Below are 57,445 nucleotides of genomic sequence, written 5' to 3' on the forward strand. Positions count from 1 at the left end.
CGGGACCTGGACCGCGATCGGGACGATGCCCGGCGAGCCCGCGCACTGGGACGACCCGCTGGAGCCGTACGGCGCGCAGGCCGCCTCGGGCGGCTACGCGGCACAGACGTTCGGCGCGGACACCTTCGGCACCGACACCTTCAACACCGACGGGTTGGGCACCGATACGTTCGGCGCGACCGCGTTCGCGGCCGGCTCGTTCGGCGGCGACGCCTACGGCGCGGACTCCTACGGCGCCGACCCGTACGCCACCGGCGGCTACACGGCGGTGGGTCACGCGAACGACCTGTACGCCGCGGACGGCTACCCCAGCGGCATGCACGCGGTCGTCGAGGCGCCCGCCGCGCCGATGTACGACACCACCACGTTCGAGCCGCAGAGCTTCGTCGGCTACGGCTACGACACGACGGGCGCCTACCAGGCCGTGTCGCCCGTGCGCGATCCGCTGGTGGACGCGCTGTACGAGATGCCCGCCGAGGCGGCGGAGGCGGCCGGTCCCGGTGCCGGGCAGTATGCGATGGAGGCCGAGCCGTGGGCCGTGTCGGCCCCCGAACTCGACCTGGAACAACTCTCGTTCGCGACCGAACCGGGCGAGGACTTCGCGGACGCGGAGTCGGCGTACGAGGTGGAGCCCGAGCCGGAGTACGGCTTCGAGCCGGACGCCGGGAGTGCCCCGCCCAAGGGCCGCGCGCAGACCCGGCGGGCGAACCGTCCCGCGCCGCGCAAGGGCCGGCGCACGCTGGTCGCGGCGAGCGGCGCGGTGGTCACCGGCGCGGTGCTCGCCGGCGCGGTCGTGCTCCAGATGCCCGACGAGGGCACGTCGAGCCAGGCCTCCGGCGACGACCAGGCCGGGCCGGGTGCCGCGCCTCGGCCCACCGACCAGGCCGCGTCGCGCTCCTCGGATCGCGACCCGGTCGCGCAGGGCGGTGCCTCGTCGTTGCCGCTGCCCACACCCGCGTCGCCGACCACCACCGACCAGCTCACCGTGCGCTTCCCGCTCGATCCCAAGCTCGGCCTGAGCGGCAGCTTCGACACGGTGCCCGGCAAGGAGGCCGCGCCCGGCCCCGGCCGCAAGTACACGTACGCCGTGGAGATCGAGCAGGGCCTGCAACTGGACGGCGAGCTGTTCGCCACCACGGTGCAGAAGACCCTGAACGACAAGCGCAGTTGGGCCACCGGCGGATTGACCTTCGAGCGCACCGACAACTCGCCGAAGGCGGACTTCGTGGTGCGGCTGGCCAGCCCGCAGTCGGTGCACAAGGCGTGCACCCCGATCGTGGGCGACACCAGCGCGGACAACGTCTCGTGCGACGCGTACGGCACCCGGTACGTGATGATCAACGCGTGGCGCTGGGCGCAGGGCTCGACCGCCTACGGAGACGACATCGTCGGCTACCGGCAGATGCTGATCAACCACGAGGTCGGGCACCGGCTCGGGCACAACCACGAGAAGTCCTGCGGCGCGGGCGGCATCGGCTCGGACCTGGCTCCGGTGATGATGCAGCAGACCAAGACCCGGGTCGCCAGTGAGGGTGCGATGAAGGGCGAGACCTGCGAGGCCAACCCGTGGCCGTACCCGACGGGCAAGCTCACCAAGTAGACCCGGCCGAGCCGCTCCGGGCGCCGTCGAAGGCGCCCGGAACGCATTCGCGCGCGCGAATCTCACGGACCGGACCCGGTGCCCGGGAATCGGGACGAGCGTGGCACTGTTGCGGTAGGAAAAGAGCCGAGATGAACAGTCCGACCATCGGAGTTTCCGTGTCGCAGCTACCACCCCTGGTCGAGCCGGCCACCGAGCTGACCGTCGACGAGGTCCGTCGTTACTCGCGCCACCTGATCATCCCCGACGTCGGGATGGACGGGCAGAAGCGGCTGAAGAACGCCAAGGTGCTCTGTGTGGGCGCCGGTGGCCTGGGCTCGCCGGCGCTGATGTACCTCGCCGCGGCCGGTGTCGGCACCCTCGGCATCGTCGAGTTCGACACCGTCGACGAGTCGAACCTGCAGCGTCAGATCATCCACGGACAGAGCGACATCGGTCGGTCCAAGGCCGAGTCCGCGCGCGACTCGGTCAAGGAGATCAACCCGTACACCAAGGTCGTCCTGCACGAAGAGCGGCTCGAGGCCGACAACGTGATGGAGATCTTCGGGCAGTACGACCTGATCGTCGACGGCACGGACAACTTCGCCACCAGGTACCTGGTCAACGACGCCTGTGTACTGCTGAACAAGCCGTACGTGTGGGGTTCGATCTACCGCTTCGACGGCCAGGCCAGCGTGTTCTGGTCCGAGCACGGCCCGTGCTACCGCTGCCTGTACCCGGAGCCCCCGCCGCCGGGCATGGTGCCCTCGTGCGCCGAGGGCGGCGTGCTGGGCGTGCTGTGCGCCTCGATCGGCTCGATCCAGGTCAACGAGGCGATCAAGCTGCTGATGGGCATCGGCGAGCCGCTGGTCGGCCGGCTGATGATCTACGACGCGCTGGAGATGACGTACCGCACCGTCAAGGTGCGCAAGGACCCCGAGTGCGCGGTGTGCGGGAAGAACCCGACCGTGACCGAGCTGATCGACTACGAGGCGTTCTGCGGCGTGGTCTCCGAGGAGGCCCAGGAGGCCGCGCTCGGTTCGACCATCACGCCCCGCCAGCTCAAGGAATGGCTCGACGCGGGCGAGAACATCGACCTGATCGACGTTCGTGAGCCGGGCGAGTACGAGATCGTCAGGATCCCGGGTTCGCGGCTGATCCCGAAGAACGAGTTCCTGATGGGCCGGGCCCTGGAGGAACTGCCGCAGGACAAGCGGATCGTGCTCAACTGCAAGACGGGCGTGCGCTCGGCCGAGGTGCTGGCGGTGCTCAAGAGCGCGGGCTTCGCCGACGCGGTGCACGTGGGCGGCGGCGTGATCGGATGGGTCAACCAGATCGAGCCGGAGAAGCCGGTCTACTAGGTCCTCGGGGCCGGATGCCCCCGAACGCCGGACGGGCCGATTCCCATCGGCCCGTCCGGCGTTTTTTCGGACCGTGGCGAGGGCTCAGATCGCCTGTTTGCGTTGCAGGTGGGTGAAGGCGAGCCAGCCGGGCAGCACCGGCAGCCAGAAGGTCAGGAAGCGGTAGAGCAGCACGGCGGCCGTCGCGGTCTCGAACGGCAGGCGAGCGGTGCTGGTCAGGCCCGCGATCAGGGCCGCCTCGACCGCGCCGATGCCGCCCGGGGTGGGTGCGGCCGAGCCGATCGCGTTGCCGGCCAGGAAGACCACCGCGATCGCGGCGAAGTTGGCCGAGCCGCCGAAGGCCCGCACGCTGGCGTCCAGACACAGGATGAAGGACAGCGTGAGCAACACCGTGCCGCCGAGGCCGGCCGCGAGCTTGGTCGGGGTCTGGAGCACGTCCAGCAGACGCGGCACGATGCCGGAGAAGAGTTGGCGCAACTGCTTGACGATCCAGCGCCGCAGCGGCGGTACGGCCATCACCAGCAGCGTCACCAGGGCCAGGACCAACAGGCCCGCGATCACCGCGCCCGACGGCGCGAAGGACGGCGTCTCGGCGGTGCCCGCGATGTAGCCGAAGAAGGCCAACAGGCCGACGTGGAAGACCAGGCCGCCCAACTGCGAGACGCCCACGCTCGCGGCGGCGAGGGTGGGCGGGATGCCGGCCTTCTGCAGGTAGCGGGTGTTCAACGCGACGCCGCTGACCGCCGGTGGCGCGACCAACTTCACGAACGAACCGGCGAGTTGCACCACGGTGGTGCGAAACAGCGACAGCCGTTCCGGGACGAAGCCGAGCAACATCAGCGCCGCGCACACGTAGCTGAGCGAGGAGGCCAGCAGGCCGATCGCCGCCCAGCCCCAGTTCGCGCTGTCGAAGATCTCGCCCAGGTCGACGTGGCTGAGCTGGGACAGCAGGAAATAGCCCGCGAACGCGCTGGCCACCACGGTGACCAGGGTGCGCGCGCGGACCCGCTCCAGGCGGACCGGCTCGACCTCGGCCTGCGGACGCAGCTCCAGGATCTGCTCGCGGATCCGGGAGAGCAGGTTCTTGTCCTTGCGCAGCACCGCACGGGTGCTGCGGCTGAGCGCGACCTTCTGCAACAGCGGCAGGCACGCGGCCACGGTGTCCGCGCCGAGCACCTCCGCGGCGGTGTGCACCGCGCGCTCCTCGCCCACCCGCAGCGCGATGGTGGTGAGCAACTGCGCGGTGTCGATCCGCAGCGCCAGATCGCCGGAGGCGATCTCGCCGGCTCGCAGGTCCACCAGCCACGGCTCCCCGGCGCCGTCCACCAGGATGCTCTCGGCGACCAACCGCCGGTGGGTGAGCCGGTGTGCCTGGAGCAGCCCCAGCAGTCCCCACAGTCGGGCCAACAGCTCGTCGGTGAGCTCGTCGTCCTCGAGGGTGTCCAGGGTGCGGCCGGGCACGTGCGCGTAGGCGAGCAGCGCGGCGTCCGGGCCGACCTCCGTGGTGGCCACCAGACGCGGCGCGCGCACCCCCGCGTCGGCGCAGGCGTACGCCATCAGCGACTCCTGCTCCAGCGCGCGGCGGGTGGACAACACGGTGCGGCGCTGGGTGACCCCGCGCAGCACCAGGCGGCGGTAGAAGCGGTAGATCGCGCCGGATGCCTGCTGGTCGCGGTCCAGCACGGTGACGTCCAGCAGCCGTTCGTCGGCCAGCCGGACCGCGTAGCGGCGGGTCTCCTCGGGGCCGTCGTCGGTGCGCACGCAGGACAACGCGACCAGGCCGAACCGGCGCAGCGCGGCGACCACCGACTCGGCCGGCGGCCGGGTGTTGGGCAGGCCGACCGCGTACAGCGTGGCGTAGGCGATGGTGCGGCCGAACAGCACGCTGGTGAGCAGCGCGACGGGTGTGGTGTACCCGCCGACCAGGACGGTCGCCGCGTTCAGCAGGAGCAGCGTCCACACCACCAACTGCCAGCGCGGTCTGCGGACCAGACCGACCGCGGTGACGTAGGCGACGATCGGCGCCAGGTAGCCGTGGACCGGGTCGGTCCAGCCGCTCCGCGGCAGCGGCAGCGGGCGGGTGAGCGCGTCGCGCAGCGCCTCGGGGCCGGGGCCGGTGATCCACCAGTCCAGGCCGAGTGAGGCCAGGTAGGTCATGGCGGCGGCGATCACCCCGTCGGCGACCCGCAACCCGTCCCGGCTGATCAGGCGTTCGATCCCGTAGGCCACCGGCACCACGAGCACCGCGACGGCGAACACCCCGCCGGAGAGGTTGAGCAGTAGGTGCGGCGTGCTGTTCTGGGCGCCGCGGACGATGTCCGATTCCAGGCCCGAGGTGGTCTGCCGGGCGATACTGGCCAGGAAGAAGACCACGCCGAGGGTGAGCACACCGAGCAGGACTCGGATCAAATCGGACGATCGGTGCACACGCAGCGGTTGCGAGGGCTCGACTACGAGGGCGCGCCCGTTCCCGGGGGCCCCCGTCGCGATCGTTCCGTCATGCTCTCGAATCACCCGTCACCACCGCGTCGATGGTGCCACGACCCGCGCCCGGGTTTGCGCCCGGCCGCGCCGAAGTGCGGCCGAAAGGGGCGGGCGGTCGTCCGACCCCGTGTCCGACGACTCTGTCACCATGTGCGGATGAGTGACCCTAACCCCTTCGCCGAGCGGGTGCTCGACCTGGTCGAGCGCATCCCGCCCGGGCGGGTGATGGCCTACGGGGACGTCGCCGAGGCCCTCCAGGAAGGCGGCCCACGGCAGGTCGGCCGCGTGATGGCGCTGTACGGCGGCGGGGTGCCGTGGTGGCGGGTGGTGCGCGCGGACGGCTCGTTGCCGTCGAGCCACGCGGTGCGCGCGCCCGGGCACTACCGGGCCGAGGGCACGCCGTTGCGTTCGGGCGGCGAGCGGGTGGACATCGGGCGGGCACGCTGGGTGCCGGCGCCCGACGAGGTGCCCGCGCAGGTGCCCGCCGACCGGGAGGATCCGCCGATCTCCTGACCGCGCGGGGTGGGCCGGGTCACAGTGGTCGCGCCCCGATCCGCGCCCGGAAGTCCTGTGTGCTCCCGGGGCGAGCGGGCCGGGTGTGATCTGATGGGCATCGGCCGCGCCCTGCCGACCGGGGCGCGGCCGACCCACCGCGACCGAGACCGCTGTCCGACCTGTCGACGGCGCGGCCCGTGCAGACACAGGATTCGACGGCGACCCGAAGGCACTTTCGGCCAGATGACCACCCCGACCCCGGCGTACCGCCTGCGGCGCACCCCCGTGGCCCCGCCCGCGCCCGTGATACCCGACGACTATCAGCGTGCCGTCGTCGAGCACCGCGGCGGGCCGCTGCTCGTGCTCGCGGGTCCCGGCACGGGCAAGACCACGGTGCTCGTGGAGGCGGTCGCCGAGCGGGTGGCGCGTGGGATCCGGCCGGAGGAGATCCTGGTCCTGACCTTCGGTCGCAAGGCGGCGGGCGAGTTGCGCGACCGGTTGACCGCGCGGCTGCGCGCCGCCGGGGCGCGGACCGCGGCGGTGCCGACCGCGACCACGTTCCACTCGTTCTGCTACGCACTGGTGCGCGAACACCAGCCGGCCGAGTTGTTCAGCTATCCGCTGCGCCTGTTGACCGGTCCCGAGCAGGACGTGTTCGTGCGCGAACTGCTCGCGGGCGGGGTCGAGGAGGGCAGCCAGAGCTGGCCCGCCGAGCTGCGTGCGGCGGTGGGCACCCGGGGCTTCGCCGACGAGGTGCGTGCGGTGATCGCGCGCAGCCGCGAACTCGGGCTCGATCCGGACGCGTTGGCCCGGTTCGCCAAGGACACCGGGCGTCGGGACTGGGGGGCCGCGGCCGACTTCCTCGCCGAGTACCTGGACGTGATCGACGCGCAGGGCGTGGTCGACTACGCCGAACTGGTGCACCGCGCGGTGTTGCTCGCCGAGCGGCCGGAGACCGCCGAGATCCTGCGCGGGCGCTACAAGGCGGTGTTCGTCGACGAGTACCAGGACACCGACCCGGCGCAGGTGCGCCTGCTGGCGGCGCTGGCCGGGGACGGGCGGGACCTGATCGCGGTGGGCGACCCGGACCAGTCCATCTACGCGTTCCGCGGCGCGGACGTGAACGGCATCCTCGACTTCCCGCACCGGTTCCCGCGTGCCGACGGCGAGCCCGCGGACATCGTCGTGCTGCGCACCTCGCGCCGGGCGCCGGCCGGGCTGCTGGCCGCGTCCCGGGTGGTCACCCAGCGCATGCCGCTGAGCCGGCTGCCCGGCGACCGGGTGCGCGCGCACCGCGAGTTGATCCCGTCGGTGTCGGGTGAGCGGGATCCGAGCCGGGTCGAGGTGTACACGTACCCCACGCCCGGCGCGGAGTTGGACAACATCGCCGACATCCTGCGCCGCGCGCACCTGGAGGAGGGTGTGCCGTGGGGGGAGATGGCCGTGCTGGTGCGCTCGGGCGCGCGTTCGATCCCGGGTCTGCGGCGGGCGCTGTCGGCCGCCGGGGTGCCGCTGGAGATCGCCGGCGACGAGTTGCCGATCGCGGCCGAGCAGGCGGTGTCGCCGCTGTTGACCGCGCTGCACGTGGCGGCGGATCCGAACGTGTTGGACGCGGAGACCGCGCGCGCGTTGTTGCAGTCCCCGCTGGGGGGGTTGGACGCGGGCGATCTGCGGCTGCTCGGGCGGGCGCTGCGGGCCGAGGAGCGGGCCGCGTCGGGCGCCTCGGTGACCAGTACCCGGCCCTCCGCCGAGCTGATCCGGGACGCGCTGGCCGAGCCCGGGCAACTGGTCGGGATAGAGCAGCGGGTCGGCGGCGGCGCGTTGCGCCTGGGCATGCTCGTCCGCAAGGCGCGCGAGGTGCTCGCGGGCGGCGGCAGCACCGAGGACGCGCTGTGGGAGCTGTGGCAGGGCACGCCCTGGCCCGGACGGCTGGAGCGCGCGGTGTTGCGCGGCGGTACCGCCGGGCGCAACGCGGACCGCGACCTGGACGCGGTGGTGGCCCTGTTCGAGGTGGCCGCCAAGGCCGAGGAGCGGGCCGGCCATCGGGGCGCGCTGAACTTCCTGGCCGAGCTCAAGGCCCAGCAGATCCCCGGCGACCGGCTCGACGACAGCGCGCTGCGCGGCGAGTCGGTGCGCTTGCTGACCGCGCACCGGGCCAAGGGCCTGCAGTGGCGCCTGGTGGTGGTGCACGGGGTGCAGGAGGGGCTGTGGCCGGACCTGCGTCGCCGGGGTTCGCTGCTGGAGGCGGACCGGATCGGTTCGGACGGCCTGGCCGAACCGCTGTCGCCGGGCGCGCTGCTCGCCGAGGAGCGGCGGTTGTTCTACGTCGCGGTCACCCGGGCGAAGGAGCGGCTGGTGGTGACCGCGGTCGACTCCAGCTACGACGACGGCGACCAGCCCTCGCGCTTCCTGGAGGAGCTGGGGGTCACGCCGGTGGAGGTCAAGGAGCGGCCCCGGCGTCCGCTGTCCACCTCGGCGCTGGTGGCCGAGCTGCGGTCGGCGGCGGTGGATCCGCTGGCGCCCGCCGTGCTGCGCCGGGCCGCCGCGCGGAGGTTGGCCGCGCTCGCGGACCTGCGCGACGACGAGGGTCATCCGCTGGTGCCGGCCGCGCACCCGGACCGGTGGTGGGGGCTGGTGGCGCCGACGGATCCGGGGGTGCCGATCCGGGATCCGGACGGCGCGGTGCGCTTGTCCGGCAGTTCGGTGGCCAAGGTGCGCGACTGCGCGCTGAGCTGGTTTCTGGGCAGCGAGGTGCACGCGGACTCGCCGCGTTCGGCGGCGCTGGGCTTCGGCAACGTGGTGCACGCGCTCGCGGACGAGGTGGGTACCGGCGCGACCGCGGCCGAGTTGCCGGTGCTGATGGACCGGCTGGACCGGGTGTGGGACGCGTTGGCGTTCGACGCGCCGTGGCAGTCCGAGCAGCAGAAGGACGAGGCCCGGACGGCGCTGGAGCGGTTTTTGTCCTGGCACACCCACGAACGGCACCGGGTGGTCGCGGCCACCGAGCACGGCTTCGAGGTCGAGCTGACCGCGGGCGAGTACCGGGTGGTCATCCGGGGCTCGATGGACCGGGTCGAGCGCGGCGAGGACGGCCTCGCGTACGTGGTCGACTTCAAGACCGGGCGTCGGCCGCCGACGCGCACCGAGATCGAGGACCACCCGCAACTCGCGGTGTACCAGGTCGCGGTCGCGGCCGGCGCGCTCGACGATCTGCCCGGTTTCGAGGGCGGGCGACCGGCCTCCGGCGGTGCCGAGTTGATCCAGTTGCGCACGCCGGAGAAGGGCGACGCCGAGCAGCCGCTGGTGCTGGCCCAGGACCCGCCGCTGCCCGGACCGGACGGCGGGACGTGGGTGGGCGGGTTGCTGGCGGACGTGGCCGGCCGGATCATCGGCGAGCGGTTCACCCCCAGCACGGGTTCGCACTGCGACATGTGCGATTTCCGCAAGTGTTGCAGCGCGCGTCCGGAGGGACGGATGACGGTCGACTAGCCGGTGTGGCCGGTTCCGACGCATCCGCCTGTCGGCATTTCCCCGTGAAGCCGTACGTATCGGGGCGGTTGATCATGCTTTCTTTGCCATGGCCATACTCGTGCGCAGGCCCCTCCGGTCCCCGAGTCAAGGAGTTTCGTGCGCACTGCACGTATGTTTGCGATCGTCCCCGTCGTCGCTGTCGCCTTCGCCGGGCTGACCGCCTGTGGCGGTTCGGAGGCGAAGTCGAACGCCGGAACCGACGCCAAGACGTTGGCCGACGAGGCGCAGCGGCTGCTCGAGTCCGTCGCCGACTACAAGATGGTCGGTGGTGGTCGGGACGAGGAGACCAGGATCGAATGGGACCTGTGCATCCGCAACGGCGCGGACGTGCAGGGCAGGATGGTCATCGACGGCGACCCGGTCGAGATGATCATCGTCGGCAAGGACCAGTACATGAAGGCCGACTCGGCCTTCTGGAAGAAGTCGATGAGCGACACCGTCCCGGCCGCGGTCCTGGATCGGGCCGTGGCCGTGGTGTCCGGCAAGTGGGTCAAGACCCCGGTGGACGACGAGGACGGCGGCCCCGGCAGCATGGCCGACTTCTTCGACGGCTCCACCGACGGGGTGAGCAAGGGCGAGCCGGTCAAGATCGACGGCGTGAAGGTGATCCCGCTCAGCAAGAAGGACGAGGACGGCGTCACGACCACCGTCTATGTGCGGGAGAAGGGCAAGCCCTACCCCTACCTGGCCAAGTCCGAGGGCGACGGCGACATGTCGGTGAAGTTCACCAAGGGCAAGAGCAAGTGCGAGCCCACCGCGCCGGCCGAGTCGATCACCAAGGAAGAACTGAAGGGCCAATTCAAGGACGCGTGATCGGGCGCCGCGCCCGGACACCGGCCCCGTACCGCGACCGCTCCTGTCGCCGTGCGGGGCTAGTCTTCCTCCGGTGCACGCCGTACTGACCGACCCGGACGACCTGTGTCGTCTTCTGGGGATCCCCTTCACACCGGAGCAGCTCGACGCGGTGCTCGCGCCGCTGAGCCCCGGGGTGATCGTGGCCGGGGCCGGATCCGGCAAGACCACGGTGATGACCGCGCGGGTGGTGTGGCTGGTGGGCACCGGTGCGGTGCGTCCCGACCAGGTGCTCGGCCTCACCTTCACCAACAAGGCCGCCGGTGAGCTGGCGCAGCGCGTGCGCAAGGCGATCGGGCAACTGCGCGGCGGCGAGATCCCGGCCGACGAGGACGCCGGCGAGCCCACCGTGTCCACGTATCACGCGTTCGCCGGCCGGCTGCTCCAGGAGCACGGGCTGCGGATCGGCCTGGAACCCTCCGCCCGGTTGCTCGCCGACGCGACGCGCTATCAGCTCGCCGCCCGGGCCGCGCGCACCGCGCGGGGCCCGTTCCCCACGCTGACCGGCCGGCTGCCCGACGTGGTGGCCTCCGTCCTGCATTTGGGCGGCGAACTCGCCGAGCACCTGGTGCCCGTCCACCGGCTCCAGGAGTGGGACCGGGCCTTCGTCGCCGACGTCGAGGCCGCCGCGAAGCCCTCCGCCGCCGCGCGCAAGGCCGCCGACGCCGCGCGCAACCGGCTCGACCTGACCCGCCTGGTCGACGCGTACGCCCACGCCAAGAGCGGCCGCGACCTGCTCGACTTCGGCGACCAGATCGCCTACGCGGCCAGGATCGCCGGCGAGCGGCCCGAGGTCGGCGAGATCCTGCGCGACACCTACAAGGTCGTGCTCCTGGACGAGTACCAGGACACCTCGGTGGCCCAACGCGTGCTGCTGCAGGGGCTGTTCGGGCACGGCCACCCGGTGACCGCGGTGGGTGACCCGTGCCAGGCGATCTACGGCTGGCGCGGTGCCTCGGTCGCCAACATCCACGACTTCCCGATGCACTTCCCGCAGCGCGACGGCACCCCCGCGGCCCGCTACGCGCTGTCCGAGAATCGGCGTAGCGGCGGCCGGATCCTGGCCTTCGCCAACGACCTCTCCGAGCCGTTGCGCACCCCCGAGAGCGGCGTGGAGGCGCTGCGCCCGGGCCCCGGCGCCGAGCACGAGGGGTGGGCCGTCGCGGCGCTGCTGCCCACCCACCGTGCGGAGATCGACTGGCTCGCGGACCGGATCGGTACCGCGATCGGCACCGTCCTGGACAAGAACGGCGACCCGATCACCCCCGGCGACGTCGCCGTGCTCGCGCGCACCGCGGCCGACTTCGCGGACATCCACGCGGCGCTGGTGCGCCGCGACATCCCGGTCGAGGTGGTGGGCCTGTCCGGGCTGCTGCACCTGCCCGAGGTGGCCGATCTGGTGGCCGTGTGCGAGGTGCTCGACGACCCCACCGCCAACTCCGCGCTGGTGCGTCTGCTGGCCGGGCCGCGCTGGCGGATCGGGCCGCGCGACCTGGCCCTGCTCGGTCGCCGGGCCGCCGAACTGGTCCGCGTCGATCGGGCCGGCGCCGACGACGCGGACGCGCGCCTGGAGGAGGCGGTGGCCGGGATCGACCCCACCGAGGTGGTCTCGCTCTCCGACGCGCTCGCCGACCCCGGCGAGCACCACCCCTTCTCGGCCGAGGCGCGCCGCCGGTTCGCCCGGGTCGCCACCGAGATCCGCGACCTGCGCCGGCACCTGGGCGAGCCGCTGATGGACCTGCTGCACCGGGTGCTGGCCGGTACCGGCCTGGAGGTCGAACTGTCCGCGTCGCCCGGCGCACTGGCCGCGCGCCGCCGGGAGACGCTGCACGCGTTCCTGGATGTTGCGGCGGGCTTCGCCGACCTGGACGGCGACCCCTCGCTCACCGCGTTCCTGGCCTTCCTGCGCACCGCCGCCGAACACGACAAGGGGCTGGACGGCAGCCTGCCCACGGCCGGCGACTCGGTGAAGGTGCTCACCGCGCACAAGTCCAAGGGCCTGGAGTGGGAGGTGGTGGTGGTCCCCGGGTTGATCGAGGGCGTCTTCCCGAGTGTGCGTACGCAGACCAAGTGGATCACCAACGGCAAGGCGCTGCCGCATCCGCTGCGCGGCGACGCGGACGCGCTCGCGGTGTTGCCGGACCTGACGCCCAAGGGCTTCAAGGCGTTCGACGCCGCGATGCGCGAGCACCAGGCGACCGAGGAGCTGCGCCTGGGCTACGTGACCTTCACCCGCCCCAAACAACTGCTGATCGCGTCCGGCCACTGGTGGGGGCCGACCCAGAAGAAGCCGCGCGGTCCGTCGGCGTTCCTCACCCGGCTCCGCGAACACTGCCGGGCCGGCAACGGCACCGTCGAGGTGTGGACGCCCGAACCCGCCGAGCCGGTCAACCCGTATCTGGCGGACACCCTCGAACACGCCTGGCCGCTGCCGCTGGACCCGACCGCGCTGGTGGAGCGCCGCCGGGCGGCCGACGCGGTGCTCGCCGAACTCGCCCGGCGCGAGGCCGCCCGACGGGTCGACCACGCGATGCAGCACCCGTCGGTCGAGCCCGAGTCCGAGTCCGAGTCCGAGTCCGAGCCTCGGATCGAACCCGAGCCCGAGTTCACCGTCGCCCCGGGCCCGGCCGACGACGAGCGGGTGCCGGTCGAGGTCTACGACGCCCACATCCCACCGGACCCGGAGCACGAGGCGCCGCCCCCGGAGGACGACCCCGGACCGCCCGCCCGCGACCTGCCCTCGCGCGACCACGACGACTCCCGCGAGCACACCGACGAGGTACGCGCCGGGCACCCGGCGGTCGAGGGCCCCGAGACCGGCGCCGCCGCCCGGTTCGAGCCCACCCCGGACGAGCTGGCCCTGATCGAGTCGTGGGACCGCGACCTGGTCCGGCTGGCCGAGGAACTGCGCCGCGGCCGATCCGGGGTGCGCGAGGTGCCGCTGCCCGCGACGTTGTCCGCGTCCCAGATGTTGCGCCTGTCCAACGACCCGGACGGCCTCGCGCGCGAACTGGCCCGGCCGATGCCGCGCCCGCCCGCCCCCGCGGCCCGCCGCGGCACCCGCTTCCACGCGTGGGTCGAGTCGTTGTTCGGCGAGCGCCCGCTGCTGGAACCGGACGACCTGCCCGGCGCGGCCGACGAGGAGATCACCGACGAGGCGGACCTGCTCGCGCTCCAGGAGGCGTTCCTGCGCACGCCCTACGCGCAGCGCGCCCCGTACCGGGTGGAGGCGCCCTTCCAGCTCTTCCTCGGCGGCCGGATCGTGCGCGGCCGGATCGACGCGGTCTATCGCGAGGGCACGGGGTTCGAGGTGGTCGACTGGAAGACCAACCGGGTGCAGAACGCGGACCCGCTCCAGCTCGCGGTCTACCGGTTGGCCTGGGCCGAATACGCCGACGTGCCGATCGAGGAGGTCTCGGCCGCGTTCTTGTACGTGCGCACCGGGGAACTCGTCCGGCCCAAGGGATTGCCCGGACGAGACGAACTGGAACAGTTGTTCACGGAAGGTGACGAACCGGGCCCGGGCCAGGGTTCTTGATCCGGAGGAAACCCCGGTCGGGTGACGATGGGCCCGATGCAGCCGGTTTCCGACACTCGTATGGTTTATGAGGATCGGCAGTACGGCGAACTTCGAACGGGACGGGATACGGCACCGGTGCGCGGAACAGCACAGACGAGACGGGCACTGCGGCTTGTCGGCGTCGCGGGTGATCGCCCCCTGCTGCCGGTGATCGGCCTGGTCCTGCGCCTGCTGTCGTTCCTGGTGATCTTCGCGGTGGTGGTGCTGGCCGCCGCTACGCCGGAGAACGTGCACGTGGGGCCGCTGCTCGCGGTCGCGCCCGCGCTGTCCGGACTCACCCAGACGGCCCCGCGCGGACCACTGATCACCGGGGCGGTGGCGGCCGTGGTGGCGGTGGCGCTGACCGCGCTCGGCCAGGGCCGAGGCGGCGGCGAGCCGTTCATCACGCTCGTGTCGATCGCGCTGGTGACCGCGACCGCGTGGGCCGGTGTACATGTGCGCATGCGCCAGGAACGCACCATCGAGGAGGTGCGCAGCGTCGCCGAGGCGGCCCAGGAGGTGCTGCTGCCCCAGGTGCCCCGGTCCATGGGCTCGCTCACCGTCGGTGTGCGCTACCGCGCGGCGGCGGCCGAGGCGCGGATCGGCGGCGACCTGTACGAGGTGGTGCCCACGCCGTTCGGTGTCCGGGTGGCCATCGGCGATGTGCGCGGCAAGGGGCTGGGCGCGGTGCGTACCGCCGCCGCGGTGCTCAGCGCGTTCCGCGAGGCGGCGTACGAGGAGCCGGACCTGCCGGGCGTGGCGCGGCGGCTCTCGGCGAGCCTGGAGCGTCGGCTCGGCGAGGACGACGAGGAGTTCGTCACGCTGATCCTGCTCGGCTTCCCGAGCGATGCCGCGTGTGTGGACATCCTCAACTGCGGCCACCCCGCGCCGCTGCTGCTGCGTGCCGGGCACGCGCAGGCGCTGGACCCGCCGGCCCCGACGCCGCCGCTGGGCATCCTGGACCTGCGCGAGTCGGACCTGCCGGTGCTGCGCGTGCCGTTGCTGCCCGAGGACCGGCTGCTGCTGTACACCGACGGGATCATCGAGGCGCGCAACGCGGCCGGCGAGTTCTACCCGCTGCCCGACCGCGCCCCCGACAGCCTGCCCGGCGTCGAGGACACCCTGGACCGGCTGGAGGCGGACGTGCAGCGGCACGTGGGCCACCCGCTCCAGGACGACGCGGCGATGGTGCTCCTGCGCTACCGGCCCGTGCTCGCCCGGCAGGACGGGCTGCGCGGGGCGCGCCTGAGCGCCTGAACCCCCGGCGCGCTCACCCCACGTTCACCTCCACCACCAGTGCGCAGTGGTCCGAGACGCCCAGCCGGACCGCCTCGGTGCGGCGCACCGCCTCGGGACCGATTCCGTGTCCGAGCACGTGGTCGAACTGGACCCTGGGGTGATACGAGGGATACGTGGGCACCCGGGCCAGCGACCGCCAGCGCACGGCTCCCGCCCCCGCGCCGCGACCGCGCCGACCCACCACCGCCTGCGGGATGCGCCCGGGCAGGTTGAAGTCGCCGAGCAGCAACTGCGGACCGGGCAGGTCGGCGGTGGAGCGGCGGATCCGGGCGAGCTGGGAGATGTTCCAGCCGGGCACGAAGGACAGGTGCGCCGCGAGCACCGTGAACGGTCCGTGCGGGCCCTCCACGACCGCCGCGAGCACCCCGCGGGGTTCGTCCGGCACGCGGGTCAGGCCGGGCCGGCCCTGCACCCGCAGCGGCAGGCTCAGCGGCGCGGCCGGGAAACGCCGGACCCGCCAGCGCGACACCGGCAGCCGGGACAACAGCGCGATGCCGTACCCGGGGCCGCCCTCGCCCCGCTCGTCCGCCGTGTACACCCGACGCTCGCCCGGCACCGGATCGTCCTCGGTCCAGCCCGACACGGGCGCCGGCACACCGTGCACCGAGGCCAGAAAGCGCCACTGCGACATGCCCAGCGCCTCGGCCGCGATCGCCGCCTGGTCCGCGCCGCCCGAGCGCTCCTGATGCCGGTCGACCTCCTGGAGGGCCACGATGTCCGCGTCGAGATCGGCCAGCGCGGCGCGCAGCCGCTCCGGGTCGGATTCGCCGTCGGCCAGGTCCATGCCGTGCAGCAGATTGAAGGTCGCGACACGCAACGTGGTCATCGCCCGACGGTAACCCCACCGGGTGCGGAGCGTGCGGCGATCGGCGCGCCGGCGCCCGGTGCCACCCGCCCGGGCGGCGGGCATATGGTCGAATCCATGAGCATCCCCGACCGCGACATCTCCGCCTATGTGCACGCGCACGCCGCCGACTTCTTCGCCGATCTGCGCACCTGGCTGGCCATCCCGTCGATCTCCGGCGACCCGGCCGCGGCGGCCGACGTCGAGCGCAGCGCGTGGTGGCTGGGCGGCGCGTTGCGCGACGCCGGTTTCCCCACCGTCGAGGTGTGGGAGACGTCCGGGCTGCCGGCCGTGTTCGCCGAGTGGCCCTGCGCCGACCCGGACGCGCCCACCGTGCTGGTCTACGGGCACCACGACGTGCAGCCCGCGGCGCTCGCGGACGGGTGGAGTACGCCGCCGTTCGAGCCGACCGACGTGGGCGATCGGCTGTACGCGCGCGGCGCGGCCGACGACAAGGGTCAGGTGCTCTTCCACCTGCTCGGCGTGCGCGCGCACCTGGCCGCGACCGGGCGGGACACGCCCGCGGTCAACCTCAAGCTGATCGTCGAGGGCGAGGAGGAGTCCGGCTCGGAGCACCTGCCGGCGCTGCTGCGCGGGCGCCGGGACCGCCTGGCGTGCGACGTCGTGGTGGTCTCGGACACCGGCATGTGGGGCGCGGACACGCCCAGCACCTGCACCGGCATGCGCGGCCTGGCCGAGATGCAGATCGACCTCTTCGGTCCCACCTCGGACATCCACTCCGGCTCGTTCGGCGGCGCGGTGCCCAACCCGGCAACCGCACTGGCCCGGCTGATCGCCGCGCTGCACGACGAGGACGGCCACGTCGCGATCCCGGGCTTCTACGAAGGCGTCGGCGAACTCACGGACCGCGAGCGGGAGTTGTTCGCCAAACTGCCGTTCGACGAGGCCGCCTGGCTGGGCAACGCGAAGTCCGCCGCGGCGAGCGGCGAGGCCGGCTACAGCACACTGGAGCGGGTGTGGGCACGCCCCACCGCCGAGGTCAACGGCATCTGGGGCGGCTACACCGGCCCCGGCCGCAAGACCATCGTGCCCGCCTCCGCGCACGCGAAGATCTCCTTCCGGCTGGTGGACCGCCAGGACCCGGAGCGGATCGAGCAGGTCGTGCGCGCGTGGGTGGCCGAGCGGCTGCCCGCCGGGATCCGCTGCGAACTCGACTTCGGCACCGGCGTCCGGCCGTGCCTGACCCCGCTGGACCATCCCGCGCTGCGCTCGGTGGTCCGCGCGCTCGGCCGCGCGTTCGACACCGAGATCCTGTACACCCGCGAGGGCGGCTCCGGACCCGAGGCGGACCTCCAGGAGGTGCTGGGCGCGCCGGTGGTCTTCCTCGGCGTCTCGCTGCCCGACGACGGCTGGCATTCGGTCGATGAGAAGGTGGAGAAGCCGCTGCTCCTCAAGGGCGCGGAGGCCGCCGCGCACCTCTGGGAGGACCTCGCGGCGACCTGGCACGAAGCACGATCCGGGAGGGACGTCAGTTGATCCACCCCAAGCCTGTCGCCGGGCAGGCACTGGCCCGATCCGCCCTCGACCGGGCGGCCGAACACCGCCTGGACCAGGGGTGGTTGGACCGGGCCTGGCGCGCGCCCGAGACGCGCGTGCTGGTCCTGGGACAGGGCCGGGCGCACTGGTCGGGCGACACGGGCGCGCCGCACCTAGTCCTGGTCGATCCGGCACACGCGCCGGAGGGCGAGCGTTACCTGCTCGGCGTCGACGCGGCCGGTGTGTGCTACTTCGCGGTCTCGGTGGGGGAGTTGGCCGAGCCCGCGGCGGGAGTGCGCGAGGGCACCCTGCGCGAACTCGGCACGCTCCTGGACGACCGGGACGCGGGACTGCTCGTGCACGCGACCGGCCTGCACCACTGGCACCGCACCCACACGTTCTGCGCGCGCTGCGGGCAGCCGACCGAGATCGCCGCGGCCGGGCACGTGCGGCGCTGTCCGGCCTGCGGGGCCGAGCACTACCCGCGCACCGACCCGGCGGTGATCATGCTGGTGCTGGACCGGGACGACCGGTGCCTGCTCGGCCGGCAGGCGAGCTGGCCGGACAAGCGGTTCTCCACCTTCGCCGGCTTCGTCGAGCCCGGCGAGTCGCTCGAACAGGCCGTCGCGCGCGAACTGCACGAGGAGGTCGGCGTGCGTACCGCGTCCACGGAGTACCTCGCCAGCCAGCCCTGGCCGTTCCCGTCCAGCCTGATGCTGGGCTTCTTCGCCTACGCGGTGGACGAGAGGGTGCGGGTGGACGGCGAGGAGATCTCCGAGGCGTACTGGTACTCGCGGGCGCAGCTCAAGGAGGCGGTCGGCACGGGCGAGGTGGTCCTGCCCGGGGCGTTGTCGATTGCCCGCCACCTGATCGAGAAGTGGTACGGCGAGGCGCTGGACGAGGACAACCACTGGTAGTCCCGGCCCGCACGTGCGGCGGCCCGCGACGGGAATCCGTCGCGGGCCGCCGCCACGCGGGGGTACGGCTCGCCCGGGTTCAGGCGGCGAGCTCCGCGACGGCGGCCTTGACCTGGGCCAGGCTCGGGTTGGTCGCGGTCCACAGCGGTGCCCCGCCGTCGGGCGGCAGGATGACCAGCGTCGGCACGGTCTGGTTGCCGCCGTTCACGCTCATCACGAAGTCGGCGGCCTTGGGGTCGTGCTCGATGTTCACCTCGGTGTAGGCGATGCCCTCGCGCTCCATCTGGCTCTTGAGCCGGCGGCAGTAGCCGCACCACGTCGTGCTGTACATCGTCACGGGGGCCGACATCGTCATGCACTCCTTTGTGTTCGCCCGGTCCGGGAACGGTTGTCCACATCGGCAACATGTGCGCGGTCGGTTTGATTCCACACCTGTGCGGATCACCGGGGGCTGTGCACAAGCGGCCTCGGGCCGAGGGGATGCCTGAGAGGATGGGCCGATGATCGCTTCCCCCGACGACGTCCTGGACGCGCTCGATCCCGAGCAGCGGCGGGTGGCCAAGGCCGTCGACGGCGCCGTGTGCGTGCTCGCGGGCGCGGGCACCGGCAAGACCCGCGCGATCACCCACCGCATCGCCTACGGCGTGCTGACCGGCACGATGCAGCCCGGCCAGACGCTCGCGGTCACCTTCACCGCGCGGGCCGCGGGGGAGATGCGCGGCCGGCTGCGCGACCTGGGCGTGCCCGGCGTGCAGGCGCGCACGTTCCACGCGGCGGCGCTGCGCCAGCTCTCGTACTTCTGGCCGAAAGTGTTCGGCGGTGCCCCGCCGCAACTGGTGGAGACCAAGTTCCTGCTCGCCCGCGACGCGGTGCAGCACTGCCGGCTGCGGGCTGATCGGGCCGAGCTGCGCGACATCATCGGCGAGATCGAGTGGGCCAAGGCCACCCAGACCGCGGCGGACGACTATCCGCGCGCGGTGCTCGCGGCGGGCCGCAAACCGCCGCGCGCGGCGGCCGAGATCGCCCACGTCTACGCGGCCTACGAGAAGATCAAGTCCGGCAAGGGCCTGATGGACTTCGAGGACGCGCTGCTGCTGACCATCGGCCTGCTCGACGAGCGCCCCGAGGTGCGCGAGGCGGTCCAGGCGCAGTACCGGCACTTCACCGTGGACGAGTACCAGGACGTCAACCCGCTCCAGCAGCGGCTGCTCGACCTGTGGGCGAACGAGGCGCGCAGCCTGTGCGTGGTCGGCGACGCGAGCCAGACCATCTACTCGTTCACCGGCGCCACACCCGCCTACCTGCTCGACTTCCGCCGCCGCTACCCGGACGCGGAGGTGGTCGAGCTGGTCCGCGACTACCGCTCCACGCCGCAGGTGGTGGGCCTGGCCAACCGGCTGCTCGCGCACGCCACGGGCGAGGCCGCCAAGCACCGGCTGAAGCTGATCTCGCAGCGCGGCGAGGGCCCGGCGCCGCGCTTCGTCGAGCACGCCGACGAGCAGGCCGAGGCGGAGAGCACCGCGAAGCAGATCCGCGCGCTGATCGACGAGGGCGTGCGGCCCGCCGAGATCGCCGTGCTGTTCCGTACCAACTCGCAGTCCGAGTCCTACGAACAGGCGCTGGCCGATCAGTCGGTGGCGTACCTGCTCAAGGGCGCCGAACGGTTCTTCGAGCGGGCGGAGGTCCGGCAGGCGATGGGCTTCCTGCGCGCGCACGCCATCTCCGGCGGGCCCGAGGCCGAGCGCGGCCCGCTCGCGGGCGAGGTGCGCGCGGTGCTGGGGAACACCGGGTGGAGCGCGCAGCCGCCCGCCGGATCCGGCCAGGCCCGGGAGAAATGGGAATCGGTGGCCGCGCTGCTGCGGCTCGCCGAGGAGTTCGAGGTCAAGCGGCCGGAGGCGACGCTGCGCGACTTCACCGCGGAGTTGGCCGAGCGGGCGAGCGCGCAACACGCGCCGACGGTCGAGGGCGTCACCCTCGCGTCGCTGCACGCGGCCAAAGGCCTGGAGTGGGACGCGGTGTTCCTGGTCGGCCTCAACGAGGGGATGATGCCGATCGCCTACGCGGACACCCCGGACAAGATCGAGGAGGAGCGCCGGCTGCTCTACGTCGGGGTGACCCGGGCGCGCGAGCGGCTGACCCTGTCCTGGTCCCTGGCCCGCACTCCGGGCGGCCGAGGCCGCAAGGCGTCCCGGTTCCTCGACGGCCTGCGCGGCGCGGACGGCTCGCGCGGCACGGGCTCCGCGCTGCCCGACGCGTTCCGTTCACCGGCCCGCGGCCCGGACGGTACGGTCCGGCCCCGGCGCAAGGTGGGCCCGGTGCGCTGCCGGGTGTGCGCCCGGGCGCTCCAGGACGCCGCCGAGCGCAAGATCGGACGCTGCCTGGACTGCCCCTCGGACGTCGACGAGTTCCTCCTCGAGCAGTTGATCGTGTGGCGGCAGGGGCGGGCACAGGAGCAGAGCCAGCCGGCGTTCGTCGTCTTCACCGACGCGACGTTGACCGCGATCGCCGAGACCCGGCCGCTCAACGAGCGGCAACTGGCCGCGATCCCGGGGGTGAGCCGAACCAAGCTGGAGCGATTCGGTGACGACGTGCTCGCGCTGTGTGCCGGTAACGACCTCGCGATCGAGCCCGCGCCGGAGGACTTCGGGCACATCCCGGAGGACGAGGATGCTCCTGCCGGGGAGTGAGATCCGAGGGGTTTCCCTCGAGTGACGAGGACCATGCAATAAATCGTTTGCGTCTCGCTCCGAACCGCATCTACGCTCACGAGCACGGTCGGAACGTTCGACCGTGCTCGTCCATGAAACCTGGAAACACCCCTGCGGTGTTCCCCGAACCCTCTCGAAAGGAGGTGAACGTCGTGATTACCAGGAACTTGAAAGCCCAGCGTCAGGCGTTCACCGCCGCTTCGGTCGTGGTGTCGGTGGGCTCCGCCAAGCTGTCGCATGCCGATCTCTCCCTGCCCAAGTCCGGCCTGGCCGGGCTCCCCACGGATCTGTCCTATGCCGGGACCGATGCCCTGATCACCGCCTCCGCGCGACTGCGCGGCAACGGCAGTGGTGCGTCCGCAGTCGCGGGTGCCTCAGGTCTCGTCGGTCTGGCGGGCAGCGCCGAGGGTCCGTGGCAAGGCGAGCAGGCAGCGGCGACGCGTCGCAACGAGCGACCGTCGAACGCGGCGGCTTGCGAGCAGGCGCAGACGCAGGAATCGCAGCAGGCCAGTGGAATGACCATGGCGGCCTTTGCCGGTAACAACGGGTATCCGTCCTGGAGGAACAGGACCTGACGTAACGTCAGGTCGGCACCCTCCAGGGCCGCGGAATCCCGAACACCGGGATCCGCGGCCCTTGTCTTTTGTCGGCTGTCAGCAGCACCGAGTAGCGACCACCGGGGACATGAGTCCCACGAATCACAGGAGCACCACGTGCCCCACGGCAAACCCCCCGCACCCGGCAGCACAGCCACAGCGACATCGGAGGTAGACCTGATGACCCTTACCGCTTTCGAGGACGTCGAGCAGCTCGAGTCGACGATCCCCTGCCGTTCCTACGACCCGGAGGTCTTCTTCGCCGAGTCCCCCGAGGACGTCGAGTACGCGAAGGCCCTGTGCCGCGAGTGCCCCGTGCGTGAGATGTGCCTGCAGGGCGCGCTCGAGCGCCGCGAGCCCTGGGGTGTCTGGGGTGGCGAGCTCTTCGTGCAGGGCGTCGTCGTCGCCCGCAAGCGTCCCCGTGGCCGTCCGCGCAAGACGGAGGTCGCCGCGTGACCCCGCCGGCGGGACCCCGACGCACGAGCACCCGACACACCACGTACGCGCAGGAACCCATGAAGCACATTCACGACACGAACGCCGTTTTGCCCAATGACAGGAGCAGGGAGTTGCATCTCATCAACGAAGCCCTCGCGAGGGCTCAGATGGATCAACAGCTCCGTGAAGCGGAGCTCCAACGCAGGGCGTACCACGTCCGGATGGCGCGCAGGATGCGTCGTCGGGCGGAGGTCGCCTCCATGCGCGCGCGCCGGGCGCTGGCCATCGCGGTGATGTAAGCCGCCGATGTCGCCCGACCGGTACGCGGCACGCCGAAGGGCGGGCACCCCTCGAGGGGTGCCCGCCCTTCGGCGTGCGCGGCGGCGCGGACGGGCTCTAACGCCCGGCGGTGTCCTCGGAGTTGTCGATCTCCTCCGCGTCCTCCACCTCTTCGATCTCCTCGATGTCCTCGATGGAGAAGTCGAATTCCTCGGCCTCGTAGTCCTCGTCGACGAACCCGGGCAGCCAGGTGGCCAGTTCGTCGCGGAACGGCGCGGTCGCGCCGAGCTGACACAGCACGCCGATCGTGCTCAACGTGACCCGGTGGATCAGCAGATAGCTCGGCGGCAGGTTGAGCTGGCGGGCCAGCGCGGACGCCGGATTGCGCGGGTCGCCGATCCGCGCGCCCTGCTCGCGCATCCAGGCCCGGGTGAAGGTGAACTCCTCGGCCTCGGCCGGCTCCAGGAACGGCAGCAGGTAGTCCAGGACTTCGGCGGCGTCGAGCTTGATCGACGGCTTGACGAAGCCCTCGGTGCGCAACACCTGCATGACGCTGTCCGCGTCGCCCTCCAGCGCGAGTCGAAACGCCAGGCCGATCGGCTCGGGCAGCCCCTCGGGCAACCGGTTGACCGTGCCGAAGTCCAGGACGCCCAGGCGCCCGTCGTCCAGCAGCCGGAAGTTGCCGGGGTGCGAGTCGGCGTGCAGCATGCCGGTGCGGGCGGGCCCGGAGAACAGGAACCGGCTGAGCATGTGCCCGGCCCGGTCGCGCTCTTCCTGGCTGCCCTTGTCGATCACCTGGGACAGTGGTTTGCCGTCCATCCACTCGGTGATCAGCACCCGCTCGGTCTGGTGCACCACGTGCGGCACGAAGATGTCCGGGTCGCCGTCGAACTCCACCGCGTGCGCGGTCTGCGCCTCGGCCTCGAGCTGGTAGTCCAGTTCCTCGGCCACCCGGGCCTTGAGCTCGGCGATCAGCGGTTTGACGTCGATGCCCGGGATCAGCGCGCCGGCGAAGCGCGCGACGTGCCCAAGCTGGTTCAGGTCGGAGATCAGCGCGTCGCCGGCCCCGGGGTATTGGATCTTGACCGCGACCGTGCGGCCGTCGTGCCAGACCGCCCGGTGCACCTGGCCGATCGACGCGGCCGCCGCGGGGCTCTCGGAGAACTCCTCGAAGAGCGAACGCCAGTCCGCGCCGAGATTCTCCGCGAGCGCCTTGTGCACGGTACGCGCGGGCATCGGCGGCGCCGCGTCCTGGAGTTTGGTCAGCGCCGAGCGGTAGGGCCCGGCCACCTCCTCGGGCAGCGCGGCCTCGAACACCGACAGGGCCTGCCCGAGCTTCATCGCGCCGCCCTTCAGCTCGCCGAGCACCTTGAAGAGCTGCTGGGCGGTGCGCTGTTGCAGTTCGGCGGCGACGATCTCGGCCGGTCTGCCGCCGATACGCCTGCCCAGGCCCAGTGTCGCCCGGCCGGCCACCCCCAGCGGGAGGGAGGCGAGCTTGGCGGTGCGGGTCACGGCCCTACGCGGAAGATCGCTCACGCGACCCATTGTGTCCGACTCGGCGATGCGGCATGTGTGATGGGGCCCACCTCTTGCGCCGCGTGGGTGGCGCGGCAGTCGCAGCGGGCGTGTGGCGACCAGCTCCGGCGCCGGGTCAGGCCGTCCGGCAGCTCGATCTCCACGGTGCCGTCCACGGTGGTGGGCAGCGCGCCGTCGAGGAAGGTGAGCACCTGAAGGGCCGCCCGGGCCGCGACCTCGGTGGCGAGCACCACGTCGCACGGGGCCTCGCCGGGGCCGGGCGCCGCCGCGAGCTGGGCCAGCAGGCGCGGCCAGCCCGGATCGCGGTCGCTGCGGGCCAGATCCAGGCAGCGCCCACACGCCGACCGGCCCACCAGCACGAACGGCCCGATCACCCCGGTGGTCTCGCGGATGTCCGCGTACAGGTGCGGGACCCGCTGCCGGATCAGGCGGGCGCCCGGTTCCGGATCCGGGCGACCCTCCGGGACGAGCACCGCGACGTCGGGCGTGCCGCGCCCGGCGGGCAGCGCGCAGCGCACTCCCGGGGCGGAGCGACGCAGCGCGGCCCGTACGGTGGTCTCCCGGCGCGGGCGCTCGTCGTCCCAGCCGAACGCCACCGGTCCGGCGTCTCCCGGGCGCACCGGACGGCGGTCGGCGGGCACCACGTGACCCACCCCGGCGGCGGCGAGCAGGCCGGCCACCGCGGCGCCGATCCGACCGGCGCCGTGCACCGCCACCACCGCGCGGGCGCGTCGGTCGAGCGCGGCCAGGCCCGCCTCGCCGCTGCCGTGCAGTAGCGCGAGCGAGGTCAGGTCCGGACCCAGCCGGGCGCGCTCGTGGGGCAGCGCGGGCACCGGGGTGGGCCGCCCGGAGGCGTCCTCCAGCACACCCTCGCGGGCCAGCAGGTCCAGCACCGCCTCGGCGTGCGGGCGAGCGAGGCCGACCCGTTCGGCCAGCTCCCAGGTGCGCTCCAGATCCCGGGTGCCGTCCAACTGCTCGACGAAGCGGGTGGTGGTCGGGTCCAGACCGCCCACCAGCACGGCCCGGCGCGGATCCAGGCCCAGTTGCAGGGTCTGTCGATCGCGCCACAACCGACGCAGGGCGGGCTTGAGGAGCGGGCGCATGAGAGGGCCTCCGAAGGAGCGGTACACCGGGAACGGGGACGGCGACCGGGCGCGCGGGGCGACTCGGCCGGTCCCAGCGTGCCCGCCCGCAAAACGCCGGGTATTTCGTCGTCCACAGCCCGCGTATGAATATGCTATTTGGAAATATTAGGCCGAGAAGAATGGAATGGGAATAATCGAACGAATAGTGCTTATGCCCGCGACAAGCGGTGTCGAATATCCCCCGGCCGGCCCGAAGCGGCGGCGCCCTGTCGGTGCCGTCGGTTAACGTCCTGGTTATGGTCGCGGATCCCGGGGCCGGACACGACATGCTGTCCGGAGCCCCCTACCAGGGTGCCGTCGAGGTGCGTCGCAGCGCCCGACGGAGACGAACCGTGTCGGCCTACCGGGACGGGGATCGGACCGTGGTCCTGCTTCCCGGCCGGATGACGCAGACCGAGGAGAAACGCTGGGTCGGCGTGATGCTGGAGCGCCTGGCCGCGCAGGAGCGGCGCCGGCGGCCCAGTGACGAGGATCTCGCCGCGCGGGCACTGGAGCTGTCCGCCCGCTATCTGGACGGCCGGGCCCGGCCCGCGAGCGTGCGCTGGGTGGGCAACCAGAACACCCGCTGGGGTTCGTGCACTCCGATCGACGGCACGATCCGGCTCTCCACCCGGCTGCGCGGCATGCCGACGTATGTCGTCGACTATGTATTGCTGCACGAGTTGGCGCATTTGCTGGTGCCCGGCCACGGACCGCGTTTTTGGACGCTGCTCGCCGCATATCCGCGCACCGAACGCGCGCGGGGATATCTGGAGGGTGTCGCCGCCGCGAGCGGACTCGCGATGAGCGACGACAAGGACGATGTGGACGCCGCACCCGGCACCCCGAAGTCGGCGGTGCCGGAACCGGCTCCGCCGGCCCGCGGCCGAGCCGCCGCGGCAGGGGGTCGAGCGGCCCGCAAGGGCACCGCCGCTGCGGACGGTACGCGCGCCGGGACAACGCGCGATCGCACCGCCCGCAAGCCCCGAGGCTGACCCGGATCCGGCGCGCGAGAGTCGTCGCGGTGCCGGATTCGGGCGTATAGCGTGAGGCGCGTACACAGCCGGGAACCGGTCGCGGGCAATCGCTCGTCGCAAGCACGAGACTGCCGCCGGGCGTTTTGCCGTACCCGGACCGGGGCGGATCCGATGTTGTAGCGTGCCGTGCGCGGCGGGGACCCAGGTGGTGGGCGCCCGCACCGCCGGCGGCGGAAAAGCGGGGAAGGGAGCCACACAGTGGTCGAGTTCAGGAAGGGACAGAAGTCGAAGCTGTCCGACCTGACCGCGGGGACCGATCTGTATGTCGGGGTACATCTGGACAGTCCCGGGCTGACGTTCGACATCGCGTGCTTCGGGTTGGACGCCGGTGAGCGATTGTCCGACGATCGGTACTTCATCTTCTTCAACCAGCCCAAGTCGCCCGAGGAATCGATCCAGCTCCTGGGCGCGCAGGCCGGTGACACCGAGTCCTTCCGCGTGACGCTGGACCGGGTCCCGCCGAACGTCAACAAGCTCGCGTTCACCGCGACCATCGACGGCGACGGCGTGATGTCCCAGGTCGCCTCCGGCTACCTGCGGATCGTGGCGGGCGGCCAGGAGGTCGCGCGCTACGCGTTCACCGGGCGCGAGTTCAGCACCGAGCGCGCCGTGATGATCGCGGACATCTACAAGAAGGACGTCTGGCGGTTCTCCGCCGTCGGACAGGGCTTCGACGGCGGGCTGCGCGCACTCCTGGAGAACTTCGGCGGCGAGGTCGCCGAGGACGAGCCGGACGAGGCTCCGACGCCGGCCCCCGTGCCGCCCGGCGGTGCCCCGGGCTTCGCCCCGCCCGGCGGCGGGATTCCGTCGCAGCAGCCCGCGCCCTCGTTCGGGCCGCCCGGGGGCGGTCCGCCGCCGCCCGCTCCCGCGCCGAACTTCGGCCCGCCGCCCGGCGCGCCGCAACCGGTCGGTTCGATGCAGGGCGGTCCGCCCCTCCCGCCGCAGTACAACGAGCCCGGCACGCCGCCGCACGGCGCCCCCGGCGGGTATCCGCCGCCGCCCGGCCCGCCGCAGTACAACCAGCCCCAGGGCACACCGCCGCACGGCGCGCCGGGAGGCTACCCGCCACCGCCCGGTCCGCCCGGCCCCGGCGGCTACCCGAACCAGACCCCGCACCAGGGCCACATGGCGCCGCCCGCGCCGCCCGGCATGGGTCAGCCCGGTGGCTACCCACCGCCGGCCGGCCCCGCCGGCTACCCGCCGCCCGCGGGCCCCGGCGGCTATCCCGGTGTCGGTCAGCCCGGCCAGATGCAGCCCACGCTCCAGATGCCGGTGCCCGGCGGCCCGCCGGCCCCGCCGCAGGGCATGCAGGGTGTCGGCGTGGCCTCGGCCGAGCCGGCCTTCCAGTACGGCGTCGAGCAGTACCGCGAGGTGCCCGCCGGCGGTCGCTGGACCCAGCAGAACGCCAAGATGGTCCGGGTCGACGTCTCCGGCGGCAAGGTGATCGCCCGCCAGGGCGTGATGGTGGCCTACCAGGGCGACGTGAAGTTCAAGTTCCAGGGCCAGACCCTGCGCAGCCGCTTCGACAACCGGCAGACCGGCCAGTCGCTCGAACTGATGCGCTGCGAGGGCAACGGCGAGGTGTTCTTCGCCGAGGACGCCGCGCACCTGCACCTGGTCGAGCTCCAGGGCACCAAGCTGTTCGTCAACGTGGCCAACGTGCTCGCCTTCGACGAGGGCCTGACCATGGAGCCGGCCCGGGTCGAGGGCGTGGGCATCCCCGGCGGCGCGCTGTTCGCGCAGACCTTCAGCGGCCAGGGCACGATCGTGATCAAGACCCAGGGCATCCCGCTGGTGCTCCCGGTGCAGGGCCCGACCTTCGCGGACAGCAACGCGATCGTGGCGTGGACCGACATGGACGTCTCCACCACGACCCAGATGCGGCTGCGCAGGACCGCCTTCCCCGGCCACAGCGGCGAGACGGTCAACCTGCAGTTCCGCTGCCCGCCGGGCGGCAACAACTTCATCGTCGTCCAGCCCTACGAGGTGTGAGGGGAACATGGATCAGCAACTGATCGCCGCGTACGGGCAGACCGCACCCCAGGCTCGGATGAGCGCGCACGGCAACAAGATCTGTCGGGTCAACATCCAGCCCGGCGCGCCGGGCGTGTTGGCCAAGCAGGGCGCGATGATCGCCTACGAGGGTTACATCCGCTTCGAGGGCCACGGCCAGGGCATGCAGCGCCGGATGACCAGCGGCCTCACCGGCGAGCGCATGCAACTGATGAAGTGCACCGGCCAGGGCGACATCTACTTCGCCGACTACGGCGCGGACGTGGCCATCATGCAGCTCAACCCGAACGAGGGGCTGTCGGTGAACGCGAGCAACATCCTCGCGTTCGACGAGAACCTGGAACACCGGATCAAGATGGTGAGCGGGGTCACCGCGAAGTTCAGCGGCAACGGCCTGTTCAACATGGAGCTGTCCGGCCAGGGCTGGGTCGCGATCACCACGCGCGGCACGCCGGTCGTCCTCAACCCGTCCGAACGCGAGACCTACGTCGACCCGGACGCCCTCGTCGCGTGGAGCACCAGCCTCAAGGTGGGCACCAAGCGCTCGATGCGGCTCGGCGGCATCGTGGGGCGCGGTTCCGGCGAGGCGATGCAGGTGTCCTTCAAGGGCAACGGCTTCGTCGTCGTGCAGCCGGCCGAGGACGCCACCGACCGTTTCCACGTGCGCGGCTGACCGCGAGCGAAGGAGGAATACCGTGCAAAGCTCGCTTTTCGGCCATGCGCCCGTGCAGACGCCCGAGCGGTTCAGTCTGCAGAACCCGCACATGCTCAAGGTCCAGCTCGGCAACGGGCTGCCCGACCACTGCCTGGCCCGGGTCGGCTCGATGGTCGCCTACCAGGGCGCGATCGACTTCGACGGCAACATGCGCTCCGGCGCCGAACGCCAGGCCGCCGCGGCCACCGGTGAACAGCTCAACCTGATGCGCGCCCACGGCACCGGCACCATGTGGCTGGCCAACATGGCCCAGTCGATCCACGTGCTCGACCTCGACTTCGAGGGCCTGACCGTGGACGGCGAGTACGTGCTGGCCCTGGACAGCTCGCTGAGCTGGAACGTGGTGGCGATCGAGAGCGCGCAGTCGGTCGCCGGCGCGGGCTCCTACAACCTGGACATCACCGGCAACGGCAAGATCGCGCTGATGACCTCGGGCAAGCCGCTGATCATGCGGGTCACCCAGGGCACCGAGGTGTTCGCGGACGCCGACGCGGTGATCGCGTGGAGCACCCGGTTGTCGATCAGCATGCAGGCGCAGACCAACTCGGCGCGCATCTACCGACGCCGCCGGGGCACCGGCGAGGGCTGGAACATGGCCTTCATGGGCGAGGGCTACGTGGTGGTCCAGCCCAGCGAGATGTTGCCGCCCGTCGACTTCATCTCCTCCGGCGGCTACCTGGCCAACCGCGGCCTGGGCCAGAACGGCGGAGTCCAGGGCAACACCTGGGGCCAGTAGCAATCGGGAACACATACGCCGAGGGGCGCCCGACCGTCGACGGTCGGGCGCCCCTCGTGGCGCTTGCGCGGCTCAGACCGCCTCGCGGGCCCGGGCCACCAGCGCACGCACCGAGTCGTCCGTGTCGGCGGGCAGCGCGTCGAACGCGAACCAGCGCAGATCCAGCGACTCCTCGCTGATCAGCTCGGTCGCGCCGGGCGGGGCCAGCGCGACGTACTGCACGTCCAAGTGCACCGCGCACGGCGTGTGATGCCGGTCCAGGCCCACCGGCGCACCGCCCGCGAGCAGGGTCAGCCCGGCGATCCCGGACTCCTCGCGCGCCTCGCGCAGCGCCGCGTCGGCCAGCGTGCGGTCCACCGGTTCGCAGTGCCCGCCGGTCTGCAACCACCTGCGGATCTTCGCGTGCAGGGTGAGCAGCACCCGGGCCCGGGCCGCGTCCACGATCACCGCGCTCGCCGTCACGTGCCCGTCCCGACAGGCCTTGAGCATGCCGTCCTCGTGCGCCGCCAAGTGCTCCAGGTACGCCCCGCGCAGTCGGTCCGCACGGTCGTCGGGCGCGTCCCACTTCGACAGCACGTCGACCGCGTCGAGCCGTAGGCTCACGCGCCGGGCCCCTTCTTCCCGTCGTCCTCGCCCGTCGAGTCCTCGCCGCGACCCGGCTCGCCGGCCGGCTTGTCGTCGCCGGCCTGCTCGTCGCCGGGCCGGTCGCCCTCGGGCTTGGTCGACTCCAGCTTGTCCAGGTCCGCGTCCAGCTCGGCGTCCAGGCCGGACAGGTCGAGCTCGGCGTGGTGCACGAAGCCGTCCGGATCGTCCAGGTCGTCGGCGGTCGGCAGCAGGTCGGGGTGCTGCCACACCGCGTCCCGGCCGTCGACGCCGCGCGCGTCCGCGAGCGAGGCCCACAGCCGGGCCGCGTCGCGCAACCGGCGCGGGCGCAGTTCCAGGCCGACCAGGGTGGCGAAGGTCTGCTCGGCCGGACCGCCGGTCGCGCGCCGCCGACGCAGCGTCTCGCGCAGCGCGCCCGCCGAGGGCAGCCGGGGTGCGGCCGCGCTGTGCACGACCGCGTCCACCCAGCCCTCCACGAGCGCCAGCGCCGTCTCCAGACGCGACAGCGCGGTCTTTTGCTCCGGCGTCTCCTCGGGCTCGAACAGACCCTGCGAGAAGGCTTCCTGGAGCGCCTCGGGGTTGCTCGGGTCGATCCGCCCCGCGGCCTCCTCCAGCCTGCTCATGTCCACCTTGATGCCCCGCGCGTACGCCTCGACCGCGCCGAACAGGTGCTGCCGCAGCCACGGCACGTGCGCGAACAGTCGCTGGTGCGCGGCCTCGCGCAGAGCCAGGTACAGCCGCACCTCGTCCTGCGGCACCGACAGGCCCTCACCGAACGCGGTCAGGTTGGCCGGCAACAGCGCGGCCTTGCCCGCGGGCCCGATCGGCAGCCCGATGTCGGTCGAGCCGACCACCTCGCCGGCCAGCGCGCCCAGCGCCTGCCCGACCTGGGCGCCGAACATCGCGCCGCCCATCCCGCGCATCATGCCGAGCAGCGGCCCGGCCATGCTCTGCATCTCCTCGGGCATCATCTCGCCCATGGCCGCGACCACCCGGGTGGCCAGCGGCTCCACCAGCGCGCGCCACTGGGGCAGCGTCGCCTCGATCCACTCGGAGCGGCTCCAGGCGGCCGTGGTGTGCACACCGGAGGGCAGCGAGGTGGCCTCGTCCAGCCACAGCTCGGCCAGCCGCACCGACTCCTCGACCCCCGACCGCTCGACCGCGCCGATCGACGCGTCACCCTGCTGGGCCACGGTCTGCCGGGCGATGTCGCGGGCCAGGTCCCAGTTGACCGGGCCGCCCTCGTAGGACAGCAGCTTGCCCAGTTGCTGGAAGGCCGCGCCCAGGTCGGCCTGGTTCATCTGCCCGAACAGCGCGCCGAACGGGTTGTTCGGGTCACCGCCGGCCGCGCCGAAGCCGAACGGGTCGTTCGGATTCGAGCCGCCGGAACCGCCGCCGGGGCGATCGGGATCGTCGTCGCCCGAGGGCTTGCCGAAGCCGAAGGGGAAGTCAGCCATGGTTGGGCCCCTCTACGTTGTCCAGGTGTGCGGCGCCCTCGGGCCCGACCACTCGATGCTGACTCACGGTTACCTCGTCTCGCTCGGCCGGTCCGCCGTCCCGGTCGGAGGCGACGCCGCGCAAAGGCCGAAACGCGCCTGGCGTGAAGATCACAACAACACCTCCGGCAGGATGGATCGCGGACACTGACAGGAAAGGCAAGCAGTCGCGCGTACCTTTCTTGACGAACCGCTCGTACCAAACTAACCACGGGAGACCGCCAGTGAGTTCCCAGCCCCCACGCGTTCGCTCTGGGCGGAGCGGGCGGGAGAGCACGAGCGATGGCACCGGGACCGATGCCTCGGAGACCGCTCCGGAGCCCATTCCCTCGGCCTCGGACCAGCCCTCGGACAAGAGTGTGCCCCGGGTGCGCCCGGTCATCGCGGTCACCGGTGCCGCGGCCGGCCTCGGTCATCGCGTCGCGTCCCTCCTGGCCGCGAACGACCAGGTCAAACGTCTGATCGCGATCGACGAGCGGCGCGGTGAGATTCCCGGCGCACAGTGGCGGATCATGGACGTCCGCGACCCCGCCCTGGCCGGTCGGCTGGAGGGCGTGGACGTGGTGGTGCACCTCGCGCTCGACATGTCGCTCGACTCCGAACCCCGCGCCCGCGGCGCCCGCAACGTGCGCGGCACCCAGACCGTGCTGACCGCCGCCGCCGCGGCCCGGGTGCCCCGGGTGGTGCTGTGCACCTCGGCGATGGTCTACGGCGCGCTGCCGGACAACGCCGTACCACTGGCCGAGGACGCGCCGCTGCGCGCCACGGCGGACGCGTCGCTGGTCGGCGATCTGCTGGAGATCGAGGAACTGGCCGAGCGCACCCCCCGCGCCCACCCGCACGTCAAGGTCACCGTGGTGCGCCCGGCGACGCTGGTCGGCGGGCCCGAGGCGGACAGCGTGATGACCCGGCACTTCGAGGCGCCGCGCCTGCTGGTGGTCTCCGGCGGGCAGCCGCGCTGGCAGTTCTGCCACCTCGACGACCTGGCCTCCGCGCTGGAGTTCGCCGCGCTGGGCCGGGTCGAGGGTGTGGTCACCGTCGGCTCCGAGGGCTGGCTCGAACAGGAGGAGATCGAGGAACTGTCCGGCATGCGCCGGATGGAGCTGCCCGCGTCCCTGGCCCTGGGCACCGCCGAACGGCTGCACCGGCTGGGCATCACGCCCGCGCCGGCGGGCGACCTCGCGTACACGATGCACGGCTGGGTGGTGCCCTCCGAGCGACTGCGCGCGGCGGGCTGGCGCCCGGTGTGGACCAACGAGGCGGCCTTCGCGGTGCTGCTGGAGGACGTCGACGGGCGGCACGCGCTGGTGGCCCGCCGACTGGGCCGCAAGGACGCCACCACGCTCGGCGCGGCGGGCGCGACCGTGGCTTTGGTGGGCACGGCCGCGATCGTGCGCAAGGTCCGGCGCCGGCGTCGCGGCTTCTGACCTTCGCCGACCCCGCCGTCCACGAGCGGCCCGTCCGCGAGTGCCGGGCGGACGGGCCCGGCACCCGCGGACGACGCGCACACGTGCACGAGGGGACCGGGATGATCGCGCTCGACCGGTCGCGCGCGATACTGCCCGGTATGGACGTCATCCGCATCGCCGAGATCCGCGACACGCCGTTGTCCGTCGACGAGGTTTTTGCCGCGCTCGGCGACCCGTCGGCCGGTGGCACGAGCCTGTTCGTCGGTACGGTCCGTAACGCCGACAGTGGACGCTCGGTCACCGCGCTGGAGTACTCCGCGCACCCCTCGGCCCAGGCCGAGCTGCGTCGGGTGATGGAGAAGATCGCCGCCGACCTGCCGGTGCGCGCGATGGCCGCGGTGCACCGGGTCGGCCGGCTGGAGATCGGCGACCTCGCGGTCGTGGTCGGCGTCTCCTGCCCGCATCGCGCGGAGGCGTTCACCGCGTGCCGGCGGCTGATCGACGAGCTCAAGCACGAGGTGCCGATCTGGAAGCTCCAGCACTTCGTGGACGGCGACTCGGACTGGGTCGGCGCCTGCTGAACCCGGCCCGGGAACCCACTCCGATCCCACCCGTCCCCGAGGTCACACCCACCTCGGAGCAGCGGAAATGCACCATCTCCACCACATACATATGATTTAAGCCGTCACCCTCCCCCCTCCTGTGGACGGAGTACGTCATGGCGTCTGTCGCGTGGTGGTGGGCAATTCCGGGGGTCGCGCTCGTGCTCGCGGTCTGCTGGGCGGCGTGGACCTGTCGGTCCTTCCGGACGCCGAGCATGCACGACTCGATGTCCGACTTCGCGGAATGGAGCGCGGCCCTGGACCGGGTCCGCACGGCGACCCCGGTGCAATCCGAACCCACCCCCGACGACGTCGCCGGACCGGCCCCGGAACCGGGCTGCGAAACCCCGTGACGGCCCGGGCCACACCGGGAAAACCCGGGTGCCGTAGGGTCGGGCGCATGTCGCGCCGCACCGCCACACTGGTCGTCTCGGGGCTGTTGCTGCTGGCCCTGGCCTGCGCCGTCCTGTTCGCGCCGGTGCCCTACGCCGAGCTGAGCCCCGGGCCCACGTACAACACGCTCGGTGACGAAGGCGGCAAGCCGGTCATCGAGATCTCGGGCCACGAGACGTATCCCACCAGCGGCCACCTGAACATGACCACGGTGTCGGTGACCAACAAGTCCTACGACATGCCGCTGCTCGACGCGCTCGCCGGCTGGGTCAAGGGCGACTCGGACGTCGTGCTCAAGAAGTCGCTGTACCCCGACGACAAGTCCGCGGCCGAGGTCGAGCGGGAGAACGCCGAGGAGTTCAGCTCGTCGCAGGAGCACGCCAAGGTCGCGGCGTTCGCGGCGCTGAACATCCCGATCGAGAAGCAGGTGATCGTGTCCACGGTGGCCAAGGACGCGCCCGCGCTCGGCAAGCTGCACGCCGGCGACATCATCCTGGCCGTGGACGGGACGCCGATCGGCAAGCCCGAGGATGTCGCCGCGGCGATCACCAGGCACCAGGCCGGCGAGAGCGTCACGCTCACCGTGGACCCCGCGGACGCCCGGGGCACCCGGCGCGACGTGCAGGTGGTGACCCGCAAGGCCGAGGACGACGGTCGGGCCCTGGTCGGCATCACGCCGGGCATCCTGCCCAAGTTCCCGTTCAAGGTGGAGATCCACCTCGAGGACGTCGGCGGCCCGAGCGCGGGGATGATGTTCGCGCTCGGCATCGTGGACAAGCTCAGCCCCGGCGACCTGACCGGCGGCAAGTTCGTGGCCGGCACCGGCACCATCGACGACGCGGGCAAGGTCGGCGCGATCGGCGGCATCCAGATGAAGACCATCGGGGCCCGCCGGCAGGGCGCGAAGTACTTCCTGACGCCCAAGGCCAACTGCACCGCCGCCGCGCAGACCAAGCCGGGCGGGCTGACCCTGATCCAGGTGGAGACCCTGGACGACGCGCTCAAGGCCCTGGAGACGATCCGCACCGGCCAGGGCACGCTGACGGAATGTCATGCGTGACCGGTGCGGACCCCCTCGGGGACTATCGGTCCTCGTCCTCGTCTCCCTCGCCGAACGTGGCCAGCAGCGCCTCGGCCAGCCCCGGCACCAGATCCGCGCCGGAGAGCACCTCGGAGTCGTCGTCCTTGTCCCGCAGCCGAACCGCCGACTCGCGCGATCCGTCGCGCAGCACGCCGACCGCGAGCCGCACCTCCTGCCGCTGCGGGTGCGACGCCACCCACTCGTGGATCTCCCGATCGCTGCCCACCGCGGGCATGGTCGCCTCGGCGGACGGCGGCAACATCAGCCGCTCGACCACCAGCGCGCAGCCGAGCACCGCGTCCGGCCACGCGATACTGGCCAGGAACTCGTCGATCGCGACGTTCTCGGGGACTTCCTCCTGCTCGATCGGAGTGAGGGTGTCGATGGGCGCGTCACGGTCGGCGGACAAGCCGAGCTGTGCGGCGAGGTCGGGTTCGGTACGGGCCAATTCCGCGGTGTCCACGAGCGCGTAGAGGCGGGCCTGCTGGTCCCAGCCGTACGCCGCCACGTGGCGTTCGATCTCGACGAGGGCCTGGGTGAGTGCAACGGTCATGACCCCATCTTCCCGTCTTCGCCCCACGGCGGATCACGAGCCTGTATCGGCCGTGTCTGTGGGGAACCACGTCCTGTCTCGGTAAGTTGACCCATCGAGCGCCGACCGGGCGCGTCCAGGTAATGATCGAGGTGCGCACCCTTGGTTTTTCAGATGCCCGAACGAGGCGGCTCAGGTGGCCGTCGGATCAGAATGGGAGCTCCGTCCCGCAGGTCCAGAACCCTGCTCCTGACGCTGGCCATCCTCGTGGTGATCGTTGTCGCATGGGTGCTGTTCGCGAATTTCTGGACGGATTGGCTCTGGTACAAGTCGGTCGGCTACGGAAACGTATTCACGACCAAGCTGTGGACGCGCATCGGGTTGTTCCTGGTGTTCGGTCTGCTCATGGCCGGGGCCGTCGGCGCCAACGTGTATGTCGCCTATCGACTGCGCCCGGCCTTTCGCGGGATGTCGCTGGAGCAACAGAGTCTCGACCGATACCGGTCGGCCATCACCCCGTTCCGCACGTGGTTGCTGATCGGCCTGTCGGTCATCATCGGCATCATCGCCGGCACGTCGGCGTCGGGACAGTGGAAGACGTGGCTCCAGTTCGTGAACGGGGTCTCGTTCGGGACCAAGGACCCGCAGTTCCACAAGGACGTCTCGTTCTACGCGTTCGACCTGCCGTTCTATCGGTTCCTGATCAATTTCGCGTTCGTCGCGGTCGTCGTCGGCCTCGTCCTCGCGGTGATCACGCACTACCTCTACGGCGGACTTCGGGTGCAGAGCCCGGGGTCGCGGGCGACACCGGCCGCGCAGGCGCATCTTTCGCTGCTGCTCGGCCTTTTCGTGCTGTTCAAGGCCGTCGCGTACTGGCTCGACCGCTATTCGCTCGCGGTCTCGTCCGGTGATTTCAAGCAGGCCTCGCAATTCACCGGCCTGCGGTACACCGACGCGCACGCGGTATTGCCGGCCAAGACGATCCTGTTCATCGTCGCGCTGATCTGCGCGACGCTGTTCTTCGTCAACGTCTTCCGCCGCACGTGGGCGCTGCCGATCATCGGCTTCGGCCTGATGGTGCTCTCCGCCGTGCTCATCGGCGGGCTGTACCCGGCCATCGTCGAGCGCTTCCAGGTCAAGCCGAACCAGCAGGCCAAGGAAGCCAAGTACATCGAGCGCAACATCCAGGCGACGCGCGACGCGTACGGCATCGACAAGGTGGAGCCGGAGCGGTACGACGGCAACGTCGAGGCCAAGCCCGAGCTCAAGGACCAGGCCGCGAACACGGCCAGCATCCGCCTGCTCGACCCGAACATCGTCTCGCCGACGTTCAATCAGATGCAGCAGCTGCGGCAGTACTACGGCTTCCAGACCACGCTCGACGTCGACCGCTACATGATCGACGGCAAGATGCAGGACACCGTGATCGCGCTGCGCGAGCTCAACCCGAAGGGTGGTCAGAGCCACAACTGGGTCAACGACCACACCAAGTACACCCACGGCTACGGCGTCGTCGCGGCCGAGGGCACCCGGGTGGACCGCGAGGGCAAGCCCGTCTACATCGAGGGCAACATCCGTACGGACGCGCAGGAGGCGGAGACGCCCAGCCCGCTCGGTCCGTACCAGCCGCGGATCTACTTCGGCGAGTCGACCACCGAGTACTCGATCGTGGGCGCGCCGAAGAACACCACGCCGACGGAGGTGGACTACCCGACCGACACCGCGTCCGGCCAGGCCACCTACACGTACAACGGCAAGGGCGGCGTCCCGATCGGCGGCATGTTCAACAAGCTGCTGTACGCGACGAAGTTCCAGGAGGGCAACATCCTGCTCTCCGACACGATCAACAAGGATTCCCGGATCCTGTACAACCGCACGCCCAAGGAGCGGGTCGAGGCGGTCGCGCCGTGGCTGACCATCGACGGTGACCCGTACCCGGCGGTGATAGACGGCAAGGTGCAGTGGATCGTCGACGCGTACACGACCAGCAACGGTTATCCGTACGCGACCCGCACCACGCTGGGCGACGCCACCGCGGACTCGCTGAACGCGGAGGACCGGGCCCGGGGGGCGGTCGGCAACACCGGCAACGTCAACTACATCCGCAACTCGGTGAAGGCGACGGTCGACTCGTACGACGGCTCGGTCAAGCTCTACCAGTGGGACGAGAAGGACCCGGTCCTGAAGACCTGGATGAAGGCCTTCCCGAACACGATCAAGAAGAAGAACACGATCCCGCCCACCCTGATGGAGCACCTGCGCTACCCGCAGGACCTGTTCAAGGTGCAGCGCGATCTGCTCACCCGGTACCACGTGACCGACCCGCGCACGTTCTTCAACGGCTCCGACTTCTGGAAGGTCCCCAAGGACCCGACGGGCCGGGTGCCGGGCTCGGGCGACCAGCCGCCGTACTACCTGTCGATGAAGATGCCGTCCGCGACGCCGGGCGGTGCGCCCGACGCGCAGCAGTCGTTCCAGTTGACCAGCACGTTCGTGCCGAAGGAACGGCAGAACCTGGCGGCCTTCATGGCGGTGAACTCCGAACCGGGGTCACCGGGCTACGGGAAGATCAGACTCCTGAGTCTGCCGCCGAACACGGCGATCCTGGGTCCGGATCAGATGCAGAACCAGTTCAAGTCGAACGCCGCGGTCGCCCAGGTGATCAACATCCTGCAGCGCGGTGACTCGGTGGTGGTCTACGGCAACCTGCTGAGCCTGCCCGTGGGCGGCGGCATGTTGTACGTGGAGCCGGTGTACGTCCAGGCGAACGCCGCCGGGTCGTATCCGGTGCTGCAGAAGGTGCTGGTCTCCTACGGCGGCAGCATCGCCTTCGAGGACACGCTGGATCAGGCCCTGAGCAAGGTGTTCAGCGGTTCGCCGACCACGACGGTGCCACCGACCGACACCGGTACGCCGCCGTCCACCGGCACCCCGCCGGGCACCGGCACCACGCCGCCGCCGACGACCGAGAACCCGACGGTCAAGCAGGCGCTGGAGGAGGCCAACCAGGCACTCAAGGACGCGGACGCGGCCATGAAGGCCGGTGACTTCGCCAAGTACGGCGAGGCGCAGAAGCGGCTCCAGGCCGCCGTGAACAAGGCCATCGCGGCCGAGCAGGCGGCGCAGCCACCGGCGGGCACCCCGCCGGCGTCGACGCCGCCCGCGAGCGGGACGCCACCGGCCTCCACGGCGCCCAAGCCGTGACCACCGGTGCGTGACGCGTGACGCAGGCCCGTCCTCCTCGGGGGGCGGGCCCGTCGCGTTATCGATTTGGTGTGCGGCCTCGGGTCACGTAAGCTCAAGGCACAACGCATCGCGGGGTGGAGCAGTTCGGTAGCTCGCTGGGCTCATAACCCAGAGGTCGCAGGTTCAAATCCTGTCCCCGCTACTTGGTGAAACGTGAGAGGCCCGGTTCCCTGGGGAACCGGGCCTCTCACTCTTTTGTGCTGTGAGTCACGTGTCCTGCCGCGTTGCTCGATGTCCGCCGGCAGGATCGGTCGGGTCGGCCGCGATCCGGTTCGGGGCATGACCCGACTCGGAGAGTCGGGCGGAGGCGCACGGACCTGAGGGTGTCGGACTAGAGCGCGATCTGGCGGCGGCGCTTGGCGCGCAGCGGAGCCATCAACGTCACGCGTGCCAGCCGATGGGTGCCGCGCTGATCGTTGCGCGGAGCCAGGCTCTGGATGATGGCGGCCGATTCGAGGCTGTTCGCCGTCTCCTGCGTCGTGGCATGGCCGATGAGGGCGAGGTGCCGCTCGAGGCGCTCGCCCACGCCGCTTCGGCCTACGTCCATCGGCGGAACCGGGACTCGGCGCGGCATGCTCGGATGGTCCAATCCTGATATGACCACGACGCAGACCGTACCCCATCGGGGGGACGCCATGACGGCTTCCGGCCCCATGTCGAGACCCGATCGTGTTTCGGATTGGCCGGCAACCCGGTTGTGGCGCAATCGAACTCCTGGGCAACCAGGGGTAATTGCCGCCAAAGGGGAAGTGCGTGGGGCGCGCCGCGGGTGCGCGCATGTTCACCCCATGGTCTGAATCCGGCCGCTCTCCCGGCGGACACGCCGATGCGCGCGGGGCGAGGGCGCCGTGTCGGGCGCCCGGGGCGGCCTCGGAGCGGATTTGCCTGCCCCGGGGCGCTGTCGTACAGTTGGGTCTACCGACGCGGGGTGGAGCAGCTCGGTAGCTCGCTGGGCTCATAACCCAGAGGTCGCAGGTTCAAATCCTGTCCCCGCTACCACATCGAAGGGCCCGGTCTCACGACCGGGCCCTTCGTGCGTGCGCCGACAAGGTGTGTTCCGCCACAATTCGGTCCGAGTCGGGTGGGTCGTTGCCGAATCGCGACTGCATGGATGTGGCCCGAGATGCCACGATGGACTCATGGGGGCGTGGAAGGGACATCGCGGACGGCGGGGGGAGCACCCACCGCCGGATCCGGACGTCTTCGAAGCGGTGCCGGAGGGCCCCGACACCGTGGTCCTGGACCGCGGTCGGGCCGCTGCCGCGACCGCTCCCGCACATCCCGACGACTACGCGGTCCTGGTTCCGTTCCGACCGCGCCGGCGTAGTCCCGGCGGCAGCGTCGAGGGGCAGGAGGCGCTGGATCGACACGAGTCGGCCGAACTCGAGCGACGCTATCGCGAGCGGGCCGGCCGCAGCCCCTCCGCCGCGAACACCCTCGCGCTGATGTTGCTCGAGCGGGGCGAACAGGACGAGGCCGCCGAGTTGTTGCGCCGGGCCGCCGAGGCGGGACACCGGGGCGCGGCGACCAACCTCGGCGTGTTGATGCACCGTCAGGGGCGGGATGACGCGGCGTCGTTGTGGTGGCACCGGGCGGCCGAGGCGGGCAGCCGGATCGCGGCGTTCTCGCTCGGCGCGCTGCTGCTGGATCAGGCCGACGCGGCGCGGGCGGGTGCCGGCGCGGGCGGGGGCGCGGGTGTGGGCGAGTACCACGATCTGTCCGGGCAGGGCGTCTATTGGCTGCGCAACGCGGCCGAGTCGGGGCATGTGCGGGCCGCGCTCACGCTGGGCGAGTTCTTCGAGCTGACCGGGCGGGCCGGGGCCGAGCGGTGGTATCGCCGGGCGGCCGAGGCGGGGCATCCCGAGGCGGCCTATCGGCTCGGCCGGATGGGGCAGGAGCGCGACGACGAGCGCGCGGCGTCGACGTGGTTCCTGCGCGCGGCCTCGTGCGGCCATGTGCGGGCCGCGGTGCGGCTGGCGACCTCGCTGGAGCGCGCGGGGGACACCGCCGAGGCGATTGGGTGGTACCGGCTCGCCGCCGAGGAGGGCGATGCCGAGGGCGCCCGGGCGCTCGGGTTCCTGTTGCAGGACTCGGGCGACGTCGAGGGCGCGGTGCGGTGGTGGCAGGTCGCCGCGGAGTCCGGCGACGGTACGGCGGCCAACGCGCTCGGCGCGTGGTTCGCCGCCGGTGGGCGCGCCGGTGAGGCGGCCCGGTGGTACGAGCGGGCCGCGGCGGCGGGTGAGTGCAACGGGGCCTTCAACCTGGGCCTGTTGCACGCCGAGCACGAGGATGTGGCGGGCGCCGAGCGCTGGTTCCGGATGGCCGCGTACGCCGGGCACGGGGACGCGGCCAACGCGCTGGCCGGGCTGCTGCTGGAGCGCGGGGACGACGAGGAGGCGCGGATATGGTTCGCGCGGGCCGCCGAGGCGGGCAGCGTGGACGGCTCGTACAACCTGGGCATCCTGCACTCGCGCAACGGTCTCGACGACGCCGCCGAGACGTGCTGGCAGCGGGCGGCGGAGGCCGGACACGCGGACGCGGCGCTCCAGTTGGGGCTGTTGCTGGAGCGTCGTGGCGATGCCGAGGGGGCGGCGCGCGCGTATGAGACGGCGGCGCGGGCGGATCGGCCGACGGCGGCGTTTCGGCTCGGTGCGATGCTCGCGGACGCGGGGGCGGGAGAGCAGGCGGAGCGCTGGTACGGGGTGGCCGCGGACGCGGGGCACGTGACGGCGGCGCTGCGCTGCGGGGTGCTGTGTGCGCGACGCGGCGAGGACAAGTCGGCGGCGCGGCGGTTCAAGGTCGCGGCCGAGGCGGGCAGTGTCTCGGGCGCGTGGAACCTGGCGCTGCTGCACCTGCGGCACGGGGACCCGGAGGGCGCGGAGCCGTGGCTGACGGTGGCGGCGCGCGGAGGGCACGGGCGGGCGGCGTTGCGGCTGGTGGTGTTGGCGCTGCGGCGTGGGGATCTGGCCGACGCGGAGCACTGGTGTGGGCCGGCGGTGGAGCACGGTCCCGCGGAGGTCGCGGCGAAGGCGCAGCGGCTGCTCGACGCGTTTCGTGCGGAGTCGCTGGCGAGTTGAGGTTGGCTCCGCGACGCGGTTCGGTGTTGCGCGGCTTTGGTGTCCTCAAGCGCCGGACGGGCTGATTTTGGTGCGCTCGGGTGGGTCGGCTGCGGGTGGGTGTTGGGCGGATTTGGTGTCTTCGAGCGCCGGGTTGGCTGGGCGGGCTCGGTGTTGTGGTGGTTGAGGGTTCTTGGGTGTCGGGTGGGGTGGATCCGGTGGGGCGGTGGGTTGTCGGGGGTGGGGGGTGTGGTGGGCTGAGGGATGGACGGGAGGCGGGTTATGGGGCGTGGGCGGTTGTGGCGGGGCCGGGGGGTCGGGGACGCGGGGATTGTTGTGGGGGAGTGGCCCGGGGGTGGCGGGCCGGCGGAGTTGGTGGCGTATTTGCGGGGGGTGGCGCTGACGGGGGACGGGGACCTGGACGCGGTGGTGGCGCGGGTGGTCGGGTTGTCCGCAGGCACCCTCGTGCGGGTGGATCGGGCCGCTCGCCCGAGGTCGGCGGTGGGGGTGCTCGGCGGATTGGGGCCGGCCCGGGTGTTGTTGCGTACGCGTCCGCATCCGTTGGTGGCCGCGGTGTCGAGCATGGACGAGAACGGTGGGCTGCGCGAGGAGGCGGTGGTTCGGCTGGCGGCCGAGCCAGGGCCGTTGGCCGCGGTCTTCCTGGCGTTGCGCACCGACGACTGGGTGGACTCGGTGCGCGATCGGGCGTTGGCCGCGCTGCGCTGGCACGACGAGCCGGACGAGGTGCGGGCGGTGGTGCCCGTGCTCGACGCCCTCAGCGGGCGGGCCCGGTCCAAGGGTGTGCTGGACGCCTATCGCCAGGCGCTGCTCGCCCATCCGCGTCAGGACGCCGTGGGGCGTGCGTTGGCCGCCGAGAAGGAGCCCAGCGTGCGTCGCCTGGGGGTCGAACTCCTGGACGAGGCGGCCCTGTTGGCGATCGCGCTGCGGGACGCGGACCACGCGTGCCGGACCGCCGCCGGGCATGCGCTGCTGGCCCGCCTGCGCGGTCGGGACCGGCATCACGTCGCGTTGCGGCTGCTGCGGGTGCCCGACCCGCGGGTGCGTGAGCGGGCGGTCGAGGTACTGCCGGCCGGGACGGAACCGGCCGCGCTCGCGGGCGCCCTGGCGGATCGTTCGCCCAAGGTGCGTGACGCCGCGCGGCGCAGACTGCGGGCCGGGGGTACCGATCCGGCCGCCGCCTACCGGGACTTCCTGCGCGCCCAGGCGTCGCCGGGGATGTTGCTCGGTCTCGCCGAGTGCGGCGGCGACGAGGACCTGGACATCCTGCACGCGCACCTGGACGCGGAGCGGTCCGCGCTGCGCCGGGCGGCCCGGGCCGGCGCGGTCCACCTGGTCCGGCGGACCGCGTCCCCCTGACCCGTGCCCCGGCGCGGGTGTCGCCACTTCAGGGGCGCTTGCAGTCCGGGCAGATACCGCGGAAGGTGATCTCGGCGCCGGAGATGTCGAAGCCGAAGCGCTCCGCCTCGGGGAGGCCGGCGACCGGGTCGCAGTCCGGGTGCACATCGCGGATCGTCCCGCACGCGCCGCACACCAGATGCTGGTGCGCGGTGTGGGCGTTGGGGTCGTACCGCTTCGCGCGTTTGTCGGTGCCCACCTCCAGCACCTCGCCGAGCAGGACGAGTTCGCCCAGCGTGTTGTAGACGGTCGCCCGGCTGATCTCCGGCAGCCGTTCGCCGGCCCGCGCGTGCACCTCGTCGGCGGTCAGATGCACGTGGTCCCCGTTCAGGACCTCGGCCACCACACGACGTTGCGCGGTCAGGCGCCATCCCCGCGCGCGCAGTCGCTCCAGAAGGTCGCTCATGGGAACGAAGATACACGTCCATGATTGGAACTGGTCTAAATACTGTTCTGGACAAAGTCCAAACTTGGCTCTAGGTTGGGCGTCGGATCACAGCACGAGCAACGCCAGGGGAGACGCAGACCATGTCGCAGCAGCCGAACACGCTGACCACCGAATCCGGCGCACCGGTGGCCGACAACCAGAACAGCCAGGCCGCGGGCCCCGGCGGGCCGTTGTTGCTCCAGGACCAGTACCTGATCGAGAAGTTGGCCCGGTTCAACCGCGAGCGCATCCCGGAGCGCGTGGTGCACGCGCGGGGCTCGGGCGCCTTCGGCCACTTCGAGGTCACCGCGGACGTGTCCCGGTTCACCCGGGCGCACTTCCTCGCCGAACCGGGCCGTCGTACCGAGGTGTTCGCCCGCTTCTCCACCGTCGCCGGCAACCTCGGCTCGGCGGACGCGGTGCGCGATCCGCGTGGGTTCGCGGTGAAGTTCTACACCGAGGAGGGCAATTACGACCTCGTCGGCAACAACACCCCGATCTTCTTCATCAAGGACCCGCTGAAGTTCCCGGACTTCATCCACACCCAGAAGCGCGACCCGTACACCGGCAGCCAGGAGGCGGACAACGTCTGGGACTTCTGGTCGCATTCGCCCGAGGCCATCCACCAGGTCACGTGGCTCTTCGGCGACCGAGGCATCCCCGCGTCGTACCGGCACATGGACGGCTTCTCCTCGCACACCTACCAGTGGGTCAACGCCGAGGGCGCGGCGTTCTGGGTGAAGTACCACTTCAAGACCGACCAGGGCATCAGGAACCTGACCGCCGAGGCCGCCGCCGCGCTCGCGGGTGCCGACGCCGACTCGCACCAGCGCGACCTGCTCAACGCGATCGACGCCGGCGTCGCACCGTCGTGGACGCTGAAGGTGCAGATCATGCCGGTCGCGGAGGCCGCGACCTACCGGTTCAACCCGTTCGACCTGACCAAGGTGTGGCCGCACGCCGACTACCCGCTGATCGAGGTCGGTCGGCTCGTTCTGGACCGCAATCCGGAGAACGTGTTCGCCGACGTCGAGCAGGCGGCGTTCAACCCGGCCAATTTCGTGCCGGGGATCGGCCCCAGCCCGGACAAGATGCTCCAGGGCCGGCTGTTCGCCTACGCGGACGCGCACCGCTACCGGGTGGGCGTCAACCACACCCAGCTCCCGGTCAACGCGCCGCACGCGACGGTCGCCCGCAACCACGGGCGGGACGGGCAGATGGCGACCAACCCCGGTGGTCGGGCCAAGAACTACGAGCCGAACAGCTTCGGCGGCCCGTACGAGAGCGGTGTGCCGCTGTGGGCGCCGACCGGGGTGGCCGGCGCGACCGGAACCCACGAGGCCCCGGCGCACGCCCAGGATGACGACTACGTGCAGGCGGGCGACCTGTATCGGCTGATGTCGGCGGACGAGCAGGCCCGCCTGGTGGCCAACATCTCCGGCTTCCTGGCGCAGGTCTCGCGAGAGGACATCATCGACCGCGTCGTCGGCCACTTCCGGGCCGCCGACCAGGCCTACGGCGATCGGATCGCGGCTGCCGTGAAGGACCTGCGCGCCTGATCGCCCCCCGGAACCGCCGCCCGGTACCTGAGCCGCGAATCGGTACCGGGCGGCGCTCATGTGTACGCGGATCCGGTGTGCACGCGGATCCGGCCCACGGATCGTCGGATGGTAAAGTTTTCGCCAAGTCGATCGAACGCGCCCCGCAGGGCGGAGGGGAGCACGTGTGCCGCAGCGGCCGAACCGCCGGTCGGCGCCGGTCGTCGCGTTGCTCTTCGTGCTCTCCCTGGTGGCCGCCTTCGGCGCCGGGTTCGCCCGGGGCGAGGGAGCCGGCGGGTCGTTGCCGGTGGCCGCGGCCAACGTGCACGCGACCCCGGTGCCCGGGGGCCCGCACGGCCCCGAACGACCCCAGGACTGCCGGCCCGCCTCGGCGACCCCCGCGCTGCCCGCGGCGAGCGAACTCGATCGGCCCGAGGCGGACCCGTACCCGCACCCCGACCTCGCGACCCTCGTCGCCGCCGGCGCGTGCCTGCCGCGGGCGACACCCGTGCCGCCCGTCGCCGGGACGCGCACCGATCCACCCGCCGGCCGCGGCCCGCGCCCGCCTCCCGCACGAGCACCACCGGTCCGCGCCGGGACCTGACGCTCGGCCCCAGGCCCTGTCCGGCTGATCCAGCAGGAACCGCCGGACAGGGCGTAGCCGACGCCAGCCGTCCCCGACGACGCCCGGACCCGACCACCGCCCCGGAAGGACGGTGATCTTCGTGCATCTCGCGGAGGCCCTGATCGCGCTCGGCGGCGCATTCCTCGCCGCCGGAATCCTCGCCCGCACCGGCGCCCGCATCGGGCTGCCGACCATCCCGCTGTTCATGCTGGCCGGCATCCTGTTCGGCCCCAACACCCCCGGCATCGCCCTCGTCGACAACCCGGCCGACCTGCAACTGCTCGGTGCGCTCGGCCTGGTCTTCCTGCTGTTCTACCTCGGGCTCGAATTCCACACCGACGACCTGGTGGCCGGTGGCCGCCGGTTGGTCGGCGTGGGCGCGCTCTACCTCCTGCTCAACGTCGGCGGCGGCTTCCTGTTCGGGCTCGCGCTCGGCTGGGGATGGCGCGAGGCGATGGTGCTCGCGGGGGTGCTGGGCATCTCCTCGTCGGCGATCGTCACCAAGGTGCTCGTCGACCTGGGCCGACTGGGCAATCCCGAGACCCGGTTGATCCTGGGCGTGATCGTGATCGAGGACGTCTTCCTCGCGCTCTACCTCGCGGTGCTCACCCCGGTGCTCGGTGAGGCCGAGGGCCTGGGCGCGGCGGCGCTCGACGTCGGCAAGGCGTTCGGCTTCCTGCTGCTACTCGCCTCGATCGCGCGCTGGGGCACCCGGATCGTCGGCCGGTTGATCTCGACCAGGGACGACGAACTGCTCGTGGTGATCTTCACCGGCCTGGCGATCCTGACCGCGGGGGTGGCCGAGGAACTCGGCGTCTCGGACGCGATGGGCGCGTTCATGATCGGCCTGATCCTGGGCGCCACCAAGAGCGCGCCGCGGATCCGCGCGCTGGTGCACCCGCTGCGGGACGCGTTCGCGGCGATCTTCTTCTTCTCGTTCGGGCTCTCGATCGACCCGGGCGACCTGGCGAGGGTGGCCGGACCGGTGGCGCTCGCGGTGTTGCTGACCATCGTGCTCAACGGCGTCGCCGGGGTGGCCGCCGCGCGGATCTGCGAACTCGACCGGTCGCAGGCATCGAACGTGGTGTTCACGATCTTGTCCCGAGGCGAGTTCGCGTTGGTCCTGGCCGCGCTCGCGGCGGGAGCCGGCGGTCTGGACGCGCGACTCGCGCCGTTCATCGCCGGCTATGTGCTGGTGATGGCGGTGCTCGGGCCGCTCGCCGCGACCCACTCGCGCACGTTCGAACGGGCTTTGCCCGCCCGGCTGTTCCGGACCCGGGAGGGCGCCGTCGGGGAGCGAGTCGGCTGAGGCCGACGCGGGCGACCGGGCCGCCTCCGGTCGCCCGCCGCGCTCAGCCCACCAACTCCTGGGTCCGCTGGGCCTCGTGTATCTGGCAGCGCACGATGTCGCGGACCGAGATGATGCCGAGCACGTCGCAACCGTCGAGCACGATGAGGTGGCGGAAGCCGCCGCGCGTCATCGCCGCCGCCGCGTCCGCCAGGGTCCACGACGGGGTCGCGAAGACCACGTTCGAGGTGAGGTGGTCGCCGGCGAACTCGGTGTCGGGATCCTGGCCCGCGCCGATCGACATCAGGATGTCCCGCTCGGTCAGGATGCCCAGACCGGATGTGTCCGGGTCGATCACCACCGCCGCGCCGATCTGGCGGGCGGACATCAGGCGCGCCGCGGCGCGGAGTGTGTGGGCGGGGCCGATGGTCAGAACGATCGTGCTCATGCCGTCGCGGACGAACATGTGACACCACCTCCGTCGGGGCGTGGATGTCAGGGCGGGGGTGTGCTCGAGAAAGAATTCACAAGTTCACAAGCCCTGTTTTCACATGGTCACATGCCCGGGAAGGTCAAGGGAAGGTATAGCGGGCAACTCGCTCGAAGGGAGTAGCTCGGGTGGGACCCGACGATTCGTCGGAATCCGCTCAAGCGTGCCCGTGCGGGTCGCCGAGCCGATCCAACAACTCGTCGTGCAACAGGCCGTTGGACGCGGCCGCGGTGCCGCCGGCCGGGCCCGGAGCGCCGCCGAGCGAGGTGAACCGCCCGCCCGCCTCCTCGACGATCACCGAGAGCGGCGCGAGGTCCCACAGGTTGACCTCGGGCTCCGCGCAGATGTCCACCGCGCCCTCGGCGACCAGCATGTACGACCAGAAGTCACCGTAGGCGCGGGTGCGCCAGCAGGCCCGGGTCAGGTCCAGGAAGTCGTCCATCCGGCCGCGCTCCTCCCAACCGCCCATGCTCGAGTACGCGAACGACGCGTCCTCGATCGCGGCCACCTTCGACACCCGGCAGCGCGAGGCCTGGGACAGACTGCGGCCGGTCCACGCGCCCGCGCCCTTCGCGGCCCACCAGCGGCGACCCAGCGCGGGCGCGGAGACCACGCCCATCACCGACTCGTCGCCGTCCATCAGCGCGATCAGCGTCGCCCACACGGGAACGCCGCGGACGAAGTTCTTGGTGCCGTCGATCGGGTCGATCACCCAGCGCCGGGGGCCGTGGCCGCTCGAGCCGAACTCCTCGCCCAGCACCGCGTCCCGCGGCCGACCGCGCCCGAGTTGATGCCGGATGATCTCCTCGGCGGCCTTGTCCGCGTCGCTGACCGGGGTCATGTCCGGCTTCGTCTCGACCCGCAGGTCGAGCGCCTTGAAGCGGTCCATGGTGGTCGCGTCGGCGGCGTCCGCGAGAACGTGGGCGAAGCGCAGGTCGTCGTCATAGCCGGGCATGACCGAACAGTACCGGCGGCTCGCGCGGGTGTCCGCGCGCCCCGCGCGCAGGGACACACTTACGCGCCGTCGCCGGGGCCTCGTACGCTCGTTAGGCAGACAAGCAAGCGCGGCCGGCGAGAGTCGACAACCGTTCGTCGGTGGTGCGCGTGTTACGAGTACGAGTCGATGGCGGAGGGGGTGCGGGACCGCGATGGCACTGTTCGGGGTCGGGCGCAGAGCGACACACGGCAAAGAGGCCGTACCGGGACCCGGTCTCGTCCAACCGCGTCGAAGTCTGGACGGTTGGACACTGGAGGGCACCCCGCTCGCGGACCGTTTCGAGCGCGAGGATCTGCGCGAACTGGGCACCCTGCTGCACGGTGTCGGGGCCGAGATGCGCACCGCGTGGACCTACGAGCGCGCGGCCGACCTGCTGGAGCGCGCGGGCGAGCGGCCGCAGGCGTTGGCCGTCGTCGAGGTGTGGTTCGCGCTGCCCGAGGAGGTGCGCCGAGCCAATCCCGCCGCGACCCGATCGCTGGGCCGGCGCCGGCAGCGGCTGCGCAGTCGGTTGGGCGCCGCGGCCGGACCCGCCGCGGCCATCCCGGCGCAGGCCAGGACCGCGTTGTCGATACCGGCCAAGCCGGGCACGCCGCCCCCGGTGCCGGGCGGGGAAGGGGCCGGGGCGCCCGGGGCCGAGTCGAAGGGCGGATCGCGGACCGGTCAGGCTACTCGCTGGTAATCGATCGTCCCGAAGGGGTTCCGGTCCGCGCGATGAGGGCGTAGGACAGCGGTACACGGCTACCGCCGCCCGCACGTCACACGTCTGCCGCGAGGAGAACGCCCGTGTCGACGCACGACCTGTACGCGCTGCCCGCCGACATGACCGTCTGGGAGGTCCCCGCGTCGGGGGCCGCCCGCTTCAACTGGGAGTACGACGAGGGCCGCGACCGGCTCCTGTCGTTGTACGCCAAGGGCAAGGACAAGCAGTGGGACGCCGCCCGGCGGATCGAGTGGGATCTGCCGGTGGACCCGATGAACCCGCTGGGCATGCCCGAGGAACTGCACACGCTGTACGGCACCCGAAGCTGGAACATGATGTCCCAGGGCGAGCGCGACGAGTTGGGTCGGCACGCCATCGCCTGGCAGTTCAGCCAGTTCCTGCACGGCGAACAGGGCGCGTTGATCTGTAGCGCGCGGATCGCCGAGTCGGTCCCGGACCTGGACGCGAAGTTCTACGCGGCCACCCAGGTGATGGACGAGGCCCGGCACGCCGAGGTGTACGCGCGCTTCCTCAAGGACAAGGTCGGGCTGTACTACCCGATCAACCCGAGCCTGAAGTCGCTGCTCGACGACACGCTGTCGGACGCTCGCTGGGACATGCCCTACCTGGGAATGCAGGTGCTGATCGAGGGGCTGGCGCTGGCCGCCTTCGGGATGTTGCGCGACCTGACCACGGTCGCGCTGCCCAAGCAGATCCTGGCCTACGTGATGCAGGACGAGGCCCGGCACGTCGCGTTCGGCCGGATGGCGCTGCGCGACTACTACCGCGAGTTGACCGACGCCGAGCGCGGCGAGCGCGAGGAGTTCGTGGTCGAGGGCTGCTACCTGATGCGCGACCGGCTGCGCGACGAGGAGGTGTGGGAGAACTTCCAGATCGACAAGGTCGAGGCGCGCGAGGCCACCGAGAACTCCGAATACCTGCGCGAGTTCCGCCGGTTGTTGTTCAGCCGGATCGTGCCGTGCATCAAGGACATCGGCCTGTGGGGCCCCAGGGTGCGGGAGACCTTCGCCGAGATGGGCGTGCTGGACATGGGCGATTCCAACGTCGAGCGGATGATGCGCGACGACGAGGACCAGGCCGAGGCGCTGGACCGGGACCGGCGCATCCGCGCGGAGGAACGGGCCCGGGCCGCCGAGGTCACCGACATGGTGGACCTGGGCGCTCAGGACTAGAGCGGGCTAGATTTTCGGTATGACCGATCTTGTGCGTTCCCGCCCGCCCGCCTTCGTCTTCGACCTCGACGGCACCCTCGTCGACAGCGTCTACCACCACGTCATGTCGTGGCAGGAGGCGCTCAGCGAGGCCGGCATCGACCTGGCGATGTGGCGGATCCACCGCAAGGTCGGGATGAGCGGCGGGCTGTTCGTCAAGGGCATCCAGCGCGAGACGGGCATCGACCTGTCTCCCGAGCAGGTCGAGGCGTTGACCGACGCGCACGGGCGCAACTACGCCGCCCGGGTGCCGTTCGTGGAGCCCCTGCCCGGTGCCCCGGAGCTGCTGCGCCACCTCACCAGGGTGGGCATCCCGTGGACCATCGCCACCAGCGGGCGGCGGGCCGGCGCCGAACCGATGCTGGCCAAGCTCGGCGCGCCTGCCGACCTGGCGATGGTCACCCGCGACGAGGTGGCCCGAGCCAAGCCGGACCCCGACCTGTTCCTGGCCGGCGCCGCCAAGCTCGGGGTCGACCCGGCACAGTGCGTCGTGGTCGGGGACAGCATCTGGGACCTGCTGGCCGCGCGCCGAGCGGGTTCACTGGGCGTGGGGCTGCTCTCCGGCGGCTACGGCGCGGACGAGCTCGAACGCGCCCACGCCTTCCGGGTCTACGACGAGCCGGGCGACCTGCTCGCGCACATCGACGAACTGGGCGTACGCGGCGACTGACCGTGCCCCGGGCATCCGGGTGATCCTGTCCGCCAACGCGTCCCGGCCGGAGCCCGACGTCCTACCCTGGAGACATGGGTCCGGCCGACGAACCTGCGGAACTGCTCCGTCTCCTCGCCGACGACACCCGATTGAAGGTGTTCGCCGCGCTGGTGCTGGAGGCCCGTCTCAGCTCCGATATCGCCGAGCGGACGGGGCTCTCGCTCCGGGAGGCGATCAAGGCGCTGGCCCGACTGGAATCGGCGGGGCTGGTCGCGCGTTCCGGGGACGGTTGGCACGCGTGTCCCGAGGCGCTCGCCCAGGCCGCGGCCGGGATGGGCGAGGAACCGGACGACGCGTTCGCCGACCGGGGCCCCGCCGAGGCGGCGGTGCTGCGCACCTACCTCGCCCGGGGTCGGGTCCGCCAGTTGCCCGTGCAGCGGGCCAAGCGGCTGGTGGTCCTCGACCACGTCGCGAGCAGTTTCGAACCCGGTGTGCGCTACGACGAGGCCGAGATCGAGGAGACGCTGCACCGGTTCATGGACGACCACGCCGCGCTGCGCAGGCACCTCGTGGACGAGGGCTTCCTCGGCCGCGAGGGCGGGGTCTACTGGCGCACGGGCGGGTCGTTCGTGGTCTGAACGGCCCGCCCGCGCGATGTGTCCGGCGGGCCGGGGTTCGCGCGATGTGCCTAGCGGGCCGGAACCCGCTCGATGTCGATCCCGCCGTTGTCCGTGGCCACGTCGATCACCCGGTTCGAGCGCGGGTCGTTGTCGACGTCGTTGCGCACCCCGCCGTTGTCGGTCTTGGTGGAGACCCGGTAGGTGTTCTGGTCGTCGGGCACGCTGATCCGGACGCCGCCGTTGTCGGTGCGCACCTTCACGTTCGTGGGCGCGGTGTCCAGGCGCAGGCGGACGCCGCCGTTGTCCGTGTCCACCGAGATCCGGCCGGCGTTCACCCGAGCCACGGAGACGCCGCCGTTGTCGGTGCCCAGGGTCAGGTCGCCGGTGCTGTCGCTGATGTCGATGCCGCCGTTGTCGGTATCGAAGCGCATGTCCTGCCGCAGCCCGTTCGCGCTGATCCGGCCGTTGTTGGTGGAGACGTGCAGCGGCACGTCGAGCGGGACCTTGATCCGGTACGACCCCCCGCAGTTGACGTTGACGAAGCCCGGGCAGTGCAGTCGGAGCTCGAGCCGGTTGCCCACCAGGGTCCAGCTCGGGTCGGGGCCGTTGATGCTGTGGGTGACCTTGCGGTCCACGGTGATCTTCCCGGGCTCACCCGCTTCGAGGGTGACCCCGCCGTTGTCCGTATCGATGACCAGATCGCCGCTGCTCAGCGTGAAGGCCCTCTGGTCGCGCACGTCGTGGCTGGAGAGCACGGTGATCCCGGTCCACGCCGCCAGCAGGATCCCCCCGATGGCGAACACCCCACCGAAGAAGATCAATGACGTCCGTAGCGGCCTTTTCATGACACTCTCCCCGACAGGTGATCCGAAGCTGTCCAAACTGTATGAGCGGCGGGCCCGGGCCCGGCATCCGGCGGTCACCCGAACCGGGGGTAGGGCTGGCCCCCCTGAGCGGACCGTGACGGATCGGGCGGGACGAGTGTTCGACACCCGCTGAACCCGGGCACTCTGGGAGCCGTTGGTCTGTGCGAGGGTCGTTCCCGCCCTCGGGTCCCGACCGCTTAGGAGTGCCGTTTCATGTTCGACACCGTCTCCGGCCTGCCCCTCCACGTCCTGGTCGTGCACTTGGCGGTGGTCATCGTGCCGGTGGCGGCGATCGCGAGCGTGCTCGTGGCGGTCCGCCGGCCCTGGCTGCTGCGCGTCGGGTGGTGGGTGGTCGGCCTGGACGCCGCCGCCGCGCTGACCACCTTCGTCGCCAAGGAGAGCGGCGAGAAGCTGCTCGCCCGGCTGGACCGACTCGGCGACGGCACGCGCAACGCCGCCGTGCAGACGCACGTGGACCGGGGCGCGGACATGCTCTGGTACGCGCTCGGCCTGCTCGGCGTCACGCTGGTGCTGCTGCTGGTCGCCCGGCATCGGGCCGCCGCGACCTTCCGGCCGCGGACGATACCGCCGATCGTGGTCCCCATCGTGGCCGCGTTGACCGTGGTCGCCGCGGTGCTCGCGGTCGTCCAGGTGGTGCGGGTGGGCGAGTCCGGTTCGAAGGCGGTCTGGGAACCCACGGTGCAGAACAGCCTCGCGGCGCCGCGCTGACCCGCGCGGACACCCGGGGTGACACCCGGAGTCAGTCGCCCTCGTCGCGCTCGCGCGTGCTCAGCAGCCGGCGCAGCGAGTACAACCGGGCCGGGTCCGCGTGCCCGGCCTCGACCCACGCGTCCAGCGCGCAGTCCCGCTCGTCGTGCGAGCACGCCCGCGGACAGTCCTCGGTGCCCGCCGCGAGGTCGGGGAAGGCGTTGATCACCCGGCCGAGGTCGACGTGGTTGAGGCCGAACGAGCGCACACCCGGGGTGTCCACGACCCAGCCGCGGACCTCGCCGGGCTCGGCCGCCTCGCCCGCGAAGGGGGGCAGCCGCAGGGTCAGCGCCGACGTGGTGGTGTGTCGGCCGCGACCGGTCACCTCGTTGACGTGTCCGACCGCGCGCTGGTGATCCGGGACCAGCTCGTTGACCAGGGTGGTCTTGCCGACTCCGCTGTGACCGACGAAGACGGTGATCTTGCCGGCCAGGCGCGCGCGGATCGGGTTCAGGTCCCAGTCGGACGCGCTCCTGGTGACCACGTGCTCGACGCCGAGTGCGCCGTACATCTCCAACAGGTCGTCGGGAGAGGCGAGATCGGCCTTGGTCAACACCAGCAGCGGTTCCAGGCCCGCGTCGTAGGCCGCGACCAGGCAGCGGTCGATCAGGCGCGGGCGCGGCTCCGGGTCGGCCAGCGCGGTGACGATCGCGAGCTGGTCGGCGTTGGCCACGATAATCCGCTCGTACGGGTCGTCGTCGTCCGCGGTGCGGCGCAGGGTGGAGCGGCGCTCCTCGACCCGGACGATCCGGGCCAACGAGCCGTCCTCGCCGCTGAGGTCGCCGACGATGCCGACCCGGTCGCCGACCACGACGCCCTTGCGGCCCAGCTCGCGGGCCTTCATCGCGGTGATCGAGCGGTCCGGCGCGTCCTCGTCCTCCAGCAGGCAGGTGTACCGACCCCGGTCGACGGTCAGCACCCGGCCCTCGCGGGCGTCCTCGTGCTTGGGCCGGGTCCGGGTGCGCGGGCGCGAGCCGCGCTTGCCCGGGCGGATCCGGATGTCGTCCTCGTCGAGGTCCTTGCGTCGGTTGGAGCCGAGTCCCGCCATCGTCCCGAGCCCCTCAGCCGCGTCGCGCGCTCAGCATGCGCGTCCACAGGCCGGTGAAGTCGGGCAGCGTCTTCGCGGTGGTCTCCACGTTCTCCACTTCCACGCCCGGGACCACCAGGCCCAGCACGGCGGCCGCGGTGGCGAGCCGGTGATCGTCGTAGGTGTGGAAGACGCCGCCGTGCAGCGGGCGCGGCCGGATCTCCAGGCCGTCCTCGATCTCGTTCACGTCGCCGCCGAGGTCGTTGATCTCCTTGACCAGCGCGGCCAGCCGGTCGGTCTCGTGCAGGCGCAGGTGGGCCACGCCGGTGAGCCGGCTGGGGCCGTCGGCCAGCGCCGCGACCGCCGCGATCACCGGGGTCAGTTCGCCGACGTCGTGCAGATCGGCCTCGATGCCGTGCACCGCGGTGCCGCCGGTCAGGGTCAGGCCCGCCGAGGTCGGCACGCACGAGCCGCCCATCGCGGTGAAGATCGAACGCAGCCGGTCACCGGGCTGCGTGGTGTACTCCGGCCAGTCCCGTACGGTCACCGAACCGCCGGTGACCAGCGCGGCGGCCAGGAACGGCCCGGCGTTGGACAGGTCCGGCTCGACCACCATGTCGCGGCCCAGCAGCGCGCCCGGGGCGACCCGCCACACGTTCGGCTCGGCGTCGTCGACCCGCGCGCCGGCCGCGCGCAGCATGTCCACGGTCATCGCGATGTGCGTCATCGACGGCACCGAGCTGCCGGTGTGCCGAACCTCGACACCCAGGTTGAAGCGCGGCCCGGACAGCAGCAGCGCGCTGACGAACTGCGACGACGAGGACGCGTCGATGCGCACCACGCCGCCCTCGACCCCGCCGCCGCCGAGCACGGTCATCGGCAGCCGGGCCTCGCCCTCGTCGTCGATCCGGGTGCCCAGGTCGCGCAGCGCGTTGATCACGCCGCCCAGGGGGCGCTCGTACGAGCGCGGGTCGCCGTCGAAGCGCACCGGCCCGTCGGCGAGCGCGGCCACCGGCGGCAGGAAGCGCATCACCGTGCCCGCGTTGCCGCAGTCCACGGTCGCGGGGCCGGTGAGCCCGCCGGGCAGCACGTACCAGTCCTGACCGCGGTCCTCGATCACCACGCCGAGCGCGCGCAGGCCGGCCACCATCAGCAGCGTGTCGCGGCTGCGCAGCGGGCGGCGGACATAGCCGGGACCGTCGGCCAGCGCGGCCAGCACGAGGGCGCGGTTGGTCACCGACTTGGACCCGGGCACCTCGACGGTGGCGGTCACGGGAGCGGAGGCGACAGGGGCAGACCACAACGCAGACATCACGGTCCAAGCCTAGTCGTTTGCGGGCTCGCCCCCGATTTCGATTCGGTACGTGGCACCCTGGACGCCATGTGTGGCCGGTACGCGTCCAGCAAGAGCCCCGACGACCTCGTCGAGATGTTCGAGGTCGATCGCTTCGACCCCGCGGACGAACTCCCACCCGACTGGAACATCGCGCCGACCAAACAGGTCTACGCGGTCCTGGAGCGCGCGGTCGAGTCCGGTGGCCCGCCCGCCCGGCAACTGCGCACGGTCAAGTGGGGCCTGGTGCCGTCCTGGGCCAAGGACCCCGGCATGGGCGCCAAGATGATCAACGCCCGGTCCGAGACCGTGCACGAGAAGCCGGCCTACCGCAAGGCGTTCGCCGCGCGGCGGTGCCTGCTCCCGGCCGACGGCTACTTCGAGTGGCACACCCCGGAGACCGCGCCGGACGGCCCCAAGGGCGCGTCCCGCAAGCAGCCGTACTGGATCCACGCGGCGGACGGCTCCGAGGTGGCCTTCGCCGGGCTGTACGAGTGGTGGCGGGACCGGGGGCGCGCGGACGACGACCCGCTCGCGTGGTTGTGGACGTGCACGATCCTGACCCTGGACGCCGATCCCGAGCTGTCCCGGATCCACCACCGGATGCCGCTGGTGCTGACCCGGGACAAGTGGGACGAGTGGCTGGACCCGGCGTGGACCGAGCCCGAGGAGGTCCGCGGCCTGTTGGTGCCGCCGCCCACCGGGTTCATGACCGCCCGCCCGGTCTCGACGGACGTGAACAACGTGCGCAACAACGCGCCCCACCTGCTCGACGCGATTCCCGAGGACGAGGTCACCGTTGACGCGACGCTCTTCTGATCCGACCGGGCCCGTCCGCGTGGAGAACGTCGGCGTCGAGGCGGACGCCGTCGCGCCCGAGGCGACCCGGGGGCCCGCGGCGCCCGAGGTGTTCGAGGTGGACACGCCGGTCGGCGCCGCGCGGGTGAGCGTGCACCGCGCGACGGGCGGCCCGGCCCGGGCGTGGTTCGTGGCGAGCCACGGCGCCGGCGGCGGGATCGAGGCGCGCGACCTGGTCGCGCTCGCGGCGGCGCTGCCCGCGCGCGGCATGCACGTGGCCCTGGTGGAACAGCCGTGGCGGGTCGCCGGCCGCCGACTGGCTCCCGCGCCCAAGACCCTGGACGCGGGCTGGCGACCGGTGCTGACCGAGATCTCCCGGCGCAACCGGGTCGAGGGGCTGCCGGTGTTCGGGGCCGGCCGCAGTGCCGGTGCGCGGGTCGCGTGCCGGATGGCGGGTGAGACCGGTGTGGCGGGTGTGGTCGCGCTGGCCTTCCCGCTGCATCCACCCGGTCGGCCGGAGCGTTCGCGCTTGGCTGAACTGCTCGGCGCCGGCGTGCCGACCCTCGTCGTCCAGGGCGAACGCGACTCGTTCGGGGGTCCGACGGAGTTCCCAAAGGAGGGTCCGAGCGTGCTCGCGGTGCCCTTCGCGG

48 protein-coding genes, 2 tRNA genes and 1 pseudogene (2 of these 51 only partly in view) are annotated in these 57,445 nt (G+C 72.0%); 36 read left to right on the plus strand and 15 right to left on the minus strand.

Translation table 11 applies throughout. From position 1 onward, the window contains the following. Positions 1–1,600 carry the 3' portion of a DUF3152 domain-containing protein gene (locus ACIRL2_RS06035; RefSeq protein WP_402230459.1) on the plus strand. It extends 308 nt beyond the left edge of the window, so the window shows 1,600 of its 1,908 coding nt (coding positions 309–1,908); its start codon lies beyond the left edge, outside the window; its stop codon occupies positions 1,598–1,600. 131 nt (positions 1,601–1,731) lie between these two features. Next, entirely contained in the window at positions 1,732–2,940 is a 1,209-nt protein-coding gene (gene moeZ, locus ACIRL2_RS06040; protein ID WP_395866305.1) for an adenylyltransferase/sulfurtransferase MoeZ, read from the plus strand. An 84-nt stretch (positions 2,941–3,024) separates the two neighbouring features. On the opposite strand, the gene ACIRL2_RS06045 is transcribed toward moeZ, so the two are convergent. Then, positions 3,025–5,367: a YbhN family protein gene (locus ACIRL2_RS06045; protein ID WP_402230461.1), complete on the minus strand. Its 2,343-nt coding sequence runs from the start codon at positions 5,365–5,367 to the stop codon at positions 3,025–3,027. 213 nt (positions 5,368–5,580) lie between these two features. Here ACIRL2_RS06045 and ACIRL2_RS06050 point away from each other — a divergent pair, with 213 nt between their 5' ends. The 5 genes from ACIRL2_RS06050 to ACIRL2_RS06070 all read left to right on the plus strand — a co-directional run bounded on the left by ACIRL2_RS06050 (position 5,581) and on the right by ACIRL2_RS06070 (position 15,118). Then, complete coding sequence (locus ACIRL2_RS06050; RefSeq protein WP_395866301.1) at positions 5,581–5,937, plus strand: MGMT family protein; 357 nt, start codon at positions 5,581–5,583, stop codon at positions 5,935–5,937. Positions 5,938–6,162: 225 nt separating this feature from the next. After that, on the plus strand, positions 6,163–9,408 hold the full coding sequence (locus tag ACIRL2_RS06055; protein ID WP_402230463.1) for an ATP-dependent helicase: 3,246 nt from the start codon (positions 6,163–6,165) through the stop codon (positions 9,406–9,408). A 138-nt stretch (positions 9,409–9,546) separates the two neighbouring features. Next, positions 9,547–10,263: a hypothetical protein gene (locus tag ACIRL2_RS06060; RefSeq protein WP_395866297.1), complete on the plus strand. Its 717-nt coding sequence runs from the start codon at positions 9,547–9,549 to the stop codon at positions 10,261–10,263. A 73-nt stretch (positions 10,264–10,336) separates the two neighbouring features. Continuing rightward, complete coding sequence (locus ACIRL2_RS06065) at positions 10,337–13,840, plus strand: UvrD-helicase domain-containing protein (protein WP_402230465.1); 3,504 nt, start codon at positions 10,337–10,339, stop codon at positions 13,838–13,840. Between the two features lie 117 nt (positions 13,841–13,957). Continuing rightward, a complete protein-coding gene (locus ACIRL2_RS06070; RefSeq protein WP_402230468.1) occupies positions 13,958–15,118 on the plus strand; it encodes a PP2C family protein-serine/threonine phosphatase in 1,161 nt (386 codons plus the stop codon). 13 nt (positions 15,119–15,131) lie between these two features. Here the strand turns inward: ACIRL2_RS06070 and ACIRL2_RS06075 are convergent, their stop codons facing one another. Then, on the minus strand, positions 15,132–15,986 hold the full coding sequence (locus ACIRL2_RS06075; RefSeq protein WP_395866291.1) for an endonuclease/exonuclease/phosphatase family protein: 855 nt from the start codon (positions 15,984–15,986) through the stop codon (positions 15,132–15,134). A 96-nt stretch (positions 15,987–16,082) separates the two neighbouring features. Between ACIRL2_RS06075 and ACIRL2_RS06080 the strand changes: the two genes are divergently transcribed. Together ACIRL2_RS06080 and nudC are read left to right on the plus strand one after the other, a co-directional pair. After that, positions 16,083–17,501 carry a dipeptidase gene (locus ACIRL2_RS06080; RefSeq protein WP_395866289.1) on the plus strand — a complete coding sequence of 473 codons (1,419 nt, stop codon included), beginning with the start codon at positions 16,083–16,085 and terminating at the stop codon, positions 17,499–17,501. Next, the gene (gene nudC, locus ACIRL2_RS06085) at positions 17,498–18,418 is read left to right on the plus strand and encodes an NAD(+) diphosphatase (RefSeq protein ID WP_402230471.1); all 921 of its coding nucleotides are present in this window, start codon (positions 17,498–17,500) and stop codon (positions 18,416–18,418) included. The genes ACIRL2_RS06080 and nudC overlap by 4 nt, the downstream gene beginning before the upstream one ends. Positions 18,419–18,497: 79 nt before the next feature. Here nudC and ACIRL2_RS06090 read toward each other — a convergent pair whose 3' ends face one another. Further along, positions 18,498–18,767 carry a mycoredoxin gene (locus ACIRL2_RS06090; protein ID WP_395866285.1) on the minus strand — a complete coding sequence of 90 codons (270 nt, stop codon included), beginning with the start codon at positions 18,765–18,767 and terminating at the stop codon, positions 18,498–18,500. A 151-nt stretch (positions 18,768–18,918) separates the two neighbouring features. Between ACIRL2_RS06090 and ACIRL2_RS06095 the strand changes: the two genes are divergently transcribed. The 4 genes from ACIRL2_RS06095 to ACIRL2_RS06110 all read left to right on the plus strand — a co-directional run bounded on the left by ACIRL2_RS06095 (position 18,919) and on the right by ACIRL2_RS06110 (position 22,459). Then, positions 18,919–21,105, plus strand: a complete 2,187-nt coding sequence (locus ACIRL2_RS06095) for an ATP-dependent DNA helicase UvrD2 (RefSeq protein WP_402230473.1) — start codon at positions 18,919–18,921, stop codon at positions 21,103–21,105. A gap of 164 nt (positions 21,106–21,269) precedes the next feature. Next, positions 21,270–21,701 carry a hypothetical protein gene (locus ACIRL2_RS06100; protein WP_402230475.1) on the plus strand — a complete coding sequence of 144 codons (432 nt, stop codon included), beginning with the start codon at positions 21,270–21,272 and terminating at the stop codon, positions 21,699–21,701. Positions 21,702–21,839: 138 nt separating this feature from the next. Continuing rightward, positions 21,840–22,178, plus strand: coding sequence for a WhiB family transcriptional regulator (locus ACIRL2_RS06105; RefSeq protein WP_026218651.1), 339 nt, complete (start codon positions 21,840–21,842; stop codon positions 22,176–22,178). Positions 22,179–22,237: 59 nt separating this feature from the next. Continuing rightward, a complete protein-coding gene (locus ACIRL2_RS06110; RefSeq protein WP_355541032.1) occupies positions 22,238–22,459 on the plus strand; it encodes a hypothetical protein in 222 nt (73 codons plus the stop codon). Positions 22,460–22,556: 97 nt separating this feature from the next. On the opposite strand, the gene ACIRL2_RS06115 is transcribed toward ACIRL2_RS06110, so the two are convergent. Then, on the minus strand, positions 22,557–23,975 hold the full coding sequence (locus ACIRL2_RS06115; RefSeq protein WP_402230478.1) for an ABC1 kinase family protein: 1,419 nt from the start codon (positions 23,973–23,975) through the stop codon (positions 22,557–22,559). Further along, positions 23,972–25,078, minus strand: a complete 1,107-nt coding sequence (locus ACIRL2_RS06120) for a ThiF family adenylyltransferase (RefSeq protein WP_395866278.1) — start codon at positions 25,076–25,078, stop codon at positions 23,972–23,974. Before ACIRL2_RS06120 ends, ACIRL2_RS06115 begins: the two co-directional genes overlap by 4 nt. A gap of 278 nt (positions 25,079–25,356) precedes the next feature. Here ACIRL2_RS06120 and ACIRL2_RS06125 point away from each other — a divergent pair. The 4 genes and pseudogenes from ACIRL2_RS06125 to ACIRL2_RS06140 form a co-directional block, all read left to right on the plus strand. Next, a pseudogene (locus tag ACIRL2_RS06125) lies at positions 25,357–25,899 on the plus strand (M48 family metallopeptidase); the annotation flags it as partial. A gap of 435 nt (positions 25,900–26,334) precedes the next feature. After that, positions 26,335–28,128 (plus strand): TerD family protein, encoded by a 1,794-nt coding sequence (locus tag ACIRL2_RS06130; protein WP_395866276.1) that lies wholly within the window; start codon positions 26,335–26,337, stop codon positions 28,126–28,128. 7 nt (positions 28,129–28,135) lie between these two features. After that, positions 28,136–28,822, plus strand: a complete 687-nt coding sequence (locus ACIRL2_RS06135; protein WP_395866274.1) for an AIM24 family protein — start codon at positions 28,136–28,138, stop codon at positions 28,820–28,822. 22 nt (positions 28,823–28,844) lie between these two features. After that, complete coding sequence (locus ACIRL2_RS06140; protein WP_395866272.1) at positions 28,845–29,600, plus strand: AIM24 family protein; 756 nt, start codon at positions 28,845–28,847, stop codon at positions 29,598–29,600. Positions 29,601–29,672: 72 nt separating this feature from the next. Here ACIRL2_RS06140 and ACIRL2_RS06145 read toward each other — a convergent pair whose 3' ends face one another. Further along, positions 29,673–30,203 (minus strand): NUDIX hydrolase, encoded by a 531-nt coding sequence (locus tag ACIRL2_RS06145; protein WP_402230483.1) that lies wholly within the window; start codon positions 30,201–30,203, stop codon positions 29,673–29,675. Beyond that, positions 30,200–31,660 (minus strand): zinc-dependent metalloprotease, encoded by a 1,461-nt coding sequence (locus tag ACIRL2_RS06150; protein WP_395866268.1) that lies wholly within the window; start codon positions 31,658–31,660, stop codon positions 30,200–30,202. Before ACIRL2_RS06150 ends, ACIRL2_RS06145 begins: the two co-directional genes overlap by 4 nt. 263 nt (positions 31,661–31,923) lie before the next feature. Between ACIRL2_RS06150 and ACIRL2_RS06155 the strand changes: the two genes are divergently transcribed. From ACIRL2_RS06155 to ACIRL2_RS06170, 4 genes are all read left to right on the plus strand, one after another. Then, the gene (locus ACIRL2_RS06155) at positions 31,924–33,126 is read left to right on the plus strand and encodes an NAD-dependent epimerase/dehydratase family protein (RefSeq protein ID WP_395866266.1); all 1,203 of its coding nucleotides are present in this window, start codon (positions 31,924–31,926) and stop codon (positions 33,124–33,126) included. Between the two features lie 140 nt (positions 33,127–33,266). Further along, on the plus strand, positions 33,267–33,689 hold the full coding sequence (locus ACIRL2_RS06160) for a molybdenum cofactor biosynthesis protein MoaE (RefSeq protein ID WP_395866264.1): 423 nt from the start codon (positions 33,267–33,269) through the stop codon (positions 33,687–33,689). A gap of 137 nt (positions 33,690–33,826) precedes the next feature. Beyond that, complete coding sequence (locus ACIRL2_RS06165; RefSeq protein WP_402230486.1) at positions 33,827–34,063, plus strand: hypothetical protein; 237 nt, start codon at positions 33,827–33,829, stop codon at positions 34,061–34,063. 47 nt (positions 34,064–34,110) lie between these two features. Next, positions 34,111–35,163: a PDZ domain-containing protein gene (locus ACIRL2_RS06170; RefSeq protein WP_395866260.1), complete on the plus strand. Its 1,053-nt coding sequence runs from the start codon at positions 34,111–34,113 to the stop codon at positions 35,161–35,163. A 22-nt stretch (positions 35,164–35,185) separates the two neighbouring features. On the opposite strand, the gene ACIRL2_RS06175 is transcribed toward ACIRL2_RS06170, so the two are convergent. Beyond that, on the minus strand, positions 35,186–35,737 hold the full coding sequence (locus tag ACIRL2_RS06175; protein WP_395866258.1) for a PPA1309 family protein: 552 nt from the start codon (positions 35,735–35,737) through the stop codon (positions 35,186–35,188). A 153-nt stretch (positions 35,738–35,890) separates the two neighbouring features. On the opposite strand from ACIRL2_RS06175, the gene ACIRL2_RS06180 reads away from it, so the two are divergent. Both ACIRL2_RS06180 and ACIRL2_RS06185 read left to right on the plus strand, forming a co-directional pair. Continuing rightward, on the plus strand, positions 35,891–38,920 hold the full coding sequence (locus tag ACIRL2_RS06180) for a UPF0182 family protein (protein WP_395866256.1): 3,030 nt from the start codon (positions 35,891–35,893) through the stop codon (positions 38,918–38,920). A 110-nt stretch (positions 38,921–39,030) separates the two neighbouring features. Continuing rightward, positions 39,031–39,104, plus strand: a tRNA-Met gene (locus ACIRL2_RS06185). A 189-nt stretch (positions 39,105–39,293) separates the two neighbouring features. Here the strand turns inward: ACIRL2_RS06185 and ACIRL2_RS06190 are convergent. Beyond that, positions 39,294–39,488, minus strand: coding sequence for a hypothetical protein (locus tag ACIRL2_RS06190; RefSeq protein ID WP_395866254.1), 195 nt, complete (start codon positions 39,486–39,488; stop codon positions 39,294–39,296). Positions 39,489–39,884: 396 nt separating this feature from the next. Between ACIRL2_RS06190 and ACIRL2_RS06195 the strand changes: the two genes are divergently transcribed. From ACIRL2_RS06195 to ACIRL2_RS06205, 3 genes are all read left to right on the plus strand, one after another. Continuing rightward, a tRNA-Met gene (locus tag ACIRL2_RS06195) sits at positions 39,885–39,961 on the plus strand. Between the two features lie 140 nt (positions 39,962–40,101). Then, entirely contained in the window at positions 40,102–42,039 is a 1,938-nt protein-coding gene (locus ACIRL2_RS06200; RefSeq protein ID WP_402230494.1) for a tetratricopeptide repeat protein, read from the plus strand. A gap of 354 nt (positions 42,040–42,393) precedes the next feature. Next, positions 42,394–43,395 (plus strand): hypothetical protein, encoded by a 1,002-nt coding sequence (locus tag ACIRL2_RS06205; RefSeq protein ID WP_395866250.1) that lies wholly within the window; start codon positions 42,394–42,396, stop codon positions 43,393–43,395. A 28-nt stretch (positions 43,396–43,423) separates the two neighbouring features. Here ACIRL2_RS06205 and ACIRL2_RS06210 read toward each other — a convergent pair whose 3' ends face one another. Beyond that, complete coding sequence (locus ACIRL2_RS06210) at positions 43,424–43,840, minus strand: Fur family transcriptional regulator (RefSeq protein WP_395866248.1); 417 nt, start codon at positions 43,838–43,840, stop codon at positions 43,424–43,426. Positions 43,841–43,962: 122 nt separating this feature from the next. Here ACIRL2_RS06210 and ACIRL2_RS06215 point away from each other — a divergent pair, with 122 nt between their 5' ends. The 3 genes from ACIRL2_RS06215 (at position 43,963) to ACIRL2_RS06225 (ending at position 47,333) form a co-directional block, all read left to right on the plus strand. Then, positions 43,963–45,420, plus strand: a complete 1,458-nt coding sequence (locus ACIRL2_RS06215) for a catalase (protein ID WP_395866246.1) — start codon at positions 43,963–43,965, stop codon at positions 45,418–45,420. A 166-nt stretch (positions 45,421–45,586) separates the two neighbouring features. Further along, positions 45,587–46,003 (plus strand): hypothetical protein, encoded by a 417-nt coding sequence (locus ACIRL2_RS06220; RefSeq protein ID WP_395866245.1) that lies wholly within the window; start codon positions 45,587–45,589, stop codon positions 46,001–46,003. Between the two features lie 121 nt (positions 46,004–46,124). Next, a complete protein-coding gene (locus ACIRL2_RS06225; RefSeq protein WP_395866243.1) occupies positions 46,125–47,333 on the plus strand; it encodes a cation:proton antiporter in 1,209 nt (402 codons plus the stop codon). A 43-nt stretch (positions 47,334–47,376) separates the two neighbouring features. Here the strand turns inward: ACIRL2_RS06225 and ACIRL2_RS06230 are convergent, their stop codons facing one another. Next, positions 47,377–47,778, minus strand: coding sequence for a cyclic nucleotide-binding/CBS domain-containing protein (locus tag ACIRL2_RS06230; RefSeq protein ID WP_395866241.1), 402 nt, complete (start codon positions 47,776–47,778; stop codon positions 47,377–47,379). Between the two features lie 181 nt (positions 47,779–47,959). Beyond that, the gene (gene hisN, locus ACIRL2_RS06235; protein WP_395866239.1) at positions 47,960–48,757 is read right to left on the minus strand and encodes a histidinol-phosphatase; all 798 of its coding nucleotides are present in this window, start codon (positions 48,755–48,757) and stop codon (positions 47,960–47,962) included. 193 nt (positions 48,758–48,950) lie between these two features. On the opposite strand from hisN, the gene ACIRL2_RS06240 reads away from it, so the two are divergent. From ACIRL2_RS06240 to ACIRL2_RS06255, 4 genes are all read left to right on the plus strand, one after another. Continuing rightward, positions 48,951–49,478 carry a hypothetical protein gene (locus ACIRL2_RS06240; RefSeq protein WP_395866238.1) on the plus strand — a complete coding sequence of 176 codons (528 nt, stop codon included), beginning with the start codon at positions 48,951–48,953 and terminating at the stop codon, positions 49,476–49,478. Between the two features lie 104 nt (positions 49,479–49,582). Next, positions 49,583–50,692, plus strand: a complete 1,110-nt coding sequence (locus ACIRL2_RS06245; protein ID WP_395866236.1) for a ferritin-like domain-containing protein — start codon at positions 49,583–49,585, stop codon at positions 50,690–50,692. 19 nt (positions 50,693–50,711) lie between these two features. Then, positions 50,712–51,401 carry an HAD family hydrolase gene (locus ACIRL2_RS06250; protein WP_395866234.1) on the plus strand — a complete coding sequence of 230 codons (690 nt, stop codon included), beginning with the start codon at positions 50,712–50,714 and terminating at the stop codon, positions 51,399–51,401. A 74-nt stretch (positions 51,402–51,475) separates the two neighbouring features. After that, complete coding sequence (locus ACIRL2_RS06255; protein ID WP_395866232.1) at positions 51,476–52,021, plus strand: DUF2087 domain-containing protein; 546 nt, start codon at positions 51,476–51,478, stop codon at positions 52,019–52,021. A gap of 50 nt (positions 52,022–52,071) precedes the next feature. Here the strand turns inward: ACIRL2_RS06255 and ACIRL2_RS06260 are convergent, their stop codons facing one another. Then, positions 52,072–52,848, minus strand: a complete 777-nt coding sequence (locus ACIRL2_RS06260; protein ID WP_402230502.1) for a DUF4097 family beta strand repeat-containing protein — start codon at positions 52,846–52,848, stop codon at positions 52,072–52,074. 234 nt (positions 52,849–53,082) lie between these two features. On the opposite strand from ACIRL2_RS06260, the gene ACIRL2_RS06265 reads away from it, so the two are divergent. Beyond that, entirely contained in the window at positions 53,083–53,598 is a 516-nt protein-coding gene (locus ACIRL2_RS06265) for a DUF2231 domain-containing protein (RefSeq protein ID WP_395866228.1), read from the plus strand. Between the two features lie 31 nt (positions 53,599–53,629). On the opposite strand, the gene rsgA is transcribed toward ACIRL2_RS06265, so the two are convergent. Next, on the minus strand, positions 53,630–54,685 hold the full coding sequence (gene rsgA, locus ACIRL2_RS06270) for a ribosome small subunit-dependent GTPase A (protein WP_395866226.1): 1,056 nt from the start codon (positions 54,683–54,685) through the stop codon (positions 53,630–53,632). A gap of 13 nt (positions 54,686–54,698) precedes the next feature. After that, positions 54,699–55,976 carry a 3-phosphoshikimate 1-carboxyvinyltransferase gene (aroA, locus tag ACIRL2_RS06275; RefSeq protein WP_402230850.1) on the minus strand — a complete coding sequence of 426 codons (1,278 nt, stop codon included), beginning with the start codon at positions 55,974–55,976 and terminating at the stop codon, positions 54,699–54,701. A 69-nt stretch (positions 55,977–56,045) separates the two neighbouring features. Between aroA and ACIRL2_RS06280 the strand changes: the two genes are divergently transcribed. Together ACIRL2_RS06280 and ACIRL2_RS06285 are read left to right on the plus strand one after the other, a co-directional pair. Further along, entirely contained in the window at positions 56,046–56,816 is a 771-nt protein-coding gene (locus ACIRL2_RS06280; protein ID WP_395866224.1) for an SOS response-associated peptidase, read from the plus strand. Between the two features lie 88 nt (positions 56,817–56,904). Continuing rightward, on the plus strand, positions 56,905–57,445 hold the 5' portion of the coding sequence (locus ACIRL2_RS06285) for an alpha/beta family hydrolase (RefSeq protein WP_395866520.1). It continues 110 nt past the right edge of the window; the window shows 541 of its 651 coding nt (coding positions 1–541); the start codon lies at positions 56,905–56,907; the stop codon falls past the right edge of the window.

Source organism: Embleya sp. NPDC127516 (assembly GCF_044765325.1).
GTDB lineage: Bacteria > Actinomycetota > Actinomycetes > Streptomycetales > Streptomycetaceae > Embleya.

What these genes read in the sequence shown, in the direction of transcription:
- ACIRL2_RS06150 (WP_395866268.1), bottom strand. Translation starts at nt 31,660, where the DNA reads ATGGCTGACTTCCCCTTCGGCTTCGGCAAGCCCTCGGGCGACGACGAT.
- ACIRL2_RS06165 (WP_402230486.1), top strand. Translation starts at nt 33,827, where the DNA reads ATGGCGTCTGTCGCGTGGTGGTGGGCAATTCCGGGGGTCGCGCTCGTG.
- ACIRL2_RS06175 (WP_395866258.1), bottom strand. Translation starts at nt 35,737, where the DNA reads ATGACCGTTGCACTCACCCAGGCCCTCGTCGAGATCGAACGCCACGTG.
- ACIRL2_RS06260 (WP_402230502.1), bottom strand. Translation starts at nt 52,848, where the DNA reads ATGAAAAGGCCGCTACGGACGTCATTGATCTTCTTCGGTGGGGTGTTC.
- ACIRL2_RS06160 (WP_395866264.1), top strand. Translation starts at nt 33,267, where the DNA reads ATGGACGTCATCCGCATCGCCGAGATCCGCGACACGCCGTTGTCCGTC.
- ACIRL2_RS06230 (WP_395866241.1), bottom strand. Translation starts at nt 47,778, where the DNA reads ATGTTCGTCCGCGACGGCATGAGCACGATCGTTCTGACCATCGGCCCC.
- ACIRL2_RS06055 (WP_402230463.1), top strand. Translation starts at nt 6,163, where the DNA reads ATGACCACCCCGACCCCGGCGTACCGCCTGCGGCGCACCCCCGTGGCC.
- ACIRL2_RS06090 (WP_395866285.1), bottom strand. Translation starts at nt 18,767, where the DNA reads ATGTCGGCCCCCGTGACGATGTACAGCACGACGTGGTGCGGCTACTGC.
- ACIRL2_RS06200 (WP_402230494.1), top strand. Translation starts at nt 40,102, where the DNA reads ATGGGGGCGTGGAAGGGACATCGCGGACGGCGGGGGGAGCACCCACCG.
- aroA (WP_402230850.1), bottom strand. Translation starts at nt 55,976, where the DNA reads ATGTCTGCGTTGTGGTCTGCCCCTGTCGCCTCCGCTCCCGTGACCGCC.
- ACIRL2_RS06280 (WP_395866224.1), top strand. Translation starts at nt 56,046, where the DNA reads ATGTGTGGCCGGTACGCGTCCAGCAAGAGCCCCGACGACCTCGTCGAG.
- ACIRL2_RS06120 (WP_395866278.1), bottom strand. Translation starts at nt 25,078, where the DNA reads ATGCGCCCGCTCCTCAAGCCCGCCCTGCGTCGGTTGTGGCGCGATCGA.
- ACIRL2_RS06210 (WP_395866248.1), bottom strand. Translation starts at nt 43,840, where the DNA reads ATGAGCGACCTTCTGGAGCGACTGCGCGCGCGGGGATGGCGCCTGACC.
- moeZ (WP_395866305.1), top strand. Translation starts at nt 1,732, where the DNA reads ATGAACAGTCCGACCATCGGAGTTTCCGTGTCGCAGCTACCACCCCTG.
- ACIRL2_RS06075 (WP_395866291.1), bottom strand. Translation starts at nt 15,986, where the DNA reads ATGACCACGTTGCGTGTCGCGACCTTCAATCTGCTGCACGGCATGGAC.
- ACIRL2_RS06240 (WP_395866238.1), top strand. Translation starts at nt 48,951, where the DNA reads ATGGCACTGTTCGGGGTCGGGCGCAGAGCGACACACGGCAAAGAGGCC.
- ACIRL2_RS06265 (WP_395866228.1), top strand. Translation starts at nt 53,083, where the DNA reads ATGTTCGACACCGTCTCCGGCCTGCCCCTCCACGTCCTGGTCGTGCAC.
- ACIRL2_RS06180 (WP_395866256.1), top strand. Translation starts at nt 35,891, where the DNA reads ATGCCCGAACGAGGCGGCTCAGGTGGCCGTCGGATCAGAATGGGAGCT.
- ACIRL2_RS06080 (WP_395866289.1), top strand. Translation starts at nt 16,083, where the DNA reads ATGAGCATCCCCGACCGCGACATCTCCGCCTATGTGCACGCGCACGCC.
- ACIRL2_RS06095 (WP_402230473.1), top strand. Translation starts at nt 18,919, where the DNA reads ATGATCGCTTCCCCCGACGACGTCCTGGACGCGCTCGATCCCGAGCAG.
- ACIRL2_RS06250 (WP_395866234.1), top strand. Translation starts at nt 50,712, where the DNA reads ATGACCGATCTTGTGCGTTCCCGCCCGCCCGCCTTCGTCTTCGACCTC.
- ACIRL2_RS06170 (WP_395866260.1), top strand. Translation starts at nt 34,111, where the DNA reads ATGTCGCGCCGCACCGCCACACTGGTCGTCTCGGGGCTGTTGCTGCTG.
- ACIRL2_RS06110 (WP_355541032.1), top strand. Translation starts at nt 22,238, where the DNA reads ATGAAGCACATTCACGACACGAACGCCGTTTTGCCCAATGACAGGAGC.
- ACIRL2_RS06050 (WP_395866301.1), top strand. Translation starts at nt 5,581, where the DNA reads ATGAGTGACCCTAACCCCTTCGCCGAGCGGGTGCTCGACCTGGTCGAG.
- ACIRL2_RS06255 (WP_395866232.1), top strand. Translation starts at nt 51,476, where the DNA reads ATGGGTCCGGCCGACGAACCTGCGGAACTGCTCCGTCTCCTCGCCGAC.
- ACIRL2_RS06135 (WP_395866274.1), top strand. Translation starts at nt 28,136, where the DNA reads ATGGATCAGCAACTGATCGCCGCGTACGGGCAGACCGCACCCCAGGCT.
- hisN (WP_395866239.1), bottom strand. Translation starts at nt 48,757, where the DNA reads ATGCCCGGCTATGACGACGACCTGCGCTTCGCCCACGTTCTCGCGGAC.
- rsgA (WP_395866226.1), bottom strand. Translation starts at nt 54,685, where the DNA reads ATGGCGGGACTCGGCTCCAACCGACGCAAGGACCTCGACGAGGACGAC.
- ACIRL2_RS06215 (WP_395866246.1), top strand. Translation starts at nt 43,963, where the DNA reads ATGTCGCAGCAGCCGAACACGCTGACCACCGAATCCGGCGCACCGGTG.